Origin of the sequence: Streptomyces sp. col6, from assembly GCF_008042035.1 — a bacterium.
Taxonomy (GTDB): domain Bacteria; phylum Actinomycetota; class Actinomycetes; order Streptomycetales; family Streptomycetaceae; genus Streptomyces.
Window position 1 is genome coordinate 155004 of record NZ_RDBL01000029.1, and the last position, 52959, is coordinate 207962.

The 52959-nt window shown below is 72.0% G+C and carries 46 protein-coding genes and 2 pseudogenes; 22 read left to right on the top strand and 26 right to left on the bottom strand.

Going from position 1 to position 52959, the window contains the following annotated elements:
- Nucleotides 1-32: 32 nt before the first annotated feature.
- Nucleotides 33-1397 carry a phosphomannomutase/phosphoglucomutase gene (locus tag EAO73_RS29915; protein ID WP_147974658.1) on the bottom strand — a complete coding sequence of 455 codons (1365 nt, stop codon included), beginning with the start codon at nucleotides 1395-1397 and terminating at the stop codon, nucleotides 33-35.
- A 58-nt stretch (nucleotides 1398-1455) separates the two neighbouring features.
- Entirely contained in the window at nucleotides 1456-1833 is a 378-nt protein-coding gene (locus EAO73_RS29920; RefSeq protein WP_191134282.1) for a DUF3499 domain-containing protein, read from the bottom strand.
- Nucleotides 1834-2154: 321 nt separating this feature from the next.
- Here EAO73_RS29920 and EAO73_RS29925 point away from each other — a divergent pair, with 321 nt between their 5' ends.
- On the top strand, nucleotides 2155-2583 hold the full coding sequence (locus EAO73_RS29925; RefSeq protein ID WP_191134320.1) for a metallopeptidase family protein: 429 nt from the start codon (nucleotides 2155-2157) through the stop codon (nucleotides 2581-2583).
- Nucleotides 2584-2649: 66 nt separating this feature from the next.
- Here EAO73_RS29925 and EAO73_RS29930 read toward each other — a convergent pair whose 3' ends face one another.
- From EAO73_RS29930 to EAO73_RS29940, 3 genes are all read right to left on the bottom strand, one after another.
- The gene (locus EAO73_RS29930) at nucleotides 2650-4197 is read right to left on the bottom strand and encodes a DUF5719 family protein (protein ID WP_147974661.1); all 1548 of its coding nucleotides are present in this window, start codon (nucleotides 4195-4197) and stop codon (nucleotides 2650-2652) included.
- The gene (locus EAO73_RS29935; protein ID WP_147974662.1) at nucleotides 4194-8039 is read right to left on the bottom strand and encodes a glycosyltransferase; all 3846 of its coding nucleotides are present in this window, start codon (nucleotides 8037-8039) and stop codon (nucleotides 4194-4196) included. The genes EAO73_RS29930 and EAO73_RS29935 overlap by 4 nt, the downstream gene beginning before the upstream one ends.
- A 314-nt stretch (nucleotides 8040-8353) precedes the next feature.
- Nucleotides 8354-8617, bottom strand: a complete 264-nt coding sequence (locus EAO73_RS29940) for a WhiB family transcriptional regulator (RefSeq protein ID WP_003968728.1) — start codon at nucleotides 8615-8617, stop codon at nucleotides 8354-8356.
- 708 nt (nucleotides 8618-9325) lie between these two features.
- On the opposite strand from EAO73_RS29940, the gene EAO73_RS29945 reads away from it, so the two are divergent.
- Genes EAO73_RS29945 through EAO73_RS29955 form a run of 3 tightly spaced genes read left to right on the top strand, consistent with a single transcriptional unit; the run spans nucleotide 9326 to nucleotide 12169 of the window.
- On the top strand, nucleotides 9326-9859 hold the full coding sequence (locus EAO73_RS29945) for a cysteine dioxygenase (RefSeq protein ID WP_147974663.1): 534 nt from the start codon (nucleotides 9326-9328) through the stop codon (nucleotides 9857-9859).
- Between the two features lie 46 nt (nucleotides 9860-9905).
- A complete protein-coding gene (gene cofD / locus EAO73_RS29950; protein ID WP_147974664.1) occupies nucleotides 9906-10862 on the top strand; it encodes a 2-phospho-L-lactate transferase in 957 nt (318 codons plus the stop codon).
- Nucleotides 10859-12169: a coenzyme F420-0:L-glutamate ligase gene (locus tag EAO73_RS29955; protein WP_147974665.1), complete on the top strand. Its 1311-nt coding sequence runs from the start codon at nucleotides 10859-10861 to the stop codon at nucleotides 12167-12169. Before cofD ends, EAO73_RS29955 begins: the two co-directional genes overlap by 4 nt.
- A gap of 127 nt (nucleotides 12170-12296) precedes the next feature.
- On the opposite strand, the gene EAO73_RS29960 is transcribed toward EAO73_RS29955, so the two are convergent.
- From EAO73_RS29960 to EAO73_RS29970, 3 genes are all read right to left on the bottom strand, one after another.
- On the bottom strand, nucleotides 12297-13280 hold the full coding sequence (locus tag EAO73_RS29960; protein WP_147974666.1) for a DNA-3-methyladenine glycosylase family protein: 984 nt from the start codon (nucleotides 13278-13280) through the stop codon (nucleotides 12297-12299).
- Nucleotides 13281-13370: 90 nt separating this feature from the next.
- Entirely contained in the window at nucleotides 13371-14462 is a 1092-nt protein-coding gene (locus EAO73_RS29965) for a nucleotidyltransferase family protein (RefSeq protein WP_147974667.1), read from the bottom strand.
- 128 nt (nucleotides 14463-14590) lie between these two features.
- On the bottom strand, nucleotides 14591-15856 hold the full coding sequence (locus EAO73_RS29970) for a peptidoglycan recognition protein (protein ID WP_147974668.1): 1266 nt from the start codon (nucleotides 15854-15856) through the stop codon (nucleotides 14591-14593).
- A gap of 138 nt (nucleotides 15857-15994) precedes the next feature.
- On the opposite strand from EAO73_RS29970, the gene EAO73_RS29975 reads away from it, so the two are divergent.
- From EAO73_RS29975 to EAO73_RS29990, 4 genes are all read left to right on the top strand, one after another.
- Entirely contained in the window at nucleotides 15995-16744 is a 750-nt protein-coding gene (locus tag EAO73_RS29975) for a TIGR03089 family protein (protein ID WP_147974669.1), read from the top strand.
- Nucleotides 16745-16953: 209 nt separating this feature from the next.
- On the top strand, nucleotides 16954-18300 hold the full coding sequence (locus EAO73_RS29980) for an LCP family protein (RefSeq protein WP_147974670.1): 1347 nt from the start codon (nucleotides 16954-16956) through the stop codon (nucleotides 18298-18300).
- 256 nt (nucleotides 18301-18556) lie between these two features.
- Nucleotides 18557-20257: an LCP family protein gene (locus tag EAO73_RS29985; RefSeq protein WP_191134283.1), complete on the top strand. Its 1701-nt coding sequence runs from the start codon at nucleotides 18557-18559 to the stop codon at nucleotides 20255-20257.
- Nucleotides 20258-20303: 46 nt separating this feature from the next.
- Nucleotides 20304-21956: an LCP family protein gene (locus EAO73_RS29990; protein WP_224756520.1), complete on the top strand. Its 1653-nt coding sequence runs from the start codon at nucleotides 20304-20306 to the stop codon at nucleotides 21954-21956.
- Nucleotides 21957-22022: 66 nt separating this feature from the next.
- Here EAO73_RS29990 and EAO73_RS29995 read toward each other — a convergent pair whose 3' ends face one another.
- Nucleotides 22023-23054, bottom strand: a complete 1032-nt coding sequence (locus EAO73_RS29995) for a glycosyltransferase family 2 protein (RefSeq protein ID WP_147974672.1) — start codon at nucleotides 23052-23054, stop codon at nucleotides 22023-22025.
- Nucleotides 23055-23331: 277 nt separating this feature from the next.
- Between EAO73_RS29995 and EAO73_RS30000 the strand changes: the two genes are divergently transcribed.
- On the top strand, nucleotides 23332-24699 hold the full coding sequence (locus EAO73_RS30000) for an LCP family protein (protein WP_147975380.1): 1368 nt from the start codon (nucleotides 23332-23334) through the stop codon (nucleotides 24697-24699).
- A gap of 121 nt (nucleotides 24700-24820) precedes the next feature.
- Here the strand turns inward: EAO73_RS30000 and EAO73_RS30005 are convergent, their stop codons facing one another.
- Entirely contained in the window at nucleotides 24821-25369 is a 549-nt protein-coding gene (locus EAO73_RS30005; protein ID WP_147974673.1) for an acyl-CoA thioesterase, read from the bottom strand.
- Nucleotides 25370-25488: 119 nt separating this feature from the next.
- Here EAO73_RS30005 and EAO73_RS30010 point away from each other — a divergent pair, with 119 nt between their 5' ends.
- Both EAO73_RS30010 and EAO73_RS30015 read left to right on the top strand, forming a co-directional pair.
- Complete coding sequence (locus EAO73_RS30010; protein WP_147974674.1) at nucleotides 25489-26787, top strand: LCP family protein; 1299 nt, start codon at nucleotides 25489-25491, stop codon at nucleotides 26785-26787.
- A gap of 39 nt (nucleotides 26788-26826) precedes the next feature.
- A complete protein-coding gene (locus EAO73_RS30015; RefSeq protein WP_147974675.1) occupies nucleotides 26827-27369 on the top strand; it encodes a histidine phosphatase family protein in 543 nt (180 codons plus the stop codon).
- Here EAO73_RS30015 and EAO73_RS30020 read toward each other — a convergent pair.
- Together EAO73_RS30020 and EAO73_RS30025 are read right to left on the bottom strand one after the other, a co-directional pair.
- Nucleotides 27354-28160: a class I SAM-dependent methyltransferase gene (locus tag EAO73_RS30020; protein WP_147974676.1), complete on the bottom strand. Its 807-nt coding sequence runs from the start codon at nucleotides 28158-28160 to the stop codon at nucleotides 27354-27356. The two genes, EAO73_RS30015 and EAO73_RS30020, sit on opposite strands and share 16 nt — an antisense overlap.
- Nucleotides 28157-28648, bottom strand: a complete 492-nt coding sequence (locus tag EAO73_RS30025; protein WP_147974677.1) for a hypothetical protein — start codon at nucleotides 28646-28648, stop codon at nucleotides 28157-28159. The genes EAO73_RS30020 and EAO73_RS30025 overlap by 4 nt, the downstream gene beginning before the upstream one ends.
- 95 nt (nucleotides 28649-28743) lie before the next feature.
- On the opposite strand from EAO73_RS30025, the gene EAO73_RS30030 reads away from it, so the two are divergent.
- Both EAO73_RS30030 and EAO73_RS30035 read left to right on the top strand, forming a co-directional pair.
- Entirely contained in the window at nucleotides 28744-29121 is a 378-nt protein-coding gene (locus tag EAO73_RS30030) for a nuclear transport factor 2 family protein (protein ID WP_147974678.1), read from the top strand.
- Nucleotides 29122-29161: 40 nt separating this feature from the next.
- Entirely contained in the window at nucleotides 29162-29833 is a 672-nt protein-coding gene (locus EAO73_RS30035) for a DNA alkylation repair protein (RefSeq protein WP_147974679.1), read from the top strand.
- Nucleotides 29834-29836: 3 nt separating this feature from the next.
- Here EAO73_RS30035 and EAO73_RS30040 read toward each other — a convergent pair whose 3' ends face one another.
- The gene (locus tag EAO73_RS30040; protein ID WP_147974680.1) at nucleotides 29837-31432 is read right to left on the bottom strand and encodes a serine/threonine-protein kinase; all 1596 of its coding nucleotides are present in this window, start codon (nucleotides 31430-31432) and stop codon (nucleotides 29837-29839) included.
- A gap of 138 nt (nucleotides 31433-31570) precedes the next feature.
- Nucleotides 31571-32728: an acyl-CoA dehydrogenase family protein gene (locus EAO73_RS30045; RefSeq protein ID WP_018524719.1), complete on the bottom strand. Its 1158-nt coding sequence runs from the start codon at nucleotides 32726-32728 to the stop codon at nucleotides 31571-31573.
- Between the two features lie 175 nt (nucleotides 32729-32903).
- Here EAO73_RS30045 and EAO73_RS30050 point away from each other — a divergent pair, with 175 nt between their 5' ends.
- Entirely contained in the window at nucleotides 32904-34247 is a 1344-nt protein-coding gene (locus tag EAO73_RS30050; RefSeq protein ID WP_147974681.1) for a UDP-glucose dehydrogenase family protein, read from the top strand.
- A gap of 13 nt (nucleotides 34248-34260) precedes the next feature.
- On the opposite strand, the gene EAO73_RS30055 is transcribed toward EAO73_RS30050, so the two are convergent.
- Nucleotides 34261-34770 carry a CGNR zinc finger domain-containing protein gene (locus tag EAO73_RS30055; RefSeq protein ID WP_147974682.1) on the bottom strand — a complete coding sequence of 170 codons (510 nt, stop codon included), beginning with the start codon at nucleotides 34768-34770 and terminating at the stop codon, nucleotides 34261-34263.
- Between the two features lie 103 nt (nucleotides 34771-34873).
- Here EAO73_RS30055 and EAO73_RS30060 point away from each other — a divergent pair, with 103 nt between their 5' ends.
- On the top strand, nucleotides 34874-35236 hold the full coding sequence (locus EAO73_RS30060; protein WP_147974683.1) for a VOC family protein: 363 nt from the start codon (nucleotides 34874-34876) through the stop codon (nucleotides 35234-35236).
- Nucleotides 35237-35265: 29 nt separating this feature from the next.
- Here EAO73_RS30060 and EAO73_RS30065 read toward each other — a convergent pair whose 3' ends face one another.
- The 3 genes from EAO73_RS30065 to EAO73_RS30075 are packed head-to-tail and all read right to left on the bottom strand — an operon-like array spanning nucleotide 35266 to nucleotide 38143.
- A complete protein-coding gene (locus tag EAO73_RS30065; protein ID WP_147974684.1) occupies nucleotides 35266-36462 on the bottom strand; it encodes a dipeptidase in 1197 nt (398 codons plus the stop codon).
- 5 nt (nucleotides 36463-36467) lie between these two features.
- Nucleotides 36468-37007, bottom strand: a complete 540-nt coding sequence (gene purE / locus EAO73_RS30070; protein WP_147974685.1) for a 5-(carboxyamino)imidazole ribonucleotide mutase — start codon at nucleotides 37005-37007, stop codon at nucleotides 36468-36470.
- On the bottom strand, nucleotides 37004-38143 hold the full coding sequence (locus tag EAO73_RS30075; RefSeq protein ID WP_147974686.1) for a 5-(carboxyamino)imidazole ribonucleotide synthase: 1140 nt from the start codon (nucleotides 38141-38143) through the stop codon (nucleotides 37004-37006). The genes purE and EAO73_RS30075 overlap by 4 nt, the downstream gene beginning before the upstream one ends.
- Nucleotides 38144-38324: 181 nt before the next feature.
- Here EAO73_RS30075 and EAO73_RS30080 point away from each other — a divergent pair, with 181 nt between their 5' ends.
- Entirely contained in the window at nucleotides 38325-38846 is a 522-nt protein-coding gene (locus EAO73_RS30080; RefSeq protein WP_147975381.1) for a GtrA family protein, read from the top strand.
- A 113-nt stretch (nucleotides 38847-38959) separates the two neighbouring features.
- On the opposite strand, the gene EAO73_RS30085 is transcribed toward EAO73_RS30080, so the two are convergent.
- Together EAO73_RS30085 and EAO73_RS30090 are read right to left on the bottom strand one after the other, a co-directional pair.
- Nucleotides 38960-40225 (bottom strand): ATP-binding protein, encoded by a 1266-nt coding sequence (locus EAO73_RS30085; protein ID WP_147974687.1) that lies wholly within the window; start codon nucleotides 40223-40225, stop codon nucleotides 38960-38962.
- A 53-nt stretch (nucleotides 40226-40278) separates the two neighbouring features.
- A complete protein-coding gene (locus tag EAO73_RS30090) occupies nucleotides 40279-40956 on the bottom strand; it encodes a response regulator transcription factor (protein ID WP_018524728.1) in 678 nt (225 codons plus the stop codon).
- A gap of 424 nt (nucleotides 40957-41380) precedes the next feature.
- Here EAO73_RS30090 and EAO73_RS30095 point away from each other — a divergent pair, with 424 nt between their 5' ends.
- On the top strand, nucleotides 41381-42877 hold the full coding sequence (locus EAO73_RS30095; protein ID WP_147974688.1) for a peptide MFS transporter: 1497 nt from the start codon (nucleotides 41381-41383) through the stop codon (nucleotides 42875-42877).
- 82 nt (nucleotides 42878-42959) lie between these two features.
- On the opposite strand, the gene EAO73_RS30100 is transcribed toward EAO73_RS30095, so the two are convergent.
- Together EAO73_RS30100 and EAO73_RS30105 are read right to left on the bottom strand one after the other, a co-directional pair.
- The gene (locus EAO73_RS30100) at nucleotides 42960-43469 is read right to left on the bottom strand and encodes an ATP-binding protein (RefSeq protein ID WP_147974689.1); all 510 of its coding nucleotides are present in this window, start codon (nucleotides 43467-43469) and stop codon (nucleotides 42960-42962) included.
- A 242-nt stretch (nucleotides 43470-43711) separates the two neighbouring features.
- Nucleotides 43712-44080, bottom strand: a complete 369-nt coding sequence (locus EAO73_RS30105; RefSeq protein WP_147974690.1) for an STAS domain-containing protein — start codon at nucleotides 44078-44080, stop codon at nucleotides 43712-43714.
- A 284-nt stretch (nucleotides 44081-44364) separates the two neighbouring features.
- Here EAO73_RS30105 and EAO73_RS30110 point away from each other — a divergent pair, with 284 nt between their 5' ends.
- On the top strand, nucleotides 44365-45261 hold the full coding sequence (locus tag EAO73_RS30110) for an RNA polymerase sigma factor SigF (protein WP_147975382.1): 897 nt from the start codon (nucleotides 44365-44367) through the stop codon (nucleotides 45259-45261).
- 91 nt (nucleotides 45262-45352) lie between these two features.
- Here EAO73_RS30110 and hutI read toward each other — a convergent pair whose 3' ends face one another.
- Genes hutI through hutU form a run of 4 tightly spaced genes read right to left on the bottom strand, consistent with a single transcriptional unit; the run spans nucleotide 45353 to nucleotide 51001 of the window.
- Nucleotides 45353-46552 carry an imidazolonepropionase gene (hutI, locus tag EAO73_RS30115; protein ID WP_147974691.1) on the bottom strand — a complete coding sequence of 400 codons (1200 nt, stop codon included), beginning with the start codon at nucleotides 46550-46552 and terminating at the stop codon, nucleotides 45353-45355.
- Between the two features lie 53 nt (nucleotides 46553-46605).
- On the bottom strand, nucleotides 46606-47991 hold the full coding sequence (locus EAO73_RS30120) for a formimidoylglutamate deiminase (RefSeq protein WP_147974692.1): 1386 nt from the start codon (nucleotides 47989-47991) through the stop codon (nucleotides 46606-46608).
- On the bottom strand, nucleotides 47982-49343 hold the full coding sequence (locus EAO73_RS30125) for an allantoate amidohydrolase (protein WP_412075568.1): 1362 nt from the start codon (nucleotides 49341-49343) through the stop codon (nucleotides 47982-47984). Before EAO73_RS30125 ends, EAO73_RS30120 begins: the two co-directional genes overlap by 10 nt.
- On the bottom strand, nucleotides 49340-51001 hold the full coding sequence (gene hutU / locus EAO73_RS30130; RefSeq protein WP_147974694.1) for a urocanate hydratase: 1662 nt from the start codon (nucleotides 50999-51001) through the stop codon (nucleotides 49340-49342). Before hutU ends, EAO73_RS30125 begins: the two co-directional genes overlap by 4 nt.
- Nucleotides 51002-51235: 234 nt before the next feature.
- On the opposite strand from hutU, the gene EAO73_RS30135 reads away from it, so the two are divergent.
- The 4 genes and pseudogenes from EAO73_RS30135 to EAO73_RS37445 all read left to right on the top strand — a co-directional run.
- Nucleotides 51236-51646: a hypothetical protein gene (locus EAO73_RS30135; protein WP_147974695.1), complete on the top strand. Its 411-nt coding sequence runs from the start codon at nucleotides 51236-51238 to the stop codon at nucleotides 51644-51646.
- A gap of 47 nt (nucleotides 51647-51693) precedes the next feature.
- Nucleotides 51694-52428: a transcriptional regulator gene (locus tag EAO73_RS30140; protein ID WP_224756561.1), complete on the top strand. Its 735-nt coding sequence runs from the start codon at nucleotides 51694-51696 to the stop codon at nucleotides 52426-52428.
- Nucleotides 52429-52466: 38 nt separating this feature from the next.
- Nucleotides 52467-52856: pseudogene (locus EAO73_RS30145) on the top strand (roadblock/LC7 domain-containing protein); the annotation flags it as partial.
- 2 nt (nucleotides 52857-52858) lie between these two features.
- A pseudogene (locus EAO73_RS37445) lies at nucleotides 52859-52959 on the top strand (hypothetical protein); the annotation flags it as partial.

The window sequence follows — 52959 nt, forward strand, 5'->3', positions numbered from 1 at the left end:
GAAATGGGGTGGGACGGGCCGCAGACTCGCGGCTAGTGCCTGATCAGTGCCAGGACCTCGTCGCGTACCGACCTCATCGTCTCCTCGTCCTTCGCCTCCACGTTCAGGCGGAGCAGCGGTTCCGTGTTCGAGGGGCGGAGGTTGAACCACCAGGTGGGGGTGGTCACCGTGAGGCCGTCCAGGGTGTCCGTGGTGGCGTTCTCGCGGGAGGCGAAGGCGGCCCTGACCTCGGCCGTGCGGGCCGTCTGGTCGTCGACCTCGGAGTTGATCTCGCCGGAGGCGGCATAGCGGTCGTACTGGGCGACCAAGGCGGAGAGCGGGGCGTCCTGGCCGCCGAGCGCGGCGAGGACGTGGAGGGCGGCGAGCATGCCCGTATCGGCGTTCCAGAAGTCGCGGAAGTAGTAGTGGGCCGAGTGCTCGCCGCCGAAGATCGCGCCGTGGGCGGCCATCTCGGCCTTGATGAAGGAGTGGCCGACCCTCGTGCGGACGGGGGTGCCGCCGTGTTCGCGTACGACTTCGGGGACGGATAGGGACGTGATCAGGTTGTGGATGACCGTGCCCCGGCCGCCGTTGCGGGCCAGTTCGCGGGCGGCGACCAGGGCGGTGATCGCCGACGGGGAGATGCCTTCGCCCCGTTCGTCCACCACGAAGCAGCGGTCGGCGTCGCCGTCGAAGGCCAGGCCCAGGTCGGCGCCCTCGGCCACGACGCGGGCCCGGAGGTCGACGATGTTGGCCGGGTCCAGCGGGTTGGCCTCGTGGTTGGGGAAGGTGCCGTCCAGCTCGAAGTACATCGGGACGAGGTCCACGGGCAGCCCGGCGAAGACCGTGGGGACCGTGTGGCCGCCCATGCCGTTGCCCGCGTCCACGACCACCTTCAGCGGGCGGATCCCCGTCAGGTCCACCAGGGAGAGCAGGTGGGCGGCGTAGTCCGTGAGGGTGTCGCGTTCGGTGACCGTGCCCGGCGTCGCGACCGGCTCGGGGGCGCCCTTCTCGGACCACTCCTCGACCAGCGTGCGGATCTCGGCCAGGCCCGTGTCCTGGCCCACCGGCGCCGCGCCCGCCCGGCACATCTTGATGCCGTTGTACCGCGCCGGGTTGTGCGACGCGGTGAACATCGCGCCGGGCAGGTCGAGCGCCCCGGACGCGTAGTAGAGCTGGTCCGTCGAGCAGAGGCCGATCATCGTGACGTCCGCGCCCCGCCCCGCCGCGCCCCGTGCGAACGCCCCGGACAGGGTGGGCGACGTGGGGCGCATGTCGTGGCCGATGACGATCGCTTCCGCGCCGGTCACCTCGGTGAACGCCGCCCCGAAGAGTTCGGCCAGCCCTTCGTCCCACTGATCGGGCACGACTCCGCGCACGTCGTACGCCTTCACGAGCTGCGACAGGTCTGCGGTCACGGGCCGGTCCTCCAGGGGTTTCTTCGGACCGCCAAACTACCCGGCGGCCGGCGGCCCCTCAGGAGTCGGGTGAGCGCAGGACACGGAGGTGACCCCGGCGGGCGACCTCCATCGGGTCCGCGGCGCGCGGGCCGCTGCCCCGGGTGCCGTCGCCACGCTCCTGCGGACGCGCGGCCTCCCGTACGGCGTTGGCCAGCGCCTCCAGGTCGTCGCCGCTGGGGCGACTGGGCGCGGAGGGGTCGGAGAGGCGGACGACCTCCCAGCCCCGTGGCGCGGTCAGCCGCTCACTGTGCTCGGCACAGAGGTCGTAGCAGTGGGGCTCGGCGTAGGTGGCGAGCGGGCCGAGGACCGCAGTCGAGTCGGCATAGACGTACGTCAGTGTCGCGACGGCAGGGCGGCCGCACGCGGTGCGCGAACAGCGACGTACAGGGCTCACGATGTTGGACGGTACCGCACTCTTGAGCGGGCTGCGACGACTCTCCCCCGGCTCACCCCTCCGTGTCGCCCTGTGACCTGTGGCACAGGACCCCCCGGATCAACTCCCCTGACCTGCGCGGGAGGAGAGGGCGAGGGTCTTGACGGCAATGATTCCGGTCACCGCTGTGCAGCGAACCTTTCACAAGGCGCGCGTTCGGCGGTCGGGAGCGGGGCCGGAAACGGGCTCTCGTATGGCCGGATTGTTCAAGAGCGGACAGGGCTCTTCGCGCCCGCTCGGCCTCCGGCCGGACGGGCCCCGGAGCGTTAGGCTGCCTCGGTGATGGACAGTTCCGTACCGCCCCGCCCGTCCGAGCCGCGTCCGCGGCGCCGCGACCGACACGGCCGCGGTATGCGCGGGCCCGTCGCCCCGCCGCAGGTGCCGTTGTCGACGAGCCGGGCGGACAGCTTCCGCGATCTCGTCCAGGACTCCGTCGAGCGGCTGGAGCGGCGCTGGCCCCAGCTGGCCGAGGTCGACTTCGTCGTCCTGGAGGTGCCGGAGACCGCGGAGGAGACCGTTCCGCTGGGCAACGCGGTCTCGGCGGAGAAGGGCCGGCCCGCCCAGATCTCCGTCTACCGGCGGCCGGTCGAGCTCCGGACCAAGAGCCGTGACGAGCGGGCCCTGCTCATCCACGAGATCGTCGTCGAGCAGGTGGCGGAGCTGCTGGGCCTGGCCCCCGAGTCCGTCGACCCCCGCTACGGGCAGGAGTAGGCCGGCCGGGGCCCGTCCCCTCGGCCGTCTCGCCCGTCCCGGTCTCCTCCGGCCGTCTCGCTCGTCTCAGTCGTCGAGCACCGACAGGTCCTGGCGGGCCGCCGGGACCTCGACCGTGCCCCGGTCGTCGGGCAGGGTCTGCACCGTGAACATCTGGATGCCGTCGACCGTCACCGTGAGCGTGCGGGCGGCGTGCACCGGGCCGCCCGACTGGGGCTCGACCGTCAGCGCGTAGGTGCCCTTGAGGCCCTTCGGCACGGGCGGGGTGACCGCGGTCGTCGTGCCCGCCGCGACCTTGTACGTCTTGCTGACCGCCGTGCCGCCCCCGCTGCCCGCGGACGCGGTGACCTTGACGGTGCCGGCGGCTCCGGGCGCGGCGAGCGAGAGGACCGATCCCTTGGACCGGTTGTCGGCGACCGTCGCGCGGGCGGCCACCGGGCCGGTCGCCGGGATGTAGGCGACCTCCTGCTTGTCGCCCTTGCCCCGGACCACCCGCAGGGCGGCGACCACGGGGGTCGCCCTGCTCTTCTCGGAGGGCACCAGCATCAGCGAGCCGGGCTCGCCGCGAGTGACGTCCTTCAGGTCGATTCCGGCCGTCATGTTCGACTTGACGTGCAGTTCCTCGTGGCCGGCCGGGGTGATCGCGCCGGACTTGCCGAGCAGCTTCAGCTGGAGGTCGGCGTCGTCGTCGCCGGGGGCGAAGGCCACCAGGCGCACCGAGGTCGCGTCCGCCGGGATGCCGGGCAGCACGAGGGTGCCCGCAGGTTCGGCTGAGGGGGCGATCCAGTCGCTGCCGTTCGTCTCGTCCGCCGCTCGGACGGCCGCACCGACCCGGCCCGTACGGGTGGTGACGTGGACGGTCACGTCGTCGACGGCCTTGCTCGTGAGCGTCGAGATCAGGACACGTACGCCGGAGCCCGCCGGGACCGTGATGCCCTCGCCCACGTCGGACTTGAGCGTGCCGTCCGGGCCGTACAGCTCGATGTCGGCGACGGCGGCGGTGTCGTCCGGGTTGGTGAGGTGGACGTAGTCCTCGCGGGACTTGGCGGTGCTGGCCGCCGGGAACCAGAAGTCGGTGTCGGGGGCGGTGCAGCTGATGCCGAGCAGGCCGCGTCCGTCACCCGCCTCGATGGTGGTGGTCTGCTGGGCGGTCCAGCCGGGTGCGAGACGGCCCGTGGCGGTGCCGACGAGCGCGGGCGAGTCCGCGCCCGACGCCTCGCCGGTGGCGGGCTTGCCGGGCTCCTTGAGGGAGACGACCGGCTTGTCCTTGTCGGCCTCCTTGCCCTTCTTGCTCTTCCCCTTGTCCTTCTTGTCCTTGTCGTCCTTGTCGTCGGACTTCGCCTCGTCCTTCGCGGACGACAGGAGTTCGGCCGTGCCGGCCGCCGCCGAACCGCCGCTCGTGTTCGGCGGTGTGTAGGCCGTGTACGCCGTCTCCGAGAGGTCGGAGAGGCCGGGCGCCGGGCAGAGCAGGCTGGTGCGTTCGACGGGCAGCCGCGCGGCCGTCCTCGCCTCGGCCGGGCCACTGCCGTCCGGTACTTCGAGCGCGGCGAACCCGGTGACGGCGGCCAGGGCGACCGCCCCGGCGATGAGGGACAGGCTGCTGGTGGACTTCACTCGGACTCGCCTCGCGCGGTCGGCCACGGGTTCTGGCCCGGGGCGGGGTTCTCGGGGTTCTGCGGGTCGTACGGGCGCTGCTCGCCGTACTGCCCGGCCTCGGGGTCGTACCCGTTCGGGTCGTACGGGGGCGGGTCGTACGACGGCGGGCTGTACGGGCCCGCGTACTGGCCGTCCTGGTACTGCGGATAGGCGGGGTCCTGGTACTGGCCCTGGTCGTTCGCGCCGTACTCGCCCTGCTGCTGGGGATAGCCGTACGGGTCGTAGCCGCCGGCGACCGGCTGCTGCCCGTCCGCGTACTGGCCGTCCTGGTACTGCGGGTAGCCGGTGTCCTGGTACTGGCCCTGCCCGCCGTCCCACTCGCCGTACTGCTGCTGCGGTACGAAGACGTCCTCGGTATCCGGGTTCGCCGGGTTCTCCGGGGCGCCTTCGGGGGCCGGGCCGGTTTCCGGGCCCTGCTGGGCGGGCACGTACGCCGGCTGCTCGCCGGTCTGTCCGTACGCCGGCAGCTCGCCCGTCTCCGGTGCCTCCTGGGCGCCCTCCGCACCCTCCGCGCCCTGCTCGGCGGCCTCGCTCTCGGCCAGTGCGGCCGCGCGCAGCCTGCGGGCCCTGCGGCCCTCACCGGCGACGGGTTCGGCGGCGACGGCCTCGGCCTCCTCGGGCAGGTCGTCGTCGATCTCCCGGCGGCGGCCCGGGAGGGCCATGACCACCAGGACGACGGCGAGCGCGACCTGCGCCCAGATCCACACGGTGTGGGTGAAGGGGGCCTCGTAGGTGAGATCCAGGGTGCCGCCCTCGGCGGGGAGTTCGAAGCCCTGGGCCCAGCCGTCGACCGTCTTGGGGGTCAGCGCGCGGCCGTTGAGCGTGGCCTGCCAGCCGGGGTCGGCGGCGTCGGCGATCCGCAGCACCCGGCCGCTGCCGCCCGCGGGGACCTCGGTGTGCGCCTCGACCGCCCGGGAGCCCACGGGAAGCGGCTCGTCGCCGGCGGCGGACGGGATGATCATGACCCGGGCGACCTGCCGGTCCACTCGCCACAGGGCGCTGCCGTCCAGCTGGCTGAGCCGGCTCAGGCCCGGGGTCGCGTCGAGCACCCGGCTCATCTGCTTGGGGGCCCCGTCGCGCACCAGGACGTACCGGATCGCGAAGCCGCTGAGCTGGCTGCCCTGGTCGGCGCCGGAGCCGGCGACCAGGTTGGCGACGACCTTGTCGAGGTGGCTGTTGCCGCCCTGGGCCTCGGCCAGTTCCGCGTCGCCGAGCCGGGCGCCCGACCCGCGTACGAGGGTGTAGTCGACGGAGGTGGTCGAGGTGCCGCCCAGGACCAGGGTGCGCGGCTGGTCGCGGGTGCCGCTCTCCTCCGCGACGAACGCGGGCACCTGGACCGGGTCGCGGCGCTCCAGCGGGCCCGCCGCGCCGCCGAGCATCCAGCCGGCGGCGGCGAGCACGGGGGCCAGCCCCGCCGCGACGGCGATGAGGGCCGCGACCGGCTGGCGCCAGCCGAAGCTGAGTTCGGCGACGCGGATGCGGGCGCCGTCCGCACCGACGAGCGCGGCGGCGATGAGCGCGGCGCCGTAGACCAGGGTGGCGGGGCCCGCCCAGCCCGAGCCGTTGGCGAGCCCGGCGAACGCCAGGGAGACCAGTGCGGCCACCCAGGCGGTGCGGACGGCGAACTGCCGCTCCCCGCGCAGCAGGGCGGCGAGCGCCGCGAGGACGATGCCGAGGAGCAGGACGCCGCCGGCCGCCTTCGGCCCGCCGGGGCTGATGCCGAGCAGGTCCAGCGCGGAGGCGGAGCCCGTACCGGTCTCCATCCCCGCTTCCTTCAGGAACGCGGACGGGCTGCTCAGCAGCGAGAGCGACCAGGGCGCGAGGACGAGGAGCGGGGTGCCGACGGCGGCGAGGAAGCGGAGCCCGTAGGCCGTGATGTCGTCGCGGCGCAGCACCAGCACGCCGAGGCCGAGGACCACGGCGAGCGGCCACACGATCGGTGTGAACGCCATCGCGAGGGTGAGGAGCAGGGTGTACGCCCAGGTGGCGCGCCAGCTGCCGCGGGCGTTGCCGGCGGCCCGCATGCCGTGCGCGGAGACGGCCGTGCGGGCGATCAGCGGCAGCAGGACGGCCAGGACGGCGGTGCCCAGCCGGCCGGTCGCCAGGGCTCCGGTCGCGGCGGGCAGGAAGGCGTACGCGATGCTCGCCCAGGCGCGCAGCAGCCGTGAGGGCAGCAGCGGGCGGGAGACGAAGTACGCGGCGAGCCCGGCGAGCGGCACCGAGCAGACGAGCAGCAGGGTGAGCGCGAAGCCGGTGGAGCCGAGGAAGAGCGCGGACAGGGCCGAGATCACGGCGAGGTAGGGCGGGGCGGTCTGGGTGCCGCCGGTGCCGACGGCGTGCCAGCCGTCCGCGTACCTGCCCCAGAGGTCGGAGACGTCGCCGGGCGCGGGCAGCAGGGCGCCGCCGGCCAGCGCGCCGCCGCCGATGAGGCCGCGGCAGGCGACGAGGGAGACCAGGAGCAGCACGGCGAAGAGCACCGGGCCCGGTTTGCGGCCGACCTTCTTCAGCCGGGCGAACTGGTCGATCTCCAGGTAGTCGGCGTCGTCGCCGCCCGGTCCGGACTCGACGGCGCCGTGCCGGGAGCCGGAGTCGGCGTCGGAGCCGCCGCCGAAGTTCCCGGCGACCTGTTCGACGGTCGCGCGGACGGTGGCGCCGGGTGCGGGGAAGAGGCCGCGCAGTTCGGCGGCGTCGGCGGCGCCCTTTCCGCGGGCGCGCCGTGCGGCCAGGATGCGGCCGGGGCGCAGCAGGGTGCTCAGGAGTCCGGTGACCTCGTCGAGCGCCTGGCCCGGGACCTTGCCGACGAGGTAGGCGAGCGTCCGCAGCAGAGTGCCGAGCACCAGTCTCAGCATCACCCAGGGCAGCCGCTTGCCCGCGGCGTTGACGAGCATGGTGTAGACGGCGCCCGCCTTGTCCACGCGGTGCGGGCTGGCGACGTTGCGGCCGGCGCAGTCGATGGGACGGCGTTCCCGCGCGGAGGCCTCGGCATGCCGCAGGACGGCGTCGGGGGCGACGAGGACCCGGTGTCCCGCCATGTGGGCGCGCCAGCACAGGTCGACGTCGTCGCGCATCAGCGGGAGCCTGCGGTCGAAGCCACCGAGCTCCTCCCAGACGTCGCGGCGGATGAGCATGCCTGCGGTGGAGACGGACAGGACGGTGCGGACCTGGTCGTGCTGGCCCTGGTCCTGCTCGCGGCGGTCGAGGCCGGTCCAGCGGCGTCCGCTGTTGGCGATGGAGACGCCGACTTCGAGGAGCTGGCGGCGGTCGTACCAGCCGCGCAGCTTGGGGCCGACGATCGCGGCGTGCCGGTCGTTGTCGACGACGCGCAGCATCTCGGCGAGTGCGTCGGGCGCGGGCGCACAGTCGTCGTGGAGCAGCCAGAGCCACTGCACCGGCTCGCCGTGCGGCAGCTCGGGCATCTCGTACGCCTCGTCGTGCCAGGTCCGGGTGACCGGGTCCCAGCCGCTGGGCCGCTTCAGGTAGGGCAGGTCGTCCGGGGTGAGGACGCCGGCCGTCCGGCTCGCCTCGTCGACGGCGGTGCCGAAGCTCGTACGGCGCGCGAGGTGCAGGACCCGGTCGGCGCCGAGCGCCTCGGTGACCAGCCGCGCGGAGTCGTCGGCGCTGCCGGTGTCGGCGGCGACGACGTTCTGCACGGGGCGTTCCTGGCCGAGCAGCCCGGCGAGCGCGTCGGGCAGCCAGCGTGCGCCGTCGTGGGAGACGAGCACGGCGGTGACGACATGCCGGGGGAACTCTGGGGCGGCGGCGGCCGCGTACGGCGCCGTTGATTGGCTGTGCACGGACATCGAGGTACGGGCCCTCCGGCCGGGTCGGGGGGAGGTCCCCCCGGGGGCTGCATCGGTGTACACGCGCGCCCTGTCGGGTCGTTGGCGCGTCTCGGACGGGGCCCCACACTAACGGTACGGATAACCCGGGGTGTGCGGAGCGGTTGACCGAGGGTGTGGAGGGGTACGGGCGCGGCGCGAATTTGAGCCGGGTCCGGCATGACGGTGCCGCCGGCCGGGTACGGCGACGGCCCGCCGCCTGCGGAGGCAGGCTGCGGGCCATGGGTGCGCGGCGGTGCGCGGTGGGTCGGGGGCAGTCGGCCGGGTCGGCCCGGTCAGATCGCCGCCTTCTTCAGGCGCCGGCGCTCACGCTCGGAGAGACCGCCCCAGATACCGAACCGCTCGTCGTTGGAGAGGGCGTACTCCAGGCACTCGGACCGGACTTCGCAGGCGAGACAGACCTTCTTCGCCTCGCGGGTCGATCCGCCCTTCTCGGGGAAGAAGGACTCGGGATCGGTCTGGGCGCACAGTGCGCGCTCCTGCCAGCCGAGCTCCTCGTCCGCGTCCTCGACCAGCAGTTGCTGGAACAGCTCGGTCATCTGCGCCCCTCGTCCGTCTCTTGCGTCCCGTGATACGGCCGTTACCGAATCGGCCGAACGACACGGGTGAAATTACAAGCGTGTAGCTCTGGCTGGTCAAGCCCAGATCTGCTATTGGCCTCGGTATTCACCCTGCGGCACCAACCGTATGCGTTAAGTGTTCAAATCACCAAAAACCTGACATATGCCATGGGCTCTCCCGCGCCCTCGCCCGCCATGGAGAGAAACCCCCACGAGCTCGGACACGTTGCGATTCGATCACTGAAGCGACCAAGATCACATTCGGGTCACGGCGCCGCACCCGTGTTTATCGGCACGGCTGTTGCGCCACCTGTCCCCGTCGGCGACCGCTAAAACCTTTCTCCTCACGGAGTAACCGGATGAGGTGAAACATTGCCGCCAAACCGGGCATTGGGTTGACAGTGGGCGGTTCTCCGGTTCTCCTTGATGGCATGCCAGTGACCTCAGCGACGCACGCCACCCACGCCCGTGGGTTCCGTAGCGCTGTCCAGGCTCGCTGTTGCTGTTCCAGCTGTCTCAGCTGTTGATAGCGCCGACGCCGTCGTAGCCCCCGCTCCGGCTCGGCCCCGCTCGTCCCGGACCTCCCCCACGTGGCCCCTCCGGCCTCGCGGCCACCGGCCCCCGGTTCTCGTGACGAGTCCCTCGCACCCCACGCCGTACTCGCACCCGCCGAGGAACCACCGCCCCATGAACAGCAGCGACAGCGACCTCCAGATCGCCGGCGACCTCCTGGAGGTCCCGCACCTCCTTCGCCCCGCCCGCGAACACCCCGTCACCGTGGCCGAGTTCGTCGGCCTCGCCCGCGCCATCGCCGCCGAGCGCGACCTGTGGGAACCGCTCGTCCAGTACGACGCCACCAGCCGCTGGTACCACCGCCTGCGCACAGTTCCCCAAGGTCTCGGCTCCGCTCGACCAGGGGAGACCCCACTCGGCTACGAGGTCTGGCTGCTGAGCTGGGTGCCCGGACAGGGCAGCGGGCTGCACGACCACGGCCCGTCCTCCGGTGTGCTGACCGTGCTCGACGGCGAGCTGACCGAGCGCACGGACCGGGGGAAGCGGACGCTGGGCGCCGGGGCGCAGCGCGTCTTCGCCCCCGGCTACGTCCACGAGGTCGTCAACGACTCCCTCGAACCGGCCGTGAGCCTGCACATCTACTACCCGGGCCTCACCGACATGCCGATGCACGCCGCGCAGTGCGCCCCGGCGGTCGCCACAGCCTGAACAGCCCCCGTGCCCGAACCCAACAGCTCCTGACAAACTGTTTCGCATGCGCATTGTGGTTCTGGCCGGCGGTATCGGTGGTGCTCGGTTTCTGCGTGGCCTCAAGGAGGCCGCGCCCGACGCGGACATCACGGTCATCGGCAACACCGGTGACGACATCCATCTGTTCGGGCTCAAGGTCTGCCCCGACCTCGACACCGTGATGTACACCCTCGGCGGTGGCATCAACGAGGAGCAGGGCTGGGGCCGGGCCGACGAGACCTTCCACGTCAAGGGCGAGCTCGCCGCGTACGGCGTGGGCCCCGAGTGGTTCGGGCTCGGAGACCGCGACTTCGCCACGCACATCGTCCGTACGCAGATGCTCGGCGCGGGCTACCCGCTGAGCGCCGTCACCGAGGCGCTCTGTGCGCGCTGGAAGCCGGGTGTGCGGCTGCTGCCCATGTCCGACGACCGCGTCGAGACGCATGTGGCGATCGACGAGGGCGGCGAGAGCCGGGCCGTGCACTTCCAGGAGTACTGGGTGAAGCTGCGGGCCTCCGTACCGGCGCGGGCGATCGTGCCCGTCGGCGCGGAGCAGGCCAAGCCGGCGCCCGGCGTCCTGGAGGCGATCGGCGAGGCCGACGTCATCCTCTTCCCGCCGTCCAACCCGGTCGTCTCCGTCGGGACCATCCTCGCCGTGCCCGGCATCCGCGAGGCCATCGCCGAGGCCGGGGTGCCGGTCGTCGGCCTCTCCCCCATCGTCGGTGACGCGCCGGTACGCGGGATGGCCGACAAGGTCCTCGCGGCGGTGGGCGTCGAGTCGACGGCCGCCGCGGTCGCCGAGCACTACGGTTCCGGGCTGCTCGACGGCTGGCTCGTCGACACCGTGGACGCCGGCGCGGTCGAGCGGGTGGAGTCGGCGGGCATCCGCTGCCGGGCCGTGCCGCTGATGATGACCGACGTCGCCGCCACCGCCGAGATGGCCCGGCAGGCGCTGGCCCTCGCCGGGGAGGTCCACGCGTGAGCGCCGGCGACGCCCCCTCCTACCGGGTGTGGGCCCTGCCCGGCATGCCCGAGGTGCGGGCCGGGGACGACCTCGCGAAGCTCATCGCGGCCACCGAGCCGGGACTCGCCGACGGCGACGTCCTGCTCGTCACCTCGAAGATCGTCTCCAAGGCGGAGGGCCGGATCGTCGAGGCCACCGACCGGGAGGCGGCGATCGACGCCGAGACGGTACGGGTGGTGGCCCGGCGCGGTCCGCTGCGGATCGTCGAGAACCGGCAGGGCCTGGTCATGGCCGCCGCCGGCGTCGACGCGTCGAACACCCCCGCCGGCACGGTCCTGCTCCTCCCCGAGGACCCCGACGCCTCCGCCCGGACCATCCGGGAGGGGCTGCGGGCGGCCCTCGGCGTCGAGGTCGGCGTCCTGGTCACGGACACCTTCGGCCGGCCCTGGCGCAACGGGCTCACCGATGTCGCGATCGGCGCGGCCGGGGTGCGGGTGCTGGACGACCTGCGGGGCGGGCAGGACGCGTACGGCAATCCGCTCAGCGCGACCGTGGTCGCCACCGCCGACGAGCTGGCCGCCGCGGGTGACCTGGTCAAGGGCAAGGCGGACGGGCTGCCCGTCGCGGTCGTGCGCGGCCTCGGGCACGTCGTGGACGCGGCCGACGAGCAGGGCGCCCGCGCGATGGTGCGGGTCGCGGCCGACGACATGTTCCGGCTGGGGACCTCCGAGGCGGTACGGGAGGCGGTGACCCAGCGGCGTACGGTGCGCGAGTTCACCGACGAGCCGGTGGACCCGGGGGCGGTACGGCGTGCGGTCGCCGCCGCGGTGACCGCGCCGGCGCCGCACCACACGACGCCGTGGCGGTTCGTCCTGCTGGAGTCGGCGGAGTCGCGGACCCGGCTGCTCGACGCGATGCGGGACGCGTGGATCGCGGATCTGCGGCGCGACGGCAAGAGCGAGGAATCGATCGCGAAGCGGGTGCGGCGGGGCGATGTGCTGCGCCGGGCGCCGTATCTGGTGGTGCCGTGCATGGTGATGGACGGTTCGCACACGTACGGCGACGAGCGGCGGGACGGCGCGGAGCGCGAGATGTTCGTGGTCGCGGCGGGGGCGGGCATCCAGAACTTCCTGGTGGCGCTGGCCGGGGAGCGGCTGGGCTCTGCGTGGGTGTCCTCGACGATGTTCTGCCGGGATGTGGTGCGGCAGGTTCTGGGGCTGCCGTCGTCCTGGGACCCGCTGGGGGCGGTTGCGGTGGGGCACGCGGTTTCGGCCCCCGGGCCGCGGGTGGGGCGGTCCGCGGAGGACTTCGTCGTCGTGCGGTAGGCGCCTTTGGCGCCGTGTTCCGGGGTCCTGGCTCCGTGTGACCTGAGCCCCGACGGGCCGTTCGGGGCTCTGCCCCGGGCCCCGGTCCTCAATCGCCGGACGGGCTAGATTTTGGCCCGGCCCGGCGTCACAGCTGTGCGATGTCCCTCGGCTGGAAGCGTGGTGCCCTGCGGGGTGGTGTCGCGCCCGAGAGCAGGATGAGGCGGGTCGCCCGGTGGCGTTGGCCCTCGTACGGGGTCAGGAGGGCGAGCATTTCCTCGTCGTCCGCGTTGCGGTTGCCCGCCAGGGCGTGGCCGACGATGCCGGGGAGGTGGAAGTCCCCGACCGTCACCGCGTCCGGCGCACCGTTGGAGCGTTGCAGGGTCTCCGCCGCCGTCCAGGGGCCGATGCCCGGGATCGCCCGGAGGCGGGTCAGCGCGTCGGGGAGGTCCATGGTGGCCGCCTCCTCCATGCGCCGGGCCACCCGCACCGCGCGCAGGATCGTCGCCGAGCGCTTGCTGTCGACGCCCGCGCGGTGCCAGTCCCAGGACGGGATCAGCGACCAGGTGCGGGCGTCCGGCATGACGTAGAGGCCGTACTCCTGCGGACCCGGCGCGGGCTCCCCGTACTGACGGACCAGGAGACGCCAGGCGCGGTACGCCTCGTCCGTCGTGACCTTCTGCTCCAGGACCGACGGGATCAGCGACTCCAGGACCAGGCCCGTGCGCAGCAGCCGCAGTCCGGGGCGGCGGTGCTGGGTCTGGGCGAGGAGGCGGTGGCGCGGGGTGAAGGCGGCCGGGTCGTCACCCTCGCCGAGCAGCGTGGGCAGCTGGTCCAGCAGCCAGGACGCGCCGGGCCCCCAGGCCGATGCCTCGATCCGGCCGTCGCGGGCGACGACGTGGAGCGTGCCGGGGCCCTCGGGGGTGCGGCTGGCCCGGCGCACGGAGCCGTCGGCGACCATCCGGAACGTGGGGTCGGCGGGGCCCCTGCGCAGGGGGCCGAGGACGAGCCGCAGGTCGAGCGGGCCCGGCGGGGTCCAGACGCGGGTCTGCGCCGCCGGTACGGGTGTGGCCGCCGCCTGGTGCGGGACGGGCGCGCGCCGGGCGTTGCGGGGAGCGAAGCGTCCTGCCACGGATGAGGTCCTCGGTCGTCGGGTCTGCCTGTCGAGGGTACGGCTGTTTTCGGCCATCCGGTCCGCGTACGGGCCGGGCGGCCGGTCCGCTCACTCGTCCGAGGAGAACCGCACCGAGGCGTCCGGCAGACGCGCCCCGCACCAGATCCGCACGCCGTCGCGCAGCTCGTTGTCGGCACCCACCTCGGCGCCGTCGCCGACGACCGCGCCGGCCAGGACCGTACGGCTGCCGATCCTGGCGCGCTCGCCGACCAGGGAGTCCGTGATCACCGCGCCGGGTTCGACGACAGCGCCCGCGAGCACGGCGGAGCCGTCGATCCGGGCGCCCGCGCCGATGACCGCGCCGTCGCCGATGACCGTGCCGCCGGAGAGCTTGGCGTCGGAGGCGACGGAGGCGGTCGGCAGGACGAGGCGGTCGCCGCAGCGGCCCGGCACCGCCGGGGACGGGGCGCGGCCGAGCACCAGGTCGGCGGAGCCCCGGACGAAGGCCTGCGGAGTGCCGAGATCCAGCCAGTACGTGGAGTCGACCATGCCCTGGAGGTGGGCGCCCTCGGCGAGGAGACCGGGGAAGGTCTCGCGCTCGACGGAGACGGGGCGGCCGGCCGGGATGGTGTCGATGACCGAGCGGCGGAAGATGTACGCGCCGGCGTTGATCTGGTCGGTGACGATCTCCTCGGGCGTCTGCGGCTTCTCCAGGAAGGCGGTGACGCGGCCGGTGTCGTCGGTGGGCACGAGGCCGAAGGCGCGCGGGTCCTCGACCCGGGTCAGATGGAGGGAGACATCGGCGCCGGAGTCGGCGTGCGAGGTGACCAGGGCCCGGATGTCGAGGCCGGTGAGGATGTCGCCGTTGAAGATGAGGACCGGTTCGTCCGGGCCGGAGGCGAGGCGGTGGGCGACGTTGCGGATGGCTCCGCCGGTGCCGAGCGGTTCGCGTTCGGTGACGTACTCGATGTGCAGGCCCAGCGAGGAGCCGTCACCGAAGTAGGGCTCGAAGACCTCGGCGAGGTACGAGGTGGCGAGGACGATGTGCTCGACCCCGGCGGCCCTGGCACGCGCCAGCTGGTGCGTGAGGAAGGGGACGCCCGCCGCCGGAACCATGGGTTTGGGCGTGTGCACCGTGAGCGGGCGCAGCCGGGTTCCCTTCCCGCCGACCAGGAGGATCGCTTCTTTTGCCTCTGTCACAGCACTGTCTTCGCTTCCTGCTGGGGCCAGGCGTCCCGAGCCCAGCGGGGATGGGACAGCAGCTTCTTCGGCTGGCCAGTGTATGCAGAGCCCGGGGACGGTCCTCGGCCAGCGCTCCTCCGCAGGCGTCAGCGCCCCTGCAGACGAGCCGACGTGGTCCGCGCGGTCCCGAGCTGCTTGTAGAGACGCGCTCCCGGGCAATCGGTTGCGAATCCGTCGCGGTGGCCGGAGATGACGTTCAGTCCGACCCTTTTGCCCCTCTTGTACTTGTCACCGCCGCCCGAGACCAGCGTCACCCTGCCCTTTGGATCGGCGCCGGACAGGCCGAGCTTCCAGGCGGTGAGCCGGGAGACGGCAGTGACGGCCGCGGCGGGCGGATCGGAGCTGCGGAACGTGCCGAGGACGGCGATGCCCATGGTGTCGGTGTTGAAGCCGAAGGTGTGGGCGCCCATGACCGGCTTGGTCACACCGCCCGCCCGGCCCTCGTAGATGTTTCCGCACCTGTCGACCAGGAAGTTGTAGCCGAGGTCGCGCCATCCGTTGCTTCTGACGTGGAAGCGGTAGATGCCCCGGATCACCGAGGGCGCCTGGGAGCAGCTGTAGTTGTTGCCGGTGGCGCTGTGGTGCACGAAGGCCGCCTTCACCGTCCTCGTGTACGCGAAACCCTTCTCGCGCAGCTTCTCGTCGGCGCCCCAGCCCTTGCGGGTGATGATCCGCGGGCGCGGCCCGATGTACGGCTTCGCGGCGGGCGCGAGCCCTGCGGCGGCCTCGGTTTCGGTCCGGTCCAGGGCGGGAAGCACGGCGGACGCCTGCCCCGCCGTACGGTCCGCGCCGGCCGGGGCCGTCCCCTCCCGCGGGTCCTGGCCCGGGTCGACGAGTTCGAGGTGCAGCCCGGTGGGCAGCGATACGGGGAGGGCGTCCCGGGATTCGGGGGCCTCCGGGCGGACCCGGACCTCGACGCCGTCGGACGCGCCGACCCAGAGCGGGGCGGTGGAGCCCTTGACGGCGCCCGCAGCGCGTTCGGCGGAGCCGGGGTCGGGGGCGTGTTCGGCGTTGTGCGTCTCCAGGTCCTGCCAGCCGGACCAGTGGTGGGTGCCGGCGGCGCGGGTGCGGACCCGGGCGGTGCCGCGGAGTTCGGCGTCCTCGTCGTCCCAGACGACGCCGACCATGGAGAACGGGCGGACCTCACGCCCGGTCAGCCCCCGTTCCCCGGTGGGTGCGCCGGTGGCGCGGGCTGCGGGCGACAGCGGGTCCAGCGGCAGTGACTGCGTCGATCCGGGCAGGTCGTTCTCGTGGGCGGGGGCGTCGGGGGCGGCGCCCGCGGGCGCGGCGAGAGGCAGGACGAGGGCTGCCGTACAGGTGACACCGATGGCGGATGCAAGGAAGGCACGCATACATATGATCCTTGGCATACCGGGACAACTCCGGCCACCCGGATGGTCCCGCGTCGCTGACGGACCGTCTGCCGAATCGGTGTACGCGGCAACGGTCGGGCCCGTCGCCGTCCGGCACGGCCGCGTACGCTTCCGGGCATGAACGCCAGCGACCGTACCCCCGCCGACCTGCTGCGTTCCGCGCTCGCCGCGGACCCGGCCCGCCCCCTCGTCACCTTCTACGACGACGCCACCGGTGAGCGCGTCGAACTGTCGGTGGCCACCTTCGCCAATTGGGTGGCCAAGACCGCCAATCTGCTCCAGGGCGACCTGGCCGCCGAGCCCGGTGACCGGCTGGCGCTGCTGCTGCCCGCGCACTGGCAGTCCGCGGTGTGGCTGCTGGCCTGCGCCTCGGTGGGGGTGGTGGCCGAGGTGCAGGGCGACCCGGCCGGCGCCGATCTCGTCGTCTCCGGCCCGGACACGCTGGACGCGGCGCGGGCCTGCCGGGGTGAGCGGATCGCCCTGGCACTGCGCCCGTTGGGCGGGCGGTTCCCGCAGGCACCCGAGGGCTTCGCGGACTACGCGGTGGAGGTGCCGGGCCAGGGCGACCGGTTCGCACCGTTCGCCCCGGTGGACCCGGACGGGCCGGCGCTGATGGTGGGCGGGGCCGCGTTCACGGCGGCCGAGCTGGTGGCGCGGGCCCGCGAGGACGGGGCCGCGCTGGGCCTGGGCGCCGGTTCGCGGCTGCTGTCGGGGCGTTCGTACGACACCTGGGACGGGCTCGTCGCCGGGCTCTACGCACCCCTGGCGACCGGGGGTTCCGTGGTCCTGTGCCGCCATCTCGACCGGCTGGGCGCGGACGCGCTGGCGCAGCGGGTGGAGAGCGAGCGGGTCACGCTGACGGTGTGACAGGGGGCGGTCCGCGTACCCGGTACGACAAGCGGTCCGAGGCCCACCCGTCCGGCCCATCGTGGGCCGAGCCCTCCGCGTCGGCGCTCAACTCCGGTACATGATCTGCCGTACAGACCAGCCGAGGCACAACCAAGCGTGAGGTTCAGCCGTCTACTTCTGCGACCGGCGGCCCAGCGCGCCGCCGAACGTGAAGGATGGACGCAGACGTGACCGAAAGCGCCGGCACTCCGGGCGACCCCGACGACTCGGCAGCGGGCGAGGACCGGACGCCGGACGCGCCGCCGGACGCGGGGGACGACGTACCGCCGCCCGGCGAGGACGACGCGCCCTCCGAAAAGACCGGCCCCGGCGGCGAGACCCGCAGCGGGTCCGGCCGAGGCCCCGGCCCGAAGACGGAGGGCGGCGGCGCGGCCGTCGACATCACCGTCAAGCGGAAGCGGCACTGGCTGCGCTGGACCGCGCTCGGGCTCTCGTTCCTCGTGCTCGTCGCGGCGGGCGTCGGCTGGTGGCTGTACAAGAAGCTCGACGGCAACATCCGGACGGACACCTCGGCGGCGGCCGAGCTGAAGGCGTACGAGAAGGAGCGGCCGGTCTCCGTCGTCCACGACGCGGAGAACATCCTGCTCATCGGCTCGGACAGCCGGGCCGGCGACAACCGCAAGTACGGCCGCGACGACGGCGGCTCCCAGCGCTCGGACACGACGATCCTGCTGCACCTGGCGGCGAACCGTAAGAGCGCCACCGCCATGTCGATCCCGCGCGACCTGATGGTGAACATCCCGGTCTGCCACAAAGAGGACAAGACGGCCACGAGGGCCCAGTTCGCACAGTTCAACTGGGCCTTCGAGATGGGCGGGACCGCCTGCACCATCCGGACCGTGGAGAAGATGACGGGCATCCGCATCGACCACCACATGGTCATCGACTTCAACGGCTTCAAGGACATGGTCAACGCGGTGCACGGGGTCGAGATCTGCCTCAAGGAGCCGGTCGACGACAAGGACGCCCACCTCAAGCTCGGGGCGGGCCGCCACAAGCTCAACGGCGAGCAGGCGCTCGGCTACGTACGGGCCCGCAAGTCGCTCGGCAACGGCAGCGACACCGACCGCATGGACCGCCAGCAGCAGTTCCTGGGCGCACTGGTCAACAAGGTGCAGAGCAACGGCGTCCTGCTCAACCCGACCCGGCTCTACCCGGTGCTGGACGCGGCCACCAAGGCGCTCACCACCGACCCGGGCCTCGACAGCCTGAAGGACCTGTACGACCTGGTGCGGGGTATGCGGGACGTACCCACCGACAAGGTCCAGTTCCTGACCGTCCCCCGGCAGCCGTACCACCTGAACCGGAACCGGGACGAACTGGTGCAGCCCGACGCGGACAAGCTGTTCAAGCAGTTGCGCGACGACAAGCCGGTCGCCGTGGTGCCCGCCGACGAGCTCGGGAACGACGACAAGAACGACGACAGCAACCCGGACGCCGCCGACGCGTCGGGGCCGTCTCCCACACCCACGTATTCGGGGAACAATGCCGCGACCGACCTGTGCAAGCAGTAAAGCAATGACCAAACAGACACCAACATTCGGCGTGCAATGGGAAGAATGCCCGGTTGTAAAGGCCGTGGAATGCATCACGCGCGTCGCTGGACGCCGAATGGGACGGATAGTGTGACGCGATCCGGTGCTTCCGGCCGTCCGGCCGCGCACTTCTGGAGAGCAAGACTGAGCGCCTTTTCGGGGGAGGCGCCTCGCGTGGCACCGACGGAGGACTCGAGCAACCGTGGATGCGCAAAGCCGTGGGCGGGCGGAAGACATGAATGATCCCGCAGACCAGTGGGTTCTGAACCCGGACACCGGCGATTACGAACTGCGACTGAACCACTCCGGAGGGAATTCCCCCCGGTCCTCGGTCCCCCCGGCGCAGCGCGGCCCTTCGGAGTTCGCCGACCGGCGTCCGCCCTGGCGCGGCACCGAGGTGCCGCGCCAGGGCGGACGCCGGTCGGCGAACCCCCCGCGCGGCCAGGAGCGCCCCGCCCCGGGCGAGGCCGGCCCCGGCCGCCGCAAGCGCAAGGCGCCCAAGTCGCGCCGCAAGAAGGCGCTGTTGTGGACGGGCGGCACGATGGCGTTCGTGCTCGTCGGCCTCTCGGCCGGCGGCTACTGGCTGTACCAGCGCCTCAACGGCAACATCAACACGGTGGACACCGGCGACGTCGGCAACAAGAACGTCGTCACCGCCAACGCGCCCATCAACATATTGATCATCGGCACGGACAAGCGGACCGGTAAGGGCAACGAGGGCTACGGCGACAAGGGCAGCGTCGGCCACGCGGACACGAACATCCTGTTCCACGTCTCCGAGGACCGCACCAACGCCACGGCGATGAGCATCCCGCGCGACCTCATCACCGACATCCCGGAGTGCACCGCCAAGCAGGAGGACGGCTCCGAGAAGACCATCCCGGGCACGGAGCACGTCCGGTTCAACCGGAGCCTCGGCGAGAGCGGCCGCAACCCGGGCTGCACGATGAAGACGGTCGAGGAGCTGACCGGCGTGAAGATCGACCACTTCATGATGGTCGACTTCAACGCGGTGAAGACCCTCTCCACGGCGGTCGGCGGGGTCAACATCTGCCTCGACCACGCCATCAACGACCCGAAGTCCCACCTCAACCTCCCGGCGGGGCCGAACAAGGTCAGCGGCGAGGACGCGCTGGCGTTCGTACGGACGCGGCACGCCTACTCCAACGAGAGCGACCTCGACCGGATCAAGGGCCAGCAGCAGTTCATGGGCTCGATGATCAAGCAGGCCAAGTCGGACGAAACGCTGACCAGCCCGACCAAGCTGTTCAAGGTGGCGGACGCGGCGACCAAGGCGCTGACCGTCGACAAGCCGATCGGCGACGTGAAGAAGCTCAGCGCGCTCGCCAAGGAGATCACCAAGACGGACACGAAGAACATCACGTTCGTCACGATGCCGGTGATAGACAACCCCGAGGAGCCGAAGCCCGTCACGGTCGTCCCGCACCCGACGCAGGCGGAGCAGCTGTTCTCGATGCTGCGCGACGACACCTCGCTGACCGAGGTGGCCGCGCAGAAGAAGAAGGCCAAGAGCAAGCAGGACGCGCTCCTCAAGGGAACCAAGGCGGCCGCGGCCGACGTCCGGGTCGATGTGTACAACGGTGGAGACGTCTCCGGCGGTGCTCAGCAGACGGTCACCTGGCTGCAGAACACCAAGGGCGTCCTGAAGTCCACGAACAAGGCCAACGCACCGGAGAAGATCGCCAAGACGACTCTGGAGTACGCCCCGAACCAGGCGGACCAGGCCCGCGCCCTCGCCGAGATGATGGGGCTGCCCGGGTCCGCGATGAAGCCGGGCACGACCGATGCCGAAGGGCTTCAGGCGATGGTGCTGACGCTGGGCAAGGACTTCCAGGCGGCCGGGACGCCGATCACGGCGCCGAAGAAGATCGACATTCCGAAGTCCAGCGCCGAGTCGGCGGGGTGCTCCAAGTGACGCCACGTCACCGCGCCATACGAGTCTGATCAACAGGGGGGTCCTGGTGGGACGGAGCAGCACGTCTGGGGAGGGGACGCGGCGTCGGGCCCCGCACACCCGCGCCGAGGGGAACGGCGGCGGTACGGCCACCGCCGCCCCGGACCAGGACGGGGAGCGCGACTCGGGCAGCGGGCACCGCGCCGGGCGACGCGGCGGACGCCGAAAACCCAAGAAGAAGCACCGCGTACTGCGCTGGACAGCCATCACGCTGGCCTTCCTCATACTCGGGACCGGCGCGGCCGGTTATCTCTGGTACCAGCACCTGAACAGCAACCTTCGCAAGGGCGAGCGCAGCGCCGGCAACAGCGGGGCGAAGAAGACCGCCCCGAACGCACAGGGCGAGACCCCGCTGAACCTGCTGCTGATCGGCTCGGACAGCCGCAACAGCAAGGAGAACCTGAAGCTCGGCGGCTCGCGGGAGAGCGTCGGTGCGGAGCCGCTCGCCGATGTGCAGATGCTGCTGCATGTGTCGGCCGACCGGAAGAACGCCTCGGTCGTGAGCATTCCCCGGGACACCCGCGTGGACATTCCCGCGTGCAAGAACCCGGACACGGGCAAGACGTACCCGGCCGCCAACGACCTCATCAACGTCTCGCTGCGCGGCGGGGCCGGCTGCACCCTGGACACCTGGGAGAAGCTCACCGGGGTCTACATCGACCACTGGATGATGGTCGACTTCGCCGGGGTGGTGGCCATGGCGGATGCCGTCGGCGGCGCCGAGGTATGTGTGAAGCAGGACCTCTACGACCTGCCCAAGCCCAAGGTTCCCGGCGGTTCGTTCCTGCGGATGAAGGCGGGCACGCACAAGATCCAGGGCGAGACGGCGCTCAAGTGGCTGCGTACCCGGCACGCCTTCGGCAGCGACATCGGCCGCTCCAAGGCGCAGCACATGTACCTGAACGCGGTGCTGCGCGAGCTGAAGAGCCAGAACGCCTTCACGGACACGGGCAGGCTGATGAACCTCGCCGAGACCGGGACCAAGTCGCTCCAGGTCTCGGAGGAGATCGGGACGGTCAAGAAGCTGTTCGACCTCGGCATGCAGCTGAAGAACGTGCCGCTGGACAAGATGAACATGCTGACGATGCCGCGCATCACGGACCCGGAGGACGACAACCACGTCCTGCCGAAGCCCGGCTCCGCCGACAAGCTGTGGGCGCTGCTCCGCGAGGACCAGTCGCTGGACGCGAAGGACCGGGCGAAGGAGAAGAAGAAGGCCGCCCAGGGTCCGAAGGCCGGCGCCCCCGCGTCGCTCGGGATCACCGTCGTCAACGGCACGGGTGCCGACGGTCAGCCACCCGCCGGGGGCCGCGCCGCCGCCGTCCGCGACCTGCTGAAGTCCAAGGGCTTCACCGAGGCGGACACCACCACCGAGCCCGGTTCGGCGCTGACGACCGAGGTGTCGTACCCGCGCAGCGCCGGGGCCCAGGGCAGGTCGGACGCGCTGTCCGTGGCCAAGGCGCTGGGGCTGCCGACGAGCGTCGTCAAGGACACCCCGGACGGGGCCGGGCTCACGCTCACGGTCGGCTCCGACTGGCGTACGGGCTCCGAGGCGCCGAAGACGGTCGACGACGACAGCGATCCGTTGGAGGGCACCGAGGCGGTCAACGGCGCCAAGACGGACTGCATGGACGTCTACTGGCCGTACCGCACGCCGTAGAGGCCCCGCGTACGCGAGAGGGGGCGCCCGGTCCGGCCGGGCGCCCCCTCTCGTCGTCTGCGCCGGTCAGGCCACCGGGGCGCCCGGCTCGGCGATGGCCGGGCGGCGGCTCGCGATGACCTTCTTCGCGAGGGAGCGCGGGCTCGTCAGGAAGCCGTAGCCCCAGGACATGTGCATGGTCGCCAGCGCGACCGGGATCTGCGCGCGGGCCTTCAGCGACAGGCCCTTGCCCGCCGGGAGGGAGCCCGCGACGATCGCCGCGAGGTAGCCGCCGGGGACGATCAGGGCCCACGGGGTGACGGCCGCGCCCACCACAAGGCCGGCCGCGATGGCGACGACGGCGGTCGGGGGTGCCAGGTAGCGCAGGTTGATGGAGCCGGAGTGGTAGCGGGCGACGACGTGGCGCCAGCGGCCGTAGTCCTTGTACTGCTTGGCGAGCGCCCGCACGGAGGGGCGCGGGCGGTACTGGACGCGCAGCTCGGGCGAGAACCAGATCAGCCCGCCGGCCTCGCGGATGCGGAAGTTCAGCTCCCAGTCCTGGGCGCGGATGAACTCCACGTTGTACCCGTCGGCCTTCTCCAGCGCCTCCCGGCGGAAGACGCCCAGGTAGACGGTCTCGGCCGGGCCCGCCTGGCCGCCGGTGTGGAAGGCCGCGTTGCCGACGCCGATCTTCGACGTCATGGCCGCGGCGACGGCGTCCTCCCAGGCGTTCTCGCCCTCGGCGTGCATGATGCCGCCGACGTTCTGCGCGCCCGTCTCCTCCAGGAGCCGGACCGCGGTCGCGATGTAGTTCGGCGAGAGCATGCCGTGGCCGTCGACGCGTACGACGATGGGGTGGCGCGACGCCTTGATCGCCGCGTTGAGGGCGGCGGGGGTACGGCCGGTGGGGTTCGGCACCGTGTGGACCCGGGGGTCCTCCGCGACCAGCTCGGCGGCGATCTCGTCCGTACGGTCCGTGGACGGGCCGAGCGCGATCACGACCTCCATCTCGCCCGCGTACTCCTGCTCCAGGATGTGGCGGACGGAATTGCGGAGATGGCGCTCCTCGTCGAGCACCGGCATGATCACGGAGACGGCGGGAGGCTGCGCGGCAGACATGTGGTCCTCGGGGTCCTCGGGGGCGCCGGGGGCTCGTACCCCTCCCGGCAGCGGTATTCGGCCGCCACGTTACCGCGAATGGGGGACAGCGGTGCGCGCCGCCGGGTGACCTACCGGGATGCCGATCATATGGGCCTACCGTACGAACGGTCCCCCTCGCACCGCGGAGGTGTCCCCCGTGCCCACGCCGCAACGCTCCCCCCGTCCGACCGGGTCCCGCCCCGCGCCCTCACGGCGCGGCCGGCCGAGAAAGCAGGACGAGCGGCCGCGCTGGGGCATGCGGGTGGCGACCGGGCTCTCGGTCCTGGTGCTCGGGGCCGGCGGGATCGGCCACGCGGTCGTGACGAATCTGGAGAGCGGGATCGACCGCATCGATCCGTTCAAGGACATGAAGAACCGGCCCGCCGGCGGACGCGGCATGAACCTGCTGCTGGTCGGCACGGACGGCCGCGACAGGATCACCAAGGACGAGAAGCGGAAGTACCGGCTGGGCGGTCAGCCCTGCCACTGCACGGACACGATCATGCTCGTGCATCTGTCGGCCGACGAACAGCGCGCCAGCGTCGTCAGCCTGCCGCGCGACAGCTACGCGGAGATCCCGGCGCACCGGGACCGTACGACCGGCCAGGAGCACGCGGCGCATCCGGTGAAGCTGAACGCGGCGTACGCGGAGGGCGGGCCGGGCCTCACCGTCCGGACGGTCGAGCACATGACGGGCGTCAAGATCGACCACTATCTGGAGGTCGACTTCACCAGCTTCATGACCACGGTCGACACCCTCGGCGGGGTGAAGATCTGCACCGCGCGCCCGCTGAAGGACTCCTACACCGGGCTCGACCTGGCCGCGGGCCCCCACACGCTGAACGGCGGGCAGGCGCTCCAGTACGTACGCTCCCGGCACATCGACGGGGCCGCCGACCTGGGCCGGATGCAGCGCCAGCAGAGGTTCATGGCCTCGCTGATCAAGCAGGCGACGAGCAGCGGGGTCCTCCTCAACCCGGTGAAGTTCCGCGAGGTCGCGTCGACGATGCTGAAGTCGGTACGGGCCGACCGGGGCTTCGACACGGAGCAGATGCTCTCCCTGGGCCAGGCGATGCGGGGCTTCTCCCCCTCCTCGTCGGAGTTCGCCTCGGTGCCGATGGGCGATGTCGCCTTCCAGGTGAAGGGCATCGGCTCCACGGTCAAGTGGGACCCGGTCAAGTCGAAGCAGCTGTTCACCGCCCTGCGCGAGGACAAACCCCTGACCACCGCCCGGCCCGCCGAGAAGGACCCCGCGAAGAAGGTGGACGTCCCGCCGAAGCAGATCCGCGTCCAGGTCTACAACGGCACCGCGAAGGATGGCCTCGGCACCAAGGTCGACGCCGCGCTGCACGCCACCGGCTTCGACACGACCCGCGCCCCGCTCACCGCACCGCAGCACGACCTCCAGCACACCCTGGTGACGTACGACCCGCGCTGGGACAGGTCCGCGAAGTCGCTGGCGGCGGCGCTGCCGGGGGCGGAGCTGCGGGCGGTGCCGGGGCAGGGGGCGACGATGCGGGTGACCGCGGGCGAGGACTACCGCACGGTCGAGCGGGTCCACGCGGAGGAGCCGGAGCCGGGAAGGTTCGGGGCGGTGAAGGGGGACCAGGTGGTGTGCCCGTGAGGCCGGCGGGCAACCCCGGCTCGTCCGGCGCTTGAGGCGGCCGGGCAAACCAGCCCGTCCGGCGCTTGAGGACGGAACCGGTCAGGGGCGGGCCTCGCGCCCCTCGGTCGGCCTCGCGCCCTCAGTCCTCGATGCCGTCGGCCAGCCGCTTCTCGCGCAGTTCCCTGATCGCGCGGCGCCGGGCCAGCCGGTGGGTACGGCGGATCTGGGCCTCCTGGTAGCGCCGCTTGTCGCGCTCCGTCTCCGGGATCACCTGCGGTACGGGGCGGGGGCGGCCGTCCGCGTCGACCGCCGCGAACACCAGATAGGCGCTGCCGACCTGGGTCGCGGGCGTCGACTCGTTCCAGCGCTCGGCCATGACGCGGACGCCGACCTCCATGGAGGAGCGGCCGGTCCAGTTGACCTGGGCACGCACGTGCACGAGGTCGCCGACGCGGACCGGCTCCAGGAAGACCATCTCGTCCATCGAGGCGGTGACCGCGGGGCCGCCGGAGTGCCGGCCGGCCACGGCGCCCGCCGCGTCGTCGACCAGCTTCATGATCACGCCGCCGTGCACGGTCCCCAGCAGATTGGTGTCGCTGCCGGTCATGATGTGGCTGAGGGTGGTCCGGGAGGCCGCGGTGGGCTTGGCCGGAATGTCGCTCTCCGGGCGCGGAGCCTGATCTGTCATACCGTCCACCTTATGCGTGGGCTCCGAACGCGTCGCAATGCATCAGCTTCGCAACAGCCCTGGTCCGATTCTCCACACACCCTGTAAGAGGGACGGCCCCGGCCTGCACACTGGTCCGTATGAACGATTGGCCCGACGGCTGGACCGACGACAACCGCAGCGGTAACCGCTACGGGCAGGGCAGCGCGAGCGAGCGGCCCGAGAGCGCCCGCTCGATGCCACATGTCCAGCGCCGCCCGGCCCCGCCGCAGCAGCGCCCCGCGCCGCCCAGGCAGCGCCCGGTACCGCAGCAGCCGGCGGGCTACGACGACGGTTACCCGCAGTACGACAGCGGTTACAACACGGGCCAGGTGTACGGCGGCGGGAACGGCGGCCGCGGCGCGGGCCAGGGCGGCGGCCCCGGCGACGGCAACGACCGGGGCTACGTCCAGGGCCGCCCCGCGCCGAACTGGCGCCGCCGGATCAAGATCGGCGCGCTGGTCCTGGTCGTCGCGCTGCTCGGCGTCTCCGTGGGCACGTACTTCTGGGCCGACTCCAAGCTGAACCGCGCCGTCGACCTGTCGAAGGTCATCGAGCGGCCGGAGGCGGGCAAGGGGACGAACTACCTGATCGTCGGGTCCGACAGCCGCGAGGGCATGACGTCCGAGGACAAGAAGCGGCTCCACACGGGTTCGGCCGACGGCAAGCGGACCGACTCGATGATGATCCTGCACACCGGCGACAACGGCCCGACGCTGGTCTCGCTGCCGCGTGACTCCAACGTCGAGATCCCGTCGTTCGTCGGCTCCGAGTCCGGCAAGAAGTACCCGGGGACGGGCAAGACCACCAAGCTGAACGCCACGTACGCCACGGACGGACCGGAACTCCTCGTCCGTACCGTCGAGTTCAACACCGGCCTGCGCATCGACCACTACGTCGAGATCGGCTTCGGCGGCTTCGCCAAGATCGTGGACGCGATCGGCGGGGTGGAGCTGGACATCCCGAAGGCGTTCAAGGACAAGTACTCGGGCGCCGACTTCCAGGCCGGCAAGCAGACCCTGAACGGCCAGGAGGCCCTGGCCTTCGTCCGCACCCGCCACGCGTTCACCTCCGACCTGGACCGTACGAAGAACCAGCAGAAGTTCCTCGCGGCACTGGCGAGCCAGACGGCGACCTTCTCGACGATCATCAACCCGTTCAAGCTGTACCCGACGATGGGCGCCGGCCTGGACACGCTGATCGTCGACAAGGACATGTCGCTGTGGTCGCTCGGCAAGATGTTCTTCGCGATGAAGGGTGTCACCGGCGGCGACGGCACGTCGATGAACATCCCGATCGCCGGCAACGTGGGCTCCAACCTCGCCTGGGACAAGGCGAAGGTGAAGCAACTGGTCGAGCAGCTGAAGAACGACGAGAAGGTCACGGTCACCGAGAACTGAGGTCCCGGCCCGTTCTCCCGGCGTCGTCCCGGAGCCGCCATGCCCGTAAGGATCGTGTACGAGTCGCACGCCACAACCACCGACAACGAGGCGGGCATCGCCACCGGTTGGCTGCCGGGGCGGCTCTCGCCGACCGGACGCCGCCAGGCCGCCGAGCTCGGCGACCGGCGGCGCGGCACAGGGCTCGACGCCGTCTACACCTCGGACCTGGCGCGTGCCGTGGAGACGGCCCGCATCGCGTTCGCGGGTGCCGCGACTCCCGTCCACCGCCAGGACGCGCGGCTGCGTGAATGCGACTACGGGGAGCTGAACGGCGCCCCGACCGCCGTCCTGCATCCGCTGCGCACGCGCCACATCGACCGCCCGTGGCCCGGCGGCGGCCAGAGCTACCGGGACGTGGCCGAGGCGACGGCGGCGTTCCTGCGGGACCTGGCGGCCGAGTGGGACGGGGGCCGGATCCTCCTGATCGCCCACTCGGCGAACCGCTGGTCCCTGGACTGCCTGCTCGCGGGCGCCCGCCTGGAGAGCGTCGTCGCGGACCCGCCGCCCTGGCAGCCGGGCACGTTCTACACCCTGCCCTGAGCCAGCACCGCCGCAAGCGGCAGGGTCAGCAGCCCGTCGTCGGCGAGGAATTCGCGGCACAGCACGTCGTACTCCCGCTTGGCCGCCGCCACGCCCTCCGGCCCGGCGCTGGTGATCAGACTGCCGACCGCACCGAGCCCCGCCGCAGGGCCCGCCCACCACTCTTCAGGGTCCGTCCGGTAGTCCCAGGCGTGTGTGTCGCCCTGTACGTGTGTGAGCCCGGCGGTCGTGAGCAGCGTGGCGAGGCCGTCCGGAGTGCGCGCGAAGTTGCGTTCCTCGTCGACCGTGGCCAGCCAGTCGGGCCGGGTGAGCCCGGCGGCCTGGGCGGCGCGCCAGACCAGCGCCTGGCCCGGGGTGCCGGGCACCTCCCAGACGGTGACGGCGATCCGGCCGCCGGGACGAGTGACCCGGTGCATCTCGACGAGCGCCTCCAGCGGGCGGCCGACGTGGTTGAGCACGAAGTTGCCCACGACCGCGTCGAACTCCGCGTCGGGGAACGGCAGCTGGGGCAGCGTCCCGGTGCGCACCTCGGCCCCGGGCGCGGCCCGCCGGGTGGCCGCGACCATGCCGGGCTCGGCGTCCACGGCCCGGACGGCGGCGCCCCGCGCGAGGGCGGCGGCGGTCACGTTGCCGGTGCCGCACCCCACGTCGAGCAGGCGCGTACCCGCCCCGACGCCGGCGGCGTCCAGCACGGCGGGCACGGTGCTGGCGCAGAACCGGGCGGCGGTGCGGGCATAGCTCTCGGCCTGCCCGTCCCACATCCGCCGCTCCATCACATCGAACGCGGTCATACGGTGTCTCCTCCGGTACGGCTGGTAGGTGTCTGCGGTTCCGCTTCGTTCAAGTCCTCGTGCAGGGCGCCGAGTACGCGCCCGGTGGGGTCGCCGCGGGCGGACAGTTCTCCGAGTGACCACCCGGGCAGCCGCCCCGCCACCTCGCCCGGCTCGTCGCTCCGGTCCGGGTCGTCGAGCCCCTGGAGCAGCGCGAAGGCAGTCTCCCGGGCGACCTCGCGGGCGATCTCCCCCAACTCCTCGGCGGTCAGCCCTAGCCGCACGGCCCGCTCGACCGCGCCACCCGCCGCCCCGTCTCTGCGGTAGGCGGCGACCCAGTCGGGCGCGGTGGTGCTCCAGGCGTCGATGTCCTGCCACACCGCGCGCAGCAAGCGGAACCGGGCGAGCTGCGGCAGCCCCTCCTCGGCCTCGGACTCGGCCCACCCCTCGGCGTCCTCGGCCCCCAGCGCGTCGAAGAGGCGGGCGAGCCGCGTCGTGTCCTCCCCCATCGGACTCCCCTCAGCCGCCGCGCGCACGTCGCGCGGGAGCGATGGCCGGTGCCGGCCATCGTGCCATTGTCGGACCTCCGTGGGAGGCTCCGGAGATGGAACCGTCAAAGGTGATCAAGACGTTGTGGGCCCGGATCCAGGAGCGGGACTGGGCAGGTGTCGCCGAGCTGGTAGCGCAGGATGCCGTCGTCGAGTGGCCGGTCAGCCGCGAACGGATCATCGGCCGGGACAACTTCGTCGCGGTGAACCGCGAGTATCCGGAGGGCTGGTCGATCCGCGTGCTCAAGGTGGTGGCCGAGGGCAATGAGGTCGCCTCCGAGGTCGAGGTGCCGCACGAAGATCTGGGCCTCTTCCGCGCCGCGTCGTTCTGGACCGTCCGCGACGGGCAGGTCGTCCGTGGCACGGAGTACTGGACGAGCGTGGGAGCGGACCCGCTCCCGGAGTGGCGGGCCGGCTTCGTGGAACCGATGTAGTACCGCTGGCAGGAACAACCCGCACGAAAGGCGGCACCCCGTGTCCGAAGCAACCGTCGCCGACGTCATGGCCGAGCTGGCCGCGCTCGACGACCCCAAGGCGCGCGCCGTCAACGCGCGGCACGGGGACGATCATGGGGTCAACCTCACCAAGCTGCGCGCCCTCGCCAAGCGGCTGGGGAAGCGGCAGGAGCTGGCTGTCGGGCTGTGGGCGACGGACGACACCGCCGCGCGGCTGGTGGCGTTGCTCGTGTGCCGGCCGAAGGAGTACACGCGGGAGGAGCTGGACCGCATGCTGCGCGAGGCACGGGCGGTCAAGGCGCACGACTGGCTCGTGAACTACGTGGTGAAGAAGAGCCCGTACGCCGAGGAGCTGCGGGTGGCCTGGAGCGCGGACAGCGATCCCGTCGTCGCGAGTGCCGGGTGGGCGCTGACCGCCGACCGGGTCGCGAAGCGGCCCGACGGGCTGGACCTCGACGGGCTGCTCGATGTCATCGAGGCGGAGATGCGGGACGCCCCCGACCGCCTCCAGTGGGCGATGAACACCTGCCTCGCGCAGATCGGCATCGAGCACCCCGGACACCGCGCCCGCGCGCTGGACATCGGCGAGCGGCTGGGCGTGCTCAAGGACTACCCGACGCCCCGGGGGTGCACGTCGCCGTACGCGCCGGTGTGGATCGGGGAGATGGTGCGGCGCAAGGGCGAGGCGTAGCCGCTAGACCGCGTCGCGCCAGACCGTCAGGTCACCCATGAGGAAGGCGAGCTCGGGCATCGCGGTCGACTTCGTCGCGATCACGAACAGCGCGATGTCCCCCGAGGAGTTCATCATGCAGATCTCGCTTCCGTTCGCCGAGGCCGCCAGCGGAAGGTTGTGGATCTTGCTGTGCGGGAGGAACAGCCGGCATTCGTCGAGCGTGGTGCCCGGCTTGTCGTACATGGGCATGAACACGCTTGTGTCGCTCTTCAGTTCGCAACCGACCGACTCGCAGCCGAAGCGGATGTCGCCCGTGCGGCCGTCCAGCTTCTTACGCGGATCCGCAAGATTCAGCGAGTGCTTCGCGTCCACCGTGACCAGGGGGTACGGCTCGGCCTGCGGCTCCCGGGGCGAGGGCGACGTGCTCGGCGCGGTCCGCTCTTCGGCGACCTTGCCCGCCGCTGAGAAGCCCCCCGACTCCGGCGTGGCCTTCTGAGCCCCGCCGGACGGGGCGGCCGACATCGACGCGTCGGCGGTGGCCCGGTGCTCTCCCCCACCCATCGGCCCCATCGCCTGCCAGGCCAGGCCGAGGACCAGCAGCGCGCTCACCACGCCGACGCCCGACACCAGCGCGACGCGCCTCCTGCGCGCCCCGCGCACAACCGGTACGGGCGGAGGTCCGGCCCATGGGTTCGTCCGCACCGGAGTGGACTCGGGCACCGGGGCCGGGACCTCGGCCTCCGAGCCACCGATCTCGCGCCACACGGCGGGCGCCCCGTCCGCTTCGGCCTCCGCGCCCAGCCGCTGCCGGCACCACTCCACGATCTCCGCCGGGGCGGGCCTCTGGGCAGGGTCGGCGGCCAGGCAGCGGGCGAAGAGCGGACGCAAGGGCTCGGGCAGCAGGGTCAGGTCGGGCTCGGAGTGGATGATCCGGTACAGCACATAGACGCCCGGCCCGTCCCCGTAGAGCGGCTTGCCCAGCGCCGCGAAGGCCGCCGTCTGGGCCAGGGCGAAGACATCGCTCGCCGCCGTGGCCCCTTCCCCGGACGCCTGCTCGGGGGCCATGTACGCGGGGGTGCCGATCGGGTGCCCCGTCGTGGTGTACGAGGTTGCGTCGGCGGCCAGCGCGATGCCGAAGTCGATCACGCGCGGCCCGTCGGAGGCCAGCAGCACGTTGGACGGCTTCAGGTCCCGGTGGACGATGCCCTCGGCGTGGATGGCCTGGAGCGCCTCGGCCATCCCCACCATCAGCCACAACAGCGCGGAGACGGGCAGCGGGCCGCTCCGGGTCACGGCCTGGGTGAGCGAGGGCCCGGGTACGTACAGCGTGGCCAGCCAGGGCGTCGCGGCCTCGGCGTCGGCGTCGATCAGCTCGGCCGTGTAGGTGCCGCGCACCCGCCGGGCCGCCCGGACCTCCCGGCCGAACCGCCCCCTGAAGTCCGGGTCGTCCGCCAGCTCCGGCCGTACGACCTTGATCGCCACGGCCCGGCCGTCCTCGGTGTGCGAGAGGTAGACCCGGCCCATGCCCCCCGCGCCGAGCCGGGCGGCGAGCCGGTAGCCGGCCACCTCGGCCGGGTCGGTCGCCTGAAGCGGCTCGAAGACATTCGTCACGTCCATCGGCCCGCTCCCCCACTGTGATGCACTGGCCAACGCCCGCAGCCTAGCAACGGCTTCACGCGGAGTTGATCACCGCGCGCATGCGACAGCCCCCGACATCACGGCCGGGGGCTGTGCGGGCATACGGAAGACGTCCCGTTACGGCAGGTTCCGCGCCATCACGATGCGCTGGACCTGGTTCGTGCCCTCGTAGATCTGGGTGATCTTGGCGTCGCGCATCATGCGCTCCACCGGGTAGTCACGGGTGTAGCCGTAGCCGCCGAGGAGCTGGACCGCGTCCGTGGTGACCTCCATGGCGACGTCGGAGGCGAAGCACTTGGCGGCGGCGCCGAAGAACGTGAGGTCGGCGTCGACGCGCTCGGACTTGGCGGCGGCCGAGTACGTGAGCTGGCGGGCGGCCTCCAGCTTCATGGCCATGTCGGCGAGCATGAACTGGACGCCCTGGAAGTCCGCGATCGGCTTGCCGAACTGCTTGCGCTCCTGGACGTAGCCCTTGGCGTAGTCCAGCGCGCCCTGGGCGACGCCGAGGGCCTGGGCCGCGATGGTGATGCGGGTGTGGTCCAGGGTCTTCATCGCCGTGGCGAAGCCGGTGCCCTCCTCGCCGATCATGCGGTCGGCGGGGATGCGGACGTTGTCGAAGTAGACCTCGCGGGTCGGGGAGCCCTTGATGCCGAGCTTCTTCTCGGGGGCACCGAAGGAGACACCCTCGTCGGACTTCTCGACGACGAAGGCCGAGATGCCCTTGGAGCGCTTCTCCGGGTCGGTGACGGCCATGACCGTGTAGTACTCGGAGACGCCCGCGTTGGTGATCCAGCGCTTCACGCCGTTGAGGACCCAGAAGTCGCCGTCGCGCACGGCGCGGGTCTTCATGCCGGCGGCGTCGGAGCCCGCGTCCGGCTCGGAGAGGCAGTACGAGAACATGCCGTCGCCCTTGGCGAGCGGGCCCAGGTACTTCTTCTTCAGGGCCTCGGAGCCGGACAGGACGACCGGGAGCGAGCCGAGCTTGTTCACGGCCGGGATGAGGGAGGAGGAGACGCAGGCGCGGGCCACCTCCTCGATCACGATGACCGTGGCGAGCGCGTCGGCGCCGGCGCCGCCGTACTCCTCCGGTACGTGGACCGCGTGCAGATCGGCGGCGGTGAGGGCGTCCAGCGCCTCCTGCGGGAAGCGGGCCTCCTCGTCGACCGCGGCCGCGAACGGGGCGATCTTCGCCTCGGCGAGCGCACGCACCGTCTCACGGAGCATCTCGTGCTCCTCGGCCGGACGGTACAGGTCGAAATCGGTCGAACCCGCCAAGACGCTCACTCCCCAGGGTGCTAACTACCGTTAAGTAACCCAATTTTAGGCGTTCGACCCGCCCCCGGCATACGCGCTCGGGCCGTGAGCTGCGCGACAGCCGGAAATCGGAGGTTTCCCAGGCGGGACTATGCTCATTCACCGCACGACTGTCCGCATCTCACAGGAGCACTTCATGGCCCTCAGGATCACCGTGATCGGCACCGGCTATCTGGGCGCCACGCACGCCGCGGCCATGGCGGAGCTCGGCTTCGAGGTGCTGGGCCTCGATGTCGTGCCGGAGAAGATCGAGATGCTGTCGGCCGGCAAGGTCCCGATGTACGAGCCCGGCCTGGAGGAGATGCTTCAGCGGCACGTCGCGGGCATCGAGGGGTCCACCGGGCGGCTGCGGTTCACCACCTCCTGGGAGGAGGTGGCGGAGTTCGGTGATGTGCACTTCGTGTGCACCAATACGCCGCAGAAGCACGGCGAGTACGCCTGTGACATGTCCTACGTCGAGAGCGCCTTCGACTCGCTGGCACCGCTGCTCACCCGCCCCGCCCTGGTCGTCGGCAAGTCCACCGTGCCCGTCGGCTCGGCCGCCCGCCTCGCCGCCCGCCTCGCGGAGCTGGCCCCCGTGGGCGCCGATGCGGAGCTGGCCTGGAACCCGGAGTTCCTGCGCGAGGGCTTCGCGGTCGACGACACGCTGCACCCGGACCGCATCGTCGTCGGCGTGGCCGGCGAGCGGGCGGAGAAGCTGCTGCGCGAGGTGTACGCCGTCCCGGTCGCGGAGGGCTCCCCGTTCGTCGTGACGGACTACCCGACCGCCGAGCTGGTGAAGACCGCCGCCAACTCGTTCCTGGCCACCAAGATCTCGTTCATCAACGCCATGGCCGAGATCTGCGAGGCCGCCGGCGGGGACGTCGCCAAGCTCGCCGAGGCGATCGGGCACGACGAGCGCATCGGCAGGAAGTTCCTGCGGGCCGGCATCGGCTTCGGCGGCGGCTGCCTGCCCAAGGACATCCGCGCGTTCATGGCCCGCGCCGGTGAGCTGGGCGTCGACCAGGCGCTGACCTTCCTGCGCGAGGTCGACTCGATCAACATGCGCCGCCGGGGCCACATGGTGGAGCTGGCCCGGGAGGCCGTGGGCGGCAGTTCCTTCCTCGGCAAGCGGGTCGCCGTGCTGGGCGCCACGTTCAAGCCGGACTCGGACGACGTACGCGACTCGCCGGCGCTCAACGTGGCCGGCCAGATCCACCTCCAGGGCGGCCAGGTCACCGTCTTCGACCCGAAGGGCATGGAGAACGCCCGCCGCCTCTTCCCGACTCTCGGATACGCCGAGAGCGCGCTCGACGCGGTGCGCGGCGCGGACGTCGTGCTGCACCTGACGGAGTGGCGCGAGTTCCGCGAGCTGGACCCGGAGGCGCTGGGCGCGGTCGCGGGCAGCCGGATCATCCTCGACGGGCGCAACGCGCTCGACCCCGCCGTGTGGCGGGAGGCCGGCTGGACCTACCGGGCGATGGGCCGCCCGGCCGCCTGACCCCCGGCCCTTCTCAGCCGCGCCTCGCGCGGTACGTACGCATCTTGGCGCGGGCGCCGCACACCGACATCGAGCACCAGCGGCGGCGCCCCGCCGGGCTGCGGTCGTAGTAGGCCCAGCGGCAGTCCGCCGCTTCGCACGCCTTGAGCCGGGCCCAGGTCCCGTCGGCCACCGCGGCGGCGATGGCGGCCGCGATCCGCGCCGTGAGCCCCGGCGGCTCCTCCACCGGGCACAGCGCCGCCCCGCCCGCCGCGTCCACGGTGACCCGCAGCGGCGCCTCGGCGAGCAGCCGGTCCAGTACGCACAACGGGTCGTCGTCCGAGCAGTGGCCCGCGTGGGCCAGGCAGGCCGCGCGCAGGGCCTCGCGCAGGGCGCGGGCCGTCGGCACGTCCGATTCCGCGAGAGCGAACGCGGCGCGCCCCTCCGCCGTGTCGAGGCTGTCCGCGCCGGTCTCGACGTTCAGGCTGTTGACCAGCGCTTCGACGAGCGCGAGTCCGCCGGGCGCGGAATCCCTCTCATTCATGGTTGCGACGTTACCCCCTATGCGGCAGCATGCAGTCACGGTTACCGGTTAAATGATTCAAGCGGTAACCACCTGTCCGTAGTCTGCCCGAGGAGGAAGCAACATGGCTCTGGCCGCAGTGGGTGCCGTCGTCCTGGACTGCCCCGACCCCGCAGCCCTGGCGAACTTCTACGCCGCGCTGATCGGCGGCGAGGTCGAGCAGCGGGAGGACTGGGTGGAGCTCACGGGAAGCGCCGGCGCGCCGCTCGCCTTCCAGGCCGCCCCCGGCTTCGTACCGCCGAAATGGCCGCGCGCCGACGCCTCGCAGCAGTTCCACCTGGACCTGACCGTGAGCGATCTCGACGCGGCGGAGCGCGAGGTGCTGGCGCTGGGCGCGACGGTGCTGGAGGCGGACGACCGCGAGCGGAGCTTCCGGGTGTACGCCGACCCGGCGGGGCACCCGTTCTGTCTCTGCGCCTGTGAGTAGGAAGAGGAGCGCGTGGACGCCCCGGTGGCTCAGGCCGCCGGGGCGTCCAGCTGTTCGATCGTGGCGTGCGACGGGCCGCGCCGCGCCCGCAGGTCCCGCGCCACGTCCTCGGCGTCGCGCAGCACCCGTACGGCGTTGCGCCAGGTGAGCTTGGCGAGGTCGGCGGCGGACCAGTTGCGGCGCAGCAGTTCCGCGATCAGGTTCGGGTAGCCGGCGACGCTCTCCAGGCCCTGGGGCAGGAAGGCCGTGCCGTCGTAGTCGCCGCCGATGCCGATGTGGTCGACGCCCGCGACCTCGCGCATGTGGTCGAGGTGGTCGGCGATGGTGCCCACGGTCGCGGCCGGGCGCGGGTTCGCCGCCTCGAACGCGGCGTGCAGCTTCATCGCGCGCTCGGTGGTGTCCAGGTGGTGCAGCCCGTGCGCGCGCAGGTTCTCGTCGGCGGCCTGCGTCCAGGCGACGGCCTCCGGCAGGACGAACTTCGGTACGAAGGTGGCCATGGCGATGCCGCCGTTGGCCGGGAGCAGGGCCAGGACGTCGTCGGGGATGTTGCGCGGGTGGTCGCAGACGGCCCGCGAGGACGAGTGCGAGAACATCACCGGCGCCGTGGAGGTGGCGAGCGCGTCGCGCATGGTCGTCGCCGCGACGTGCGAGAGGTCCACCAGCATGCCGGTGCGGTTCATCTCGCGGACGACCTCGTGGCCGAACGGCGAGAGGCCGCCGACACCGGGCTCGTCGGTCGCGGAGTCCGCCCAGGCGATGTTGTCGTTGTGGGTGAGCGTCATGTAGCGGACGCCGAGCGCGTACAGGCCGCGCAGGGTGCCCAGCGAGTTGTCGATGGAGTGGCCGCCCTCGGCGCCCATCAGGGAGGCGATCCGGCCCTCGGCGCGGGCCGCCTCCATGTCGTCGGCGGTCAGGGCGCGCCGCAGGTCCGCCGGGTAGCGGTCGAGCAGTTCGGCGACGGCGTCGATCTGTTCCAGGGTTGCGCTGACGGCGGCGTCGCCCGCGAGGTCGGAGCGTACGTAGACCGACCAGAACTGGGCGCCGACGCCCCCGGCGCGGAGCCGGGGGATATCGGTGTGCAGATGGGCCGACTGGTCGGTGGCGATGTCCCGCGCGGCCAGGTCGTAGTTGACCTGCTCGCGCAGCGCCCACGGCAGGTCGTTGTGGCCGTCGACGACGGGGTACTCCGCGAGGAGTTCCCGGGCCCGGTCCAGTCGGTCCGTCATGGTGCCTACTTCCCGAAGCCGAAGGACTCCGCGCCCGCCGCCTTCTGGCGCAGCCGCTTGCCCTTCTCGGTGGCCTGGTCGTTGAGGTCGCCCAGGAACTCGGTCATCCGGCCCTGGAGATCGGGGTCGGCCGCGGCCAGGATGCGGACGGCCAGCAGGCCGGCGTTGCGCGCGCCCGCGATGGAGACGGTGGCGACCGGGATGCCGGCGGGCATCTGGACGATGGACATCAGGCTGTCCATGCCGTCCAGGTACTTCAGCGGGACCGGTACGCCGATGACGGGCAGCGGGGTGACCGAGGCGAGCATGCCGGGCAGGTGGGCGGCGCCGCCCGCGCCCGCGATGATCGCCTTGAGGCCCCGGCCGGCCGCGTTCTCGCCGTACGCGATCATCTCGCGGGGCATGCGGTGGGCGGAGACGACGTCGACCTCGTACGGGATCTCGAACTCGTCGAGGGCCTTGGCCGCCGCTTCCATGACGGGCCAGTCGGAGTCCGAGCCCATGACGATGCCGACGACCGGTGCGGTGGAGGCGGGAGAGGTCATTCGGTGATCGTTCCTCGCAGGTAGTCGGCCGCGTGCCGGGCGCGCTCGCGCACGTCCGCCAGGTCGTCGCCGTAGGTGTTGACGTGTCCGACCTTGCGGCCGGGCTTCACGTCCTTGCCGTACATGTGGATCTTGAGATGCGGGTCGCGCGCCATGCAGTGCAGGTAGCCCTGGTACATGTCCGGGTAGTCGCCGCCCAGGACGTTGCACATGACCGTCCACGGGGCGCGGGGGCGCGGGTCGCCGAGCGGGAGGTCGAGGACCGCCCGGACGTGGTTGGCGAACTGCGAGGTGATCGCGCCGTCCTGGGTCCAGTGCCCGGAGTTGTGCGGGCGCATGGCCAGCTCGTTGACCAGGATGCGGCCGTCGCGGGTCTCGAACAGCTCCACCGCGAGGTGGCCGACCACGCCCAGCTCGGACGCGATGCGCAGCGCGAGCTGCTGGGCCTCGCCGGCCAGCGCCTCGTCGAGGTCGGGGGCCGGGGCGATGACCGTGTCGCAGACGCCGTCGACCTGGATCGACTCGACGACCGGGTAGGCCACGGCCTGGCCGTGCGGCGAGCGGACGATGTTGGCCGCCAGCTCGCGTACGAAGTCGACCTTCTCCTCGGCGAGGACCGGGACACCGGCCCGGAACGGCTCGGCCGCGTCCGCCTCGGAGCGGACCACCCAGACGCCCTTGCCGTCGTAGCCGCCGCGCACGGTCTTGAGGATGACCGGGAAGCCGCCCGCCTCCTCGGCGAAGGCCGCGGCGTCGGCCGGGTCCTTCACGATGCGGTGGCGGGGGCAGGGCGCGCCGATCTCGGTGAGCTTCGCGCGCATCACCCCCTTGTCCTGGGCGTGCACCAGAGCGTCGGGGCCGGGGCGTACGGGGATGCCGTCCGCCTCCAGGGCCCGCAGATGCTCGGTGGGCACGTGCTCGTGATCGAAGGTGATCACGTCACAGCCGCGCGCGAAGGCCCGCAGCGTCTCCAGGTCGCGATAGTCGCCGACGACGACCTCGCCCACCACCTGGGCCGCGGAGTCCTGAGCGGTGTCGCTGAGGAGCTTGAACTTGATGCCGAGGGGGATGCCCGCCTCGTGGGTCATACGGGCGAGCTGACCGCCACCGACCATGCCGACTACCGGGAACGTCACGCTCCCAGGGTATCCGCACCGCCCGCGGGCGGCCCCGGTCGGGGCCGGGAGGCCCCCCGGGGCACTGTTACGGACTCGCCACACGCGCACCCGTACCCACAGGCGTCCGGCGGGCGTCCTGGTTAGCATGGCCGGGTTGACGGAACACAAAGTCGAACTTACGGACGGGCTGAGCGATCACATGAGCGAACGAGGCGCACTGCGGGTCCGGCTGGAGCTGCTGGCCCGGGAGATCGCCAAGTTCGGCGTGGTCGGCGCGGTCGGCCTGGTCGTCAACATCGCCGTCTCCAACCTGCTGTGGCGCTACACGGACATCCCGACCGTGCGGGCGGGGCTGCTGGCCACGTTCGTCGCCATCCTCTGCAACTACGTGGGCTTCCGCTACTGGACGTACCGCGACCGCGACAAGACCGGCCGCACGCGTGAGCTGACGCTGTTCCTGCTGTTCAGCGCGGTGGGCGCGGTGATCGAGACCGGCGTGCTGTACGTGGCGACGTACGGGTTCGGCTGGGACACTCCGGTGCAGAGCAATGTGTTCAAGATCGTGGGGATCGGGATCGCGACGCTGTTCCGGTTCTGGTCGTACCGGTCGTGGGTGTTCAAGGCGCTTCCCGCGCCTTCGGAGGGCGTTGCCGACAAAGAGGCCCTCGTGACGGTGCCGGCGCCCGCGGTGCGGGTTGAGGCGGACCCGGCGCGACGGTAGGCCCGGGGCGTCCGGGCGGGCGCTTTGTCCTCAATCGCCGGACGGGCTTGATTGTGCTGCGGCGTCGATGCGACGCGCGGGTGCGGTTCGTCGGACGGGCTTGATTCGTCGGCTCACCGCACCGGGCGTTCCGGTTCCTCTCGGGGCTGGGACATGCGGCTCAGGAAGAGGGCGAAGACCGGGGGCTGCTGCTGGAGGAGTTCCAGGCGGCCGCCGTCCGCTTCGGCGAGGTCGCGGGCGACCGCGAGGCCGATGCCCGTGGAGTTGCGGCCGCTGATGGTCCGCTCGAAGATCCGCGCGCCCAGGTCGGCGGGGACACCGGGGCCCTCGTCCGTCACCTCGATCACCGCCTGGTTGCCGGTGACCCTCGTGCGCAGCGCGACCGTACCGCCGCCGTGCATGAGCGAGTTCTCGATCAGCGCGGCCAGGACCTGGGCGACCGCGCCCGGGGTGCCGACGGCGCTCAGGCCCTGCTTGCCGGAGCAGACGATGGCGCGGCCCTCGCCCCGGTAGGCCGGGCGCCACTCCTCGATCTGCTGCTTGACGACCTCGTCCAGGTCGAAGACGACCGCCGAGCCCGTCCGGGGGTCGCGGGCGTTGGTCAGCAGCCGCTCCACCACGTCCGTGAGCCGTTCGACCTGGGCGAGGGCGATGTGCGCCTCCTCCTTCACGGTCTCCGGGTCGTCGGTCAGCGAGATCTCCTCGATCCGCATGGAGAGGGCGGTGAGCGGCGTACGCAGCTGGTGGGAGGCGTCGGCGGCGAGCCGCCGTTCCGCGGTGAGCATCCGGGCGATCCGCTCGGCGGAGGCGTCGAGGACGTCGGCGACACGGTCCAGCTCGGGCACCCCGTACCGCTTGTGGCGCGGGCGGGGGTCGCCGGAGCCCAGGCGTTCGGCGGTCTCGGCGAGATCGGTGAGCGGCGAGGCGAGCTTGTTGGCCTGGCGTACGGCGAGCAGGACCGCGGAGACGATGGCCAGCAGCGCCACCGCTCCGATGATCATCAGCGTGCGGCCGACCTCGCGGGTGACGGCGGAGCGCGACTCCTCGACGGTGACCTTCTCGCCCTGCTCACCCGTTTCGGTGGCGGTGATCACGCTGCCGCTGGGGCGCTCGCCGACCTCGATGGGGGCGCGGCCGGGCATCTTGACCAGGGCGTAACGCTTGTCGTCGATCTGCTCGGCCAGCACCGCGGGGTTGATCCGCTCGGCTCCCAGGAGCCGGCTCTCGATGACGCTGATCAGCCGCAGCGCCTCGGAGTCGACGCTCTCCTGGGCGCTGCTGCTGATGGTGCGGGTCTCGACGATGACGAGGGAGACGCCGAAGACGGCGATCACCACGAGCACGACGGCGAGGGTGGAGTTGATCAGTCGTCGGCGCATGCCTGCTTCTGTACGTCAGTCGGCTCGGGCGAACAGCAGGGACGCTACAGCCTTCAGCTCTTCTCGAAGCGGAAGCCGACGCCCCGGACCGTGGCGATGTAGCGCGGGTTCGCCGCGTCGTCGCCGAGCTTCTTGCGGAGCCAGGAGATGTGCATGTCGAGGGTCTTGGTCGACGACCACCACGTGGTGTCCCAGACCTCGCGCATCAGCTGGTCGCGGGTGACGACCCGGCCCGCGTCCCGGACGAGGACGCGCAGCAGGTCGAACTCCTTCGCGGTGAGCTGCAGTTCCTCGTCGCCCATCCAGGCCCGGTGCGATTCGACGTCGATGCGCACACCGTGCGTGGCCGGCTGGGGGGCGGGCTCGGTGGCGCCGCGCCGCAGCAGGGCCCGGACCCGGGCGAGCAGCTCGGCGAGGCGGAAGGGCTTGGTGACGTAGTCGTCGGCGCCCGCGTCCAGCCCGACGACCGTGTCCACCTCGTCGGCGCGGGCGGTCAGCACCAGGACCGGCACGGTGTGACCCTCGGCACGGAGCCGGCGGGCGACTTCGAGGCCGTCCATCCCGGGCAGCCCCAGGTCGAGCACGACCAGGTCGATGCCGCCCTGGAGACCGGCGTCGAGCGCGGTCGGGCCGTCTTCCCGCACCTCGACCTCGTAACCCTCCCGCCGCAGGGCGCGGGCCAGCGGCTCCGAGATGGATGCGTCGTCCTCGGCGAGCAGTACACGGGTCATGCACTGATGGTAGTCCGCGTGACGGACCGGACGGGAGGTGATCCAGCGGCCCTGCGGGTTCGCACCTCGTTACCGCGAGGACCTTCGAATATGCGACTGTGGTTGCACCTGGACCTGTGATCCATCTCTCAAGTCCTTCCATATCCGGCTCTGTCGTGTCGTATGGTGTCTCAACGCCTATTGCACTACTCAAGGACCTTTGGGCAGCTCTGAGCGCCAAGGGTCTCTTTTGTGTGCGGGGCCGGTACCCGCCGGCCCGGAATTTCAGTGAATGACCTGTGGGCCGGGCCCGGACCGCCGATGACGGCGTCCCCGGGCGTGGATCCCGTCGCGGTGGGCGTACCCGTGACGGTGCCGGCCTCCCCCCACCGGGCGCGTACCCGCTTCTTGGAGGCGTCGCGTCCCGAGCACACAAGGATCGATCATGGCGTCCAGCCTGACGAAGGACCCGTCGAGCACCGCTGGTGGCGAGAAGACCTTCTTCGGCCACCCCCGGGGCCTGGCCACGCTCTTCATGACCGAGATGTGGGAGCGATACAGCTTCTACGGCATGAAGGCACTGCTCCCGCTGTACCTGATCGCGCCCGGCGGCATGCACATGAACGCCACCACCGCGACGACGATCTACTCCGCCTACATGGCGATGGTGTACCTGCTCGCCATGCCCGGCGGCTGGATGGCCGACCGCTTCTGGGGGCCGCGCAAGACCGTCGCCATCGGCGGCGCCGTCGTCATCCTCGGCCACATCACGCTCGCGGTGCCCAACTCGGCGACCTTCTTCGCCGGTCTCGCCCTCGTCGCGCTCGGCTCCGGCCTGCTGAAGGCCAACATCTCCACGATGGTCGGCCACCTCTACAAGGGCCCGGAGGATCCGCGCCGCGACGGTGGCTTCACGCTCTTCTACATCGGCATCAACGTGGGCGCCTTCCTCGCCCCGCTGACCATCGGCACCGTCGGCGAGAACGTCAACTGGCACTTCGGCTTCGCGCTGGCCGCGATCGGCATGGCGCTGGGCCTCGCCCAGTTCCTGCTCGGCACCCGCCACCTGAGCCCGCAGAGCGACGTCGTCGCCACCCCGGCGACCGCGCAGGAGAAGCAGTCGGCCCTGCGCAAGGGTCTGATCTGGCTGATCGTCGCGGTCGTCTTCTACGGCCTGCTCGGCGCCACCGGCAACTTCGTCGACTGGGGCATCCTGCCGATCACCCTGGCCGGACTGGTCATCCCGGTCGCCGTCCTGGTCCGTATGAAGCGCGACAAGGAGCTGACGACCACCGAGCAGTCCAAGCTGTCGGGCTACATCTGGTTCTTCGTGGTCGCCGCCGTCTTCTGGATGATCTACGACCAGAACGGCTCGACCCTGTCGATCTTCGGTGAGAACTCGACGACGAACCACCTGTTCGGCTTCGATTTCCCGACGTCCTGGTACCAGTCGCTGAACCCGATCTTCGTCATGGCGCTGGCCCCCGTGCTCGCCTCGGGGTGGCTGTGGCTGAACAAGCGCGGCAAGGAGCCGAGCACCGCGGTCAAGTTCGCCTCCAGCCTCGTGCTGATCGGCGTCTCCTTCGCGGTCTTCCTCATCCCGCTGATCGACACCGCCGCCAACGGCGGCAAGGTCAGCCCGATGTGGCTGGTGGCGATCTACTTCATCCAGACGGTCGCCGAGCTCTGCCTGTCGCCGGTCGGCCTGTCGGTCACGACGAAGATGGCCCCGGCGAAGTACAGCTCGCAGATGATGGGTGTCTGGTTCCTCGCCGTCACCGCCGGCGACTCCGTGACGGGTCTGCTCACCTCCAAGCAGCTGGCCGTGGACCTGGACAACACCGGGTCCGTCGCCTTCGAGGTGATCCTCGCCGTCATCGCCGGTGTCGGCATCTGGATGTACCGCAAGAAGGTCGCCCAGCACATGGGCGACGTGCACTGACACGGCAGACCGCGTACGGAAGGGGCCGCCGCACCGAGGAATCGGTGCGGCGGCCCCTTCCGTACGCCGTGGTACGCGCCGGTCACGCCGGAGCGGCCAGCTCCGCCCACACGGTCTTGCCCGCCTCGCCCGGCACCCGTACGACTCCCCAGTCCAGGCAGAGCCGCTGCACGATGAACATGCCGTGCCCGCCGGGCCGCCCGGCCCGGTGCGGTGTACGCGGCTCGGGCTGGCCCGCGCCGCCGTCGGTGACCTCGACGCGCAGCACCTTGGGGCTGTGCGCGATACGGAGCTCGTCCGGGCCTCCCGCGTGCAGGCACGCGTTGGTCACCAGCTCGGACACGACCAGCAGGACGTCCTCCGCGGCGGCCCGGCGGTCAGCGCCGGCCGAGGGGAGCCAGCCCCAGTCGTGGAGCGCCTGGCGGGCGAAATCACGGGCCGTCGGCACGATGCCGGTGGCCTCCCGCAACGACAGCGTGCGCCACTGCCGCTCGGCGGCCCCGGGCGGCCGGACGGGCTCGGCGGAGGAAACGCCCGCGCCCTCCGGCTCGCGGCCGAGGTCGCCCGGCGGATGCTGCCGGGTGGTGCTCATCAGCGCTTCACCTCACCGATTCACCATGTCGCCATTGGACAGATGCAAACTATTGAACAGATACGACTGCATACCCGTACGGACACAGATACAGGAACCGCACAGACACGGAGGGCCGGGCCGCCCCTGGCTCGCCGGAAGATCTCCTGCCCGGCCGATTCGCGACGACACCCCCTTCACCTTCGCGGATCGCGTAACTCACGCGACCGACGAGGCGCCCGGGGGACCGGAACACGGTCCGGTCAGGTCTCCAGGGCCTCGTCAAGAGTGGCGTGGACGGTGAATACCGCCTCGGCCCCCGTGATCTCGAAGACCCGCGCCACCACCGGCTGCATTGCGGCCAGATGAACCCCTCCCCCGGCTGCCTCCGCCTTGAGGCGGGCACCGAGCAGCACGTTCAGCCCGGTGGAATCACAGAAGTCGAGTCGCGAGCAGTCGACCACGAGGCGCGAACGCCCCTGTTCGACCGCGCTCTCCAGCGGCTCGCGCAGCAGATCGGCCGTGTGGTGATCGAGCTCACCGACCGGCGTCACCACCTCGCTGCGCCCCTCGGTCCGGGCCTCGACCTGAAGCCGACCCCGGTTCGCACTGCCGACCGTCCCGCGGTCCATGCCCGTCCCTCTTCACCGCTCGTCACTGTCCGCATCACCGCACGTACGGATGCGTGTCAGTTGTCACTGATGTTCTTGGAACAGTACGCGTTCCCTGCGCCACGCGGTAGCGGAAGACCTCAACAAACCGGACATATGGCGTCAATTGGAGGTTGTACCGAGCCGCGACGAGCGGGTAAGGGTAGGGGGACACCCAAAAACACGACCGGCTTCGGAGGCGCCGCTTCACCGCAGGAACACGTATGGGCATCGGCAGCCATATGCCGAGAACGATGGAGGAGACCATGTCACCCCGGCTCGACGTACCGCGTACCCACCACGCGCCGTCGGCATGTCCTCAGGGACTGACCGAATCACACACCGAAGGACTCGACGGACTCGAGGGCCTTCCCGAGATCCCGCCCTACTCCGAAGTGGGGGCGCTGGACGCCAGGGCGCTGTCGAAGACGCTCTTCGCCCGGCTCGAATCCCTCGAAGAGGGCACGGCCGAGTACTCCTACGTACGCAACACGCTCGTCGAGCTGAACCTGGCCCTGGTCAAGTTCGCCGCGTCCCGCTTCCGCTCCCGCAGCGAGCCGATGGAGGACATCGTCCAGGTCGGCACGATCGGCCTGATCAAGGCGATCGACCGCTTCGAGCTCAGCCGGGGCGTCGAGTTCCCGACCTTCGCGATGCCGACCATCGTCGGCGAGATCAAGCGTTTCTTCCGCGACACCAGCTGGTCCGTGCGCGTACCGCGCCGGCTGCAGGAGCTGCGGCTCGACCTGGCCAAGGCGGGCGACGAGCTCGCCCAGCAGCTCGACCGGGCGCCCACCGTGGGCGAGCTCGCCGACCGCCTCGGCCTGACCCGCGACGAGGTCGTGGAGGGCATGGCCGCGAGCAACGCGTACACCGCGAGCTCGCTCGACGCCAAGCCCGAGGAGGACGAGCACGAGGGCGCGCTGGCCGACCGGATCGGCTATGAGGACCACGGGCTCGAAGGCATCGAGTACGTCGAGTCCCTGAAGCCGCTCATCGCCTCGCTGCCGGGCCGTGACCGGCAGATCCTCTCGCTCCGCTTCGTCGCCAACATGACGCAGTCGGAGATCGGCGAGGAGCTGGGCATCTCCCAGATGCATGTGTCGCGCCTGCTCTCGCGCACCCTGACCAAGCTGCGCAAGGGCCTGACGCTGGACGAGTGAGACGCGCCTCGCGCCGCCGCGCGAGGACTTCCGGAAAGGACCTGCCCCGCCGGGCAGGTCCTTCCGTGTGTCGGGGGGGTACGTGGCCGGGTCAGCCGCCGTACGGGGCACTGCGCGGCGCCACGACGCGTTCGCCGGCGCGCCACACCTCGTGGACCAGTGGCACGCCCGGCCGGTACGCGAGGTGGACGTGGCTGGGCGCGTCCAGAACCACCAGGTCGGCGCGGGTGCCCGGGGCGAGGCGGCCGATGTCGTCGCGGCGCAGGGCGGCGGCGCCGCCCGCCGTGGCGGACCAGAGGGCCTCGTCCGGGGTCATGCCCATGTCCCGCACGGCGAGCGCGATGCAGAACGGCAGCGACGAGGTGAACGAGGAGCCCGGGTTGCAGTCCGTGGAGAGCGCGACGGTGGCGCCCGCGTCGAGCAGCCGGCGGGCGTCCGGCCAGGCGGCCCGGGTGGAGAACTCGGCGCCGGGCAGCAGGGTGGCCACGGTGGCCGACTGCGCCAGCGCGTCCACGTCCGCGTCGGTCAGGTGGGTGCAGTGGTCGGCGGAGGCGGCGTCGAGCTCCACGGCGAGCTGGACGCCGGGGCCGGGGCCGAGCTGGTTGGCGTGCACCCGGGGGTGCAGGCCCCTGGCGCGGCCCGCGGTGAGGATCGCGCGGGCCTGGTCCCCGTCGAAGGCGCCGCGCTCGCAGAAGACGTCGATCCAGCGGGCGTACGGGGCGCAGGCGTCGAGCATCGGCCCGGTGACCAGGTCCACGTAGCCGGCCGGGTCATCGGCGTAGTCCGGGGAGACGATGTGGGCGCCGAGGAAGGTGACCTCGTCGGTGTGGCGGGCGGCGATGCGCAGGGCGCGGGCCTCGTCCTCGACGGTGAGTCCGTAGCCGGACTTGGTCTCGAAGGTGGTGGTGCCCTGGCGCAGCGCCTCGGCGAGGTAGCGGCCGACGTTGGCGGAGAGCTGTTCGTCGGTGGCGGCGCGGGTGGCGGCGACGGTGGTGCGGATGCCGCCCGCGCTGTAGGCCCGGCCGGACATCCGGGCGTTGAACTCCTGGGTGCGGTCGCCCGCGAAGACCAGATGGGAGTGGGAGTCGACGAAGCCGGGGATCACGGCCCGGCCGCCCGCGTCGACGGCGTTGTCAGTGGCCGGTGCTTTGCTGGACGCACCGGTCCAGACGACGCGGTCGCCCTCGATGACGACGGCCGCGTCCCGGATCAGTCCGAGGGGGGACAAGTCGCCGAGGGAGGGGTCGTTGGTGACGAGTGCGGAGATGTGGGTGATGGCGGTCGTCGTCATCGGGGAGTTGCTCTCCTTGCGTGGGAGCCGGGGGGTGTTCGCCGGATTACCGCTCAGGGACGCAGGGCGCCGATGGCCTGGGCGAGCGCCTGCGGGACGTCGTCCACGAGCGTGTGCCGTCCGTCGCGTACGAGGTGGCGCCCCGCCACCACCGTGTGGCGGACGTCCGCCGCGGAGGCGGCGAATACGGCGGTCTCCGCTGCCAGCCGTGCCACCGGCCCGGCTGTCCTGACGGAGTCCAGGGCCACCGTCACCAGGTCGGCGGGGGCGCCCGGTTCGAGGACGCCCGCGTCGGGGCGGCCGAGCGCGGCGTGGCCGTCGGCGGAGGCGGCGCGCAGCAGTGCGGCGGCGGTCCAGTGGCCGCGCCTGCGGGTGCGCAGGCGTTCGTCGAGTTCCATCGCGCGGGCCTCCTCGAAGAGGTCGATCACCGCGTGGCTGTCGCTGCCCAGCGAGAGCGGGGAGCCGGCGTGCTGGAGGGCGGCCGCGGGGCCGATGCCGTCGGCGAGGTCGCGTTCGGTGGTCGGGCACATGCAGGTGCCGGTGGCCGTGGAGCCGATGAGCGCGATGTCCTCGTCGGTGAGGTGGGTGTTGTGGACGCCGGTGGTGCGGGGTCCGAGGACGCCGTGGTCGGCGAGGAGCTGAGTGGGGGTGCGCCCGTGCGCGGCGAGGCAGGCGTCGTTCTCGGCGGTCTGCTCGGAGAGGTGGACGTGCAGGGGTGCCCGCCGTTCCTCGGCCCACCGGGCGACGGTGGAGAGCTGGCCGGCCGGGACCGCCCGCACGGAGTGGACGGCGGCGCCGATGAGCGCGTGGTCGTCGCCCTTGAGGAGGGCGGCGCGCTCGGCCCAGGCGTCGGCGGTGCCGTCGCTGAAGCGGGCCTGGTGCCGGTCGGGCTCGTGGTAGTGGCCGGGCCCGGAGCCGAATCCGGCGGAGAGGTAGGCGGTGTCGAGCAGGGTGATCCGGATGCCGGCCGCGCGGGCGGCCGCGATCAGGGCCTCGCCCATGGCGTTCGGGTTGTCGTAGGGGGTGCCGCCGGGCCCGTGGTGCAGATAGTGGAATTCGCCGACCGCGGTGATGCCGGCGAGTGCCATCTCCGCGTACACCGCGCGGGCCAGCGCGTAGTAGGTGTCCGGGGTGAGCCGGGAGGCGACCTGGTACATGGTCTCGCGCCAGGTCCAGAAGGTGCCGGAGCCCACCTGGACGGTGGAGCGCAGGGCGCGGTGGAAGGCGTGCGAGTGGGTGTTGGCCAGGCCCGGCAGGGTGAACCCGCGCAGCGCGGTCGCGCCGGGCGGCGGGGTGTCCACGCCGGTGCGGACGCGGGCGATCCGCCCGTCGGACACCTCCAGGACGACACCCGGCTCGACATGGGTGCCGAGCCAGGCGTGGGACAGCCAGTACGTCTCGGTGACGGGCTTGCCCGTCGCCTCCGTCGTCAGCGGCACGCGAGACCTTCCAGTACGTCGGCGAGTGCGGTCACCCCGGCCACGCAGTCGTCCTCGGCGGCGTGTTCGGCCGGCGAGTGCGAGATCCCGGTCGGGTTCCGTACGAACAGCATGGCGGTCGGGACCGAAGCGGACAAAATACCCGCGTCGTGCCCGGCGCCGGTGCCGAGCACGGGGACCGGGCGGCCGGTGCCGTGGGCGGATCCCTTGAGCAGGGTGCCCAGCTCGTCGCGCAGGGCGTGCTGGAACTCGACGACGGGCGTGAACGACTCGCGGACGACGTCGAGGTCGATGCCGGCCCGTTCGGCGTGCTCCCGGGCGGCACGCTCGACGGCGGCGACGACCGTGTCCAGGGTGTCCTGGTCGGCGGCGCGCGAGTCGAGCCAGCCGCGCACGAGGGAGGGGATGGCGTTGACCCCGTTGGGCTCGACGGCGATCTTGCCGAAGGTGGCGAGGGCACCGGCGAGTTCCGCCTCCCGGCGGGCGGCGAGGACGGTCTCGGCGTACGTGAGCATCGGGTCGCGGCGGTCGGCGAGCCGGGTGGTGCCCGCATGGTTGGCCTCGCCCCGGAAGTCGAATCGCCAGCGCCCGTGCGGCCAGATCGCGGAGGCGATGCCGACGGGGTCGCCGCTCAGGTCCAGGGCGCGGCCCTGCTCGACGTGGAGTTCGACGAACGCGCCGATGCGGGCGAGCCGTTCGGGGTCGGGCCCGATGGCGTCGGGGTCGTATCCGGCGGCGGCCATGGCCTGCGGCAGGGTGACACCGTCGGCGTCGCGCAGCCGGTGCGCGGCCTCGACGGTCAGCTGTCCGGCGGCGAGCCGGGAGCCGACGCAGGCGAGGCCGAAGCGGGCGCCCTCCTCGTCCCCGAAGTTGGTGACGGCCAGCGGCCTGGTGAACTCCGCTCCCCTGCGGCGGAGTTCGTCGAGCGCGGCGAAGGACGACACGACACCCAGCGGCCCGTCGAAGGCACCGCCGTCGGGCACGGAGTCGAGGTGCGACCCGGTGACGACGGCGTCCCCGGCGAGCGGGTCCCCGAGCCAGGCCCACTGGTTCCCGTTCCGGTCGGTCTCGACGGCCAGCCCCCGCGCCTCGGCCTGCGCCCGGAACCACTCCCGGCACTCGGCGTCGGCCCCGGTCCACGCGTACCGCCGGTATCCCCCGCTGTCCGGGTGCCGCCCGATGGGCGCGAGCTCGGCCCACATGGCCTGGAAGCTTTGTTGTGGGCGATCGTTCCGCAGGGCGAGGGGGGCACCTCCCACGCCTTCAGGGCTGTGGGGGAGGGTGGGCACAACGGAACCCGCACCCGGCGAAGGCCCCGCACCGCCCCCCTGCGCAGCCGAAGGCAGACTCATGCGTCGCCCTCCCGCATGGGCACCCGCACACCCTTGTCCGAAGCCACCTCGTCCGCGATGTCATATCCCGCGTCCACGTGCCGGATGACCCCCATGCCCGGGTCGTTCGTCAGCACCCGCCGGATCTTCTCGCCGGCCAGCGGCGTGCCGTCGGCGACGGTCACCTGCCCGGCGTGGATGGAGCGGCCCATGCCGACCCCGCCGCCGTGATGGAGGGAGACCCAGGACGCGCCCGATGCCACGTTGACCATGGCGTTCAGCAGCGGCCAGTCCGCGATCGCGTCGGAGCCGTCGAGCATGGCCTCGGTCTCGCGGTACGGGGAGGCCACGGACCCGCAGTCCAGGTGGTCGCGCCCGATCGCCAGCGGCGCCGCGAGTTCACCGCTCGCCACCATGTCGTTGAAGCGCTCGCCGGCCCGGTCGCGTTCGCCGTAGCCGAGCCAGCAGATGCGGGCGGGCAGGCCCTGGAAGTGGACGCGCTCGCCGGCCATCCTGATCCAGCGGTGCAGGGACTCGTTCTCCGGGAAGAGTTCGAGCATGGCCTTGTCCGTCTTGTGGATGTCGGACGCCTCGCCGGACAGGGCCGCCCAGCGGAAGGGGCCCTTGCCCTCGCAGAACAGCGGCCGGATGTAGGCGGGGACGAAGCCGGGGAAGTCGAAGGCCCGCTCGTAGCCGGCGAGCTGCGCCTCGCCGCGGATCGAGTTGCCGTAGTCGAAGACCTCCGCGCCCGCGTCCATGAACCCGACCATCGCCTCGACGTGCCGGGCCATCGACTCGCGGGCCCGCTGGGTGAAGTCGGCGGGCTTCTCGGCGGCGTAGGAGGCCATGTCGTCGAAGTCGACGCCGAGCGGGAGGTAGGCCAGCGGGTCGTGCGCGCTGGTCTGGTCGGTGACGATGTCGACCGGGGCGCCCTCGGCGAGCATCCGGGGCAGCAGCTCCGCCGCGTTGCCGAGCAGGCCGATGGAGAGCGGGCGGCGGGCGTCCCGGGCCTCGACCGCCAGCTGGAGCGCGTGCTCCAGGCTGTCGGCCTTCACGTCCAGGTACCGGTGCTCGATGCGGCGCTCGATGGCGCGCGGGTCGCAGTCGATACAGATCGCGACGCCGTCGTTCATGGTCACGGCGAGCGGCTGGGCGCCGCCCATGCCGCCGAGTCCGGCGGTCAGGGTGATCGTCCCGGCCAGCGAGCCCCCGAACTTCTTCGCGGCGACGGCGGCGAAGGTCTCGTAGGTGCCCTGGAGGATGCCCTGTGTGCCGATGTAGATCCAGGAACCGGCGGTCATCTGGCCGTACATGGTGAGCCCGAGCGCCTCCAGGCGGCGGAACTCCTCCCAGTTCGCCCAGTCGCCCACCAGGTTGGAGTTGGCGATCAGCACGCGCGGCGCCCACTCGTGCGTCTGCATGACACCGACCGGCCGCCCGGACTGGACGAGCATCGTCTCGTCCTGCTTGAGCGTGCGCAGCGTACGGACCATGGCGTCGAACGAGCGCCAGTCGCGGGCCGCCTTGCCCGTGCCGCCGTAGACGACGAGCTTGTCGGGGTGCTCGGCGACCTCGGGGTCGAGGTTGTTCTGCAGCATCCGCAGGGCGGCTTCCTGCTGCCATCCCAGGGCACTCAGTTCCGTACCGCGCGGCGCCCGTACGGGGCGGGGTCCTGACATGGCGGTGCCTCCTCGCGACTGTGATTTTTCTATTCACATCTTGGGCGGGTGAATAGCTCCAGTCAACAGGCTCGGCCGGACAGCCTCTGGAGCCGTCCCGTCCGCTTCGCGGCGGGGCATTCTCCGGCACCCACCTGCATGTACCGATGGAAAATGCCAGAACCCCCACCTGGATCAAGCACGTTGCGTAACCTCAGGGTCACAGCCGAACACCGTGTCGGAGGGGAAATCCGCGTGCCCGGAATCGACGAGTGCCTGCTCGACGTCATGAGACTGCCCGGCGCCAGGGGCGCCGCCGTCGTCGACTGGACGAGCGGTCTCGCCCTCGGCACCATCGGCGACTCGCCCAACGGCGACCACGAGGCCACCGCGGCGGAGACGGCGGAGGTGGCCCGGATGGCCGCCGAACAGCCCGCCTTCGCCCTCGGGTTACCGGACGCGCCCGCTCCGGGCGGCACGGGGAGCGCTCCCCCGGTCGAGGACGTGATCGTCACCGCCCGTGCCGGCTACCACATCCTGCGGTTCGTGGAGACGGACTTCGACAGCAGCGTCTTCCTCCACCTGTGGCTGGACCGCGCCGAGGGCAACCTCGCACTGGCCCGGATCCGTCTGGGCGAGATCGCCGAGCGGCTGGTCCTCGCGTGACCGCCGCCCTCGCGGACGAGACCGCCGCCGCCCCCGTGCTCTCCCCCATGCTCCAGCGCCTCGCCGCCGAACGGGCCACCGGCGCCCTGATGCGCGACCGGGGCACGCTGTACCTCGCCGACGGCGAGGTCGTGCACGCCGAGAGCCCGGCGACGCCCGGGATCGACGTCCTGCTGACCCGGGGCGGCGCGCTGCGCCGCGAGGGCTGGTGGGACGCGGTCGCCGAGGCGGGGGCCGGGCAGCGGGTCGGGCGGCATCTCGTGGACAGCGGCCGGGTGCCGGGCGGCGCGCTGGAGCTGTGCCACCTGGGCGCCCTGTACGACGCCGCGTTCTTCGCCCTCGCGCCGACGAGGACACCGGCGCGCTTCCGGTACGGGGTCGCGCACTGGATCGGCCCCGTGCGCCCGGTCCCGGTGGACGCCGTGCAGCGCGAGACACTGCGGCGCCGGGAGCTGCTGGACCGGATCTGGCCGGACGCGGCGGTGGACACGGCCCCGCTCACGCGGACGGGCCACCCGGACGACTCGCCCGTGCCGCCGGGCCGGCGCCGCGTGCTGGAGCACGTGGACGGCGTGCGTACGGCCACCGCCATCGCGCAGGAGCTGGGCAGGTCCGCGTTCCACGTCCTGGTCGATCTGCGGCGCCTCGCGGCGGCCGGGCTGGTCGGACCGGTCCCGCCGGCGGCCGCCCGGGACGCGGAGCGGATCGCGCTGCCCGAGGTCACGGCCGACCCCGATGTCGCCCTGCTGCGCCGGCTCCGAGCCGCATTGGAGGCCTTGTGATACGCGCGCTCAGACAGCGTGCCGGGAGGAGACAGCTGATGGTGCCGGAAGCCGAAGCGCAGGACGTCCTGGCCGAACTCCAGCGGTTACGGGCACGGGTCCCGCTCCTCTCCGGCGCCCTGGCCGCCAGCACCGACGGACTGGTCCTCGCCCACGACACACCGGGGACGGAGGCCGAGTCGGTCGCCGCGCTGACCGCCGCCGCGCTCGGCGTCGCGATCCGGATGACCGACGCGACCGGCCGGGGCGGCTTCCGCGAACTGCTCGTACGCGGCGAGACGGGCTACATCGCGACGTACGCGGCGGGATCGCAGGCCGTCCTGACCCTGCTGGCCGAGGACCGGATCAACGTCGGCCGGCTGCATCTGGAGGGCCGCCGGGCCGGCTCCCGTATCGGCGAACTGGTCGACCGGGCCCTGGCGCGCGCTTCAACGACATGGTGGCGAGCGGTGAACTCGCGGCGCCGCTGGCGATCGGGCGCGACCACCTGGACTGCGGGTCCGTGGCCTCCCCGTACCGCGAGACCGAGGC

Excerpts from the sequence above, each read along its gene's own strand:
- EAO73_RS29925 (WP_191134320.1), top strand. The coding sequence starts at position 2,155 with ATGGACAGTTCCGTACCGCCCCGCCCGTCCGAGCCGCGTCCGCGGCGC.
- EAO73_RS29935 (WP_147974662.1), bottom strand. The coding sequence starts at position 8,039 with ATGTCCGTGCACAGCCAATCAACGGCGCCGTACGCGGCCGCCGCCGCC.
- EAO73_RS29940 (WP_003968728.1), bottom strand. The coding sequence starts at position 8,617 with ATGACCGAGCTGTTCCAGCAACTGCTGGTCGAGGACGCGGACGAGGAG.
- EAO73_RS29945 (WP_147974663.1), top strand. The coding sequence starts at position 9,326 with ATGAACAGCAGCGACAGCGACCTCCAGATCGCCGGCGACCTCCTGGAG.
- cofD (WP_147974664.1), top strand. The coding sequence starts at position 9,906 with ATGCGCATTGTGGTTCTGGCCGGCGGTATCGGTGGTGCTCGGTTTCTG.
- EAO73_RS29970 (WP_147974668.1), bottom strand. The coding sequence starts at position 15,856 with ATGCGTGCCTTCCTTGCATCCGCCATCGGTGTCACCTGTACGGCAGCC.
- EAO73_RS29975 (WP_147974669.1), top strand. The coding sequence starts at position 15,995 with ATGAACGCCAGCGACCGTACCCCCGCCGACCTGCTGCGTTCCGCGCTC.
- EAO73_RS29985 (WP_191134283.1), top strand. The coding sequence starts at position 18,557 with ATGAATGATCCCGCAGACCAGTGGGTTCTGAACCCGGACACCGGCGAT.
- EAO73_RS29995 (WP_147974672.1), bottom strand. The coding sequence starts at position 23,054 with ATGTCTGCCGCGCAGCCTCCCGCCGTCTCCGTGATCATGCCGGTGCTC.
- EAO73_RS30000 (WP_147975380.1), top strand. The coding sequence starts at position 23,332 with ATGCGGGTGGCGACCGGGCTCTCGGTCCTGGTGCTCGGGGCCGGCGGG.
- EAO73_RS30005 (WP_147974673.1), bottom strand. The coding sequence starts at position 25,369 with ATGACAGATCAGGCTCCGCGCCCGGAGAGCGACATTCCGGCCAAGCCC.
- EAO73_RS30010 (WP_147974674.1), top strand. The coding sequence starts at position 25,489 with ATGAACGATTGGCCCGACGGCTGGACCGACGACAACCGCAGCGGTAAC.
- EAO73_RS30015 (WP_147974675.1), top strand. The coding sequence starts at position 26,827 with ATGCCCGTAAGGATCGTGTACGAGTCGCACGCCACAACCACCGACAAC.
- EAO73_RS30020 (WP_147974676.1), bottom strand. The coding sequence starts at position 28,160 with ATGACCGCGTTCGATGTGATGGAGCGGCGGATGTGGGACGGGCAGGCC.
- EAO73_RS30025 (WP_147974677.1), bottom strand. The coding sequence starts at position 28,648 with ATGGGGGAGGACACGACGCGGCTCGCCCGCCTCTTCGACGCGCTGGGG.
- EAO73_RS30030 (WP_147974678.1), top strand. The coding sequence starts at position 28,744 with ATGGAACCGTCAAAGGTGATCAAGACGTTGTGGGCCCGGATCCAGGAG.
- EAO73_RS30040 (WP_147974680.1), bottom strand. The coding sequence starts at position 31,432 with ATGGACGTGACGAATGTCTTCGAGCCGCTTCAGGCGACCGACCCGGCC.
- EAO73_RS30050 (WP_147974681.1), top strand. The coding sequence starts at position 32,904 with ATGGCCCTCAGGATCACCGTGATCGGCACCGGCTATCTGGGCGCCACG.
- EAO73_RS30055 (WP_147974682.1), bottom strand. The coding sequence starts at position 34,770 with ATGAATGAGAGGGATTCCGCGCCCGGCGGACTCGCGCTCGTCGAAGCG.
- EAO73_RS30060 (WP_147974683.1), top strand. The coding sequence starts at position 34,874 with ATGGCTCTGGCCGCAGTGGGTGCCGTCGTCCTGGACTGCCCCGACCCC.
- EAO73_RS30065 (WP_147974684.1), bottom strand. The coding sequence starts at position 36,462 with ATGACGGACCGACTGGACCGGGCCCGGGAACTCCTCGCGGAGTACCCC.
- purE (WP_147974685.1), bottom strand. The coding sequence starts at position 37,007 with ATGACCTCTCCCGCCTCCACCGCACCGGTCGTCGGCATCGTCATGGGC.
- EAO73_RS30080 (WP_147975381.1), top strand. The coding sequence starts at position 38,325 with ATGAGCGAACGAGGCGCACTGCGGGTCCGGCTGGAGCTGCTGGCCCGG.
- EAO73_RS30085 (WP_147974687.1), bottom strand. The coding sequence starts at position 40,225 with ATGCGCCGACGACTGATCAACTCCACCCTCGCCGTCGTGCTCGTGGTG.
- EAO73_RS30090 (WP_018524728.1), bottom strand. The coding sequence starts at position 40,956 with ATGACCCGTGTACTGCTCGCCGAGGACGACGCATCCATCTCGGAGCCG.
- EAO73_RS30095 (WP_147974688.1), top strand. The coding sequence starts at position 41,381 with ATGGCGTCCAGCCTGACGAAGGACCCGTCGAGCACCGCTGGTGGCGAG.
- EAO73_RS30100 (WP_147974689.1), bottom strand. The coding sequence starts at position 43,469 with ATGAGCACCACCCGGCAGCATCCGCCGGGCGACCTCGGCCGCGAGCCG.
- EAO73_RS30105 (WP_147974690.1), bottom strand. The coding sequence starts at position 44,080 with ATGGACCGCGGGACGGTCGGCAGTGCGAACCGGGGTCGGCTTCAGGTC.
- EAO73_RS30110 (WP_147975382.1), top strand. The coding sequence starts at position 44,365 with ATGTCACCCCGGCTCGACGTACCGCGTACCCACCACGCGCCGTCGGCA.
- hutI (WP_147974691.1), bottom strand. The coding sequence starts at position 46,552 with ATGACGACGACCGCCATCACCCACATCTCCGCACTCGTCACCAACGAC.
- EAO73_RS30125 (WP_412075568.1), bottom strand. The coding sequence starts at position 49,343 with ATGAGTCTGCCTTCGGCTGCGCAGGGGGGCGGTGCGGGGCCTTCGCCG.
- hutU (WP_147974694.1), bottom strand. The coding sequence starts at position 51,001 with ATGTCAGGACCCCGCCCCGTACGGGCGCCGCGCGGTACGGAACTGAGT.
- EAO73_RS30140 (WP_224756561.1), top strand. The coding sequence starts at position 51,694 with ATGCTCCAGCGCCTCGCCGCCGAACGGGCCACCGGCGCCCTGATGCGC.